The following is a 54,488-nucleotide window of genomic DNA, read 5'->3' as shown; positions in this document are numbered from 1 at the left end:
GGCGCGCTGGACAGCCGCTTGTGCATCGAGCTGCCCGACGAACCCGGCCTGCACGAGCGCCTGCGCATCGAGGGCGGCCACCTGGACAAGCTCGCGGGCCATCCCTTGCTCGCCACCTTCTGTGCCACGCCCGCCGACCCGGCCGTGCTGGAGCAGGTGCGCCAGTTGCTCGATGGCTTGCCCACGCCGGCCGGGGCCACCTTGCTCGGCCCGCTGCTGGTGATCCGCCTGCTCGACCACGACAACCAACACCTGCAACACAACCTGCAGCGCCTCTGGCACCTGCTGCGCCCGGCCGTGCTCGGCCTGGCGCCGTGCCCGCCGCGCATCTGGGCCACCTGAGAGAGCCGCCATGGAGCTGACCCCGAGAGAGAAAGACAAACTGCTGCTGTTCACCGCCGCGCTGCTGGCCGAGCGCCGGTTGGCCCGCGGCCTGAAGCTCAACTACCCGGAAGCGGTGGCGTTGATCAGCGCCGCGGTGCTCGAAGGTGCTCGCGATGGGCGCACGGTGGCCGAGCTGATGAGCCTGGGCCGCGAAGTACTGGGGCGTGGACAGGTGATGGACGGCGTGCCCGAGATGCTCCCCGACGTCCAGGTCGAAGCGACATTCCCCGACGGCACCAAGCTGGTGACCGTGCATGACCCCATCGTCTGAGGTATTGACCATGATTCCCGGAGAGATCCAGGTCGCCGCCGGCGATATCGAACTCAACGTCGGCCGCCAGACGCTCAGCGTCAGCGTGGCCAACCACGGCGACCGCCCGGTACAGGTCGGTTCGCATTACCACTTCTTCGAGGTCAATGACACCTTGGTGTTCGAGCGTGCGCCGACCCGCGGCTTTCGCCTGGACATCCCGGCCGGCACCGCGGTGCGTTTCGAGCCGGGCCAGGCCCGTACCGTCCAGTTGGTGGCCTATGCCGGCAAGCGCGAGGTGCATGGCTTCCAGGGCAAGGTGATGGGCGCGTTGGAGGGCAGGGCATGAGCCGTATTTCCCGGCAGGCCTACGCCGACATGTTCGGCCCCACCGTCGGCGACCGCGTGCGCCTGGCCGACACCGCGCTGTGGGTGGCGGTGGAGCAGGACTTCACGGTCTATGGCGAGGAGGTCAAGTTCGGCGGCGGCAAGGTGATTCGCGACGGCATGGGCCAGGGCCAGATGCTGGCCGCCGAGGCCATGGACCTGGTGCTGACCAACGCCCTGATCATCGACCACTGGGGCATCGTCAAGGCTGACATCGGCATCAAGCACGGGCGCATCGCCGCCATCGGCAAGGCCGGTAATCCCGATGTACAGCCAGGCGTGACGATCCCGGTGGGGCCAGGCACCGAGGTCATCGCCGCCGAAGGCAAGATCGTCACTGCCGGTGGCATCGACTCGCATATCCATTTCATCTGCCCGCAGCAGGTCGAGGAAGCGCTGGCCAGCGGCGTCACCACCTTCATCGGCGGTGGCACCGGGCCGGCCACCGGCACCAATGCCACTACCTGCACCCCTGGCCCCTGGTACCTGGCGCGCATGCTCCAGGCCGCCGACAGCCTGCCGATCAACATCGGCCTGCTGGGCAAGGGCAATGCCTCGCGGCCCGAGGCCCTGCGCGAGCAGATCGCCGCCGGTGCCGTGGGCCTGAAGCTGCACGAGGACTGGGGCTCGACCCCGGCGGCCATCGACTGCTGCCTGGGCGTGGCCGAGGACATGGACATCCAGGTGGCGATCCATACCGACACCCTCAACGAGTCGGGCTGCATCGAGGACACCCTGGCCGCCATCGGCGAACGCACCATCCACACCTTCCATACCGAGGGCGCTGGCGGCGGCCACGCCCCGGACATCATCCGCGCGGCCGGCCAGGCCAACGTGCTGCCGTCCTCGACCAACCCGACCCTGCCGTACACGGTCAACACCGTCGACGAGCACCTGGACATGCTCATGGTCTGCCACCACCTGGACCCGAGCATCGCCGAGGACGTGGCCTTTGCTGAGTCGCGCATCCGCCGCGAGACCATTGCCGCCGAGGACATCCTCCACGATATCGGCGCCTTCGCCATGACGTCGTCCGACTCCCAGGCCATGGGCCGGGTCGGCGAGGTGGTGCTGCGCACCTGGCAGGTGGCGCACCAGATGAAGCTGCGCCGCGGCCCGCTGGCCCCGGACAACGGCTATTGCGACAACTTCCGGGTCAAGCGCTACATCGCCAAATACACGATCAACCCGGCGCTGACCCACGGCATCGGCCACGAGGTCGGTTCGCTGGAGGTCGGCAAATTGGCTGACCTGGTGCTTTGGGCGCCAGCGTTCTTCGCGGTCAAGCCAGCACTGGTACTCAAGGGTGGAATGATCGCCATGGCGCCGATGGGCGATATCAATGGCTCGATTCCCACGCCGCAGCCGGTGCATTACCGCTCGATGTTCGGCGCCTTGGGCGCGGCGCGGCATGCCACGCGCATGACCTTTTTGCCCCAGGCCGCGATGGCGCGTGGCTTGGCCGAAGAGCTTGGCCTGCGCAGCCTGATCGGCGTGGCCCAGGGCTGCCGCCGGGTGCGCAAGGCCGACATGCTCCACAACACCCTGCAGCCGTTGATCGAAGTCGATGCGCAGACCTACCAGGTGCGTGCCGACGGTGAGTTGCTGGTATGCGAACCGGCCCATGAACTGCCCCTGGCCCAGCGCTATTTCCTGTTCTGAAGGAGTGAACATGATCGTCCTGACCCAACGACTCGGCGATGCCGCCACGGTCACCGGTACCGTCACCCTCGATGTCGACAGCCGGATCAAGAGCCGCCTGCGCGTCACCCTCGACGATGGCCGCGAGGCCGGGCTGATGCTTGAACGCGGCCACCTGCTGCGTGGCGGCGAACTGTTGGCCGACGTCCAGGGCGCCCAGGTCATTCGCGTGCTGGCCGCCCCTGAGGCGGTGTCCACCGTGCGTTGCGCCGACCCGCACCTGCTGGCCCGTGCCGCCTACCACCTGGGCAATCGCCATGTGCCGCTGCAGATCGAGCCAGGCTTGCTGCGCTACCAGCGCGACCATGTACTTGACGCCATGCTGCGTGGCCTGGGCCTGCAGGTTGATGCCGAGCACGCCCCGTTCGAGCCCGAGGCCGGCGCCTACCAGAGTACCGCGCATGGCCATGACCACCCGTTCGTACGCCTTAACGCTCATTCCTGACCCTTGGAGCTTGTGATGAAAAAGACTTTCGCCCTTGTATTGCTGATGGTGGCCTTGCCAGCATTCGCCCATCCCGGGCATGACGCCAATCCATTGCAGGATGGCTTGCTGCATCCGCTGACTGGTCTGGATCACTTGCTGATGCTGCTGGGTACCGGTGTGCTCGCCGCCCTGACCAGGCGCAGCCTGGTCCTGCCGTTGGCGACCCTGGCGGCGATGTTCGGCGGTGCGGTGGGTGGCCATCTGTTTGGCGATGTGATCGGCATGGAACAGATGATCGTCGGTTCGTTGCTGGTGGCGGGTGCCGCGATGCTGTTGCCGAGCCGCCAGTTGCTGTTGTCGCTGATCATGCCGGTATTCGCCCTGTTCCACGGCTGGGCCCATGGCGTGGAGGCCACGCCCAGCGCGTTCTGGTTGTTCAGTGCCGGCTTTGTCACGGTAAGTGGCCTGTTGCTGGCGGCGGGTTTCGGCGTCGGTTGCCTGCTGCGGCGCCACACGGGCCTGCAAAAAGCCTTTGGTGGCGGCCTGCTCGCCGGTGCCGCGCTGGTACTGGCCGGTTGATGCCCAGCGACCTGGCGCTGCTGCGCCTGCTGCAACTGGCCAGCCCAGGGCTGCCGGTGGGTGGCTTTACCTACTCGCAAGGCCTGGAATGGGCTGTCGAGGCCGGTTGGGTGAAGGGCGCCGCGGGTTTTGCCGCCTGGCAACACGAGCAAGTGCGCGACACCCTGGGCTGTCTCGATTGGCCGGTACTGGCCCGCCTTTACCACGCCTGCCAGGCCCAGGATGCGCAAGCGTTCGCCCACTGGTCGCATTTTCTGCTGGCCAACCGCGAGACCGCCGAGCTGCGCCTGGAAGAGCGCCAGCGCGGCAGCGCCCTGGCACGGCTGCTCGACGGCTGGCAGTTGGCCCAGGAGCCGGCCTGGCGGTCCAGCCTGGAGCTCAGCCAGCTCGGTGGCATGGCCTGGCTGGGCGCGCATTGGTCGATTCCGCTGCGCCAGCTTGCCCTGGGCCATGGCTACGCCTGGCTGGAAGGGGCGGTGATGGCCGGGGTCAAGCTGGTGCCGTTCGGCCAGCAAGCCGCCCAGACGTTGTTGCGCGACCTGGGCGCGGAGCTGCCCGCCGTGCTCGACCAGGCCTTGCTGCTGCAGGACGACCAGCTCGGTGGTGGCTTGCCACTGCTGGCGATTGCCTCGTCACGCCACGAAACCCAATACACCCGTTTGTTCCGTTCCTGAGGACTGCCCCATGCAAAACTACCAGCAACCCCTGCGTGTCGGCGTCGGCGGCCCGGTCGGCTCCGGCAAGACGGCGCTGCTCGAAGCCCTGTGCAAGGCTATGCGCGATGATTACCAGATCGCCGTGGTGACCAATGACATCTACACCAAGGAAGACCAGCGCATCCTCACCGAAGCCGGGGCCCTCGAGCCCGAGCGCATCGTCGGTGTCGAAACCGGCGGCTGCCCGCACACCGCGATCCGCGAAGATGCCTCGATGAACCTGGCCGCGGTCGAGGCCCTGGCGCGAAAGTTCGGCAACCTCGAGGTGATCTTCGTCGAGAGTGGCGGCGACAACCTCAGTGCCACCTTCAGCCCGGAACTGGCCGACCTGACCGTCTATGTGATCGATGTCGCCGAAGGCGAGAAGATCCCACGCAAGGGCGGGCCGGGTATCACCAAGTCGGATTTCCTGGTGATCAACAAGACCGACCTGGCGCCTTACGTGGGGGCCTCGCTGGAGGTGATGGCGCGTGATACCCAGCGCATGCGCCCGCAGCGGCCATGGACGTTCAGTAACCTGAAAAAGGGCGAGGGCCTGCAGGCTGTGATCGATTTTATCGTCGAGCGCGGGATGCTGGGAGCAGGGCGTGGTCGGCAAGATTACACCTAAGCCAGGTTTGCGAGGCTTTGCGCACGACATCAACGGAACGGACGCAAAGCCGGTGAGGGGGCTTGGGCATGATCGGCAGCATGGCTGAGGGATAGAGTCGTCGGGGCTGAGCCTGCGGTACACGGTCCAGCTCACTTACTCAAGGAGTTCGATATGAATGCAACCGCGTTGATCGTGCTGTTGGCTACCACCCACCCTGCTTTGTTCCCCCTTGTTGATGCTCCCGGGGAGCGCGCTGACGCTGTTGGGCTGCAGGTGGTAGGGCTTGGGCATTATGGTGGCGTTGCGCCGATAGCCTGCCCTGACGATACGTTCCGTACCCCAGTGGGGCACTGCCAGCCGGCGTTTGAGTTCGACTGATCAATTCTAGGTCGGCAAGCGTTTGCGCCTGTGGTAATCGCTCGTAGGAGCGATGACACAATCTGTTCAGGGGTGGGCGGTTTCCTGCACGGTCAAATTAAATTTCAAGATGGATCGCAAGGCTTTGGCGAAAGATTATGGCTTGGGCCGTCGGTAAAGTCTGTCGGGCTGATGGCTGAAAGGATTGAGGCAATTCTACTGCCGCAGCTAGATCCAGAAATTTCGCTCAAAGGGAAACACCATGAAAAAAATTGCCCTGATTGCTCTGTTGTCCACTGTAGGGCTGACCCAGGTTGCCCACGCCTATCTGTACAAGGCGCCATGTCCGGAAGGTACCTACCTGACATCCGCAGGGCATTGCCAGCCAGATTGGGATTTCGACTGAGCGTTTAACGCCGGTCAAAAGCGCTGAAAGGCAAACATCCCCTCCATTGGAGGGGGATGTTTTTGTATTGCGCATGTACAGACGGCGAGCAGCGGCATCGTTATCCGGGGGTCGACATTCGGTGCGCGGCATGGTTGGGCAGGGCTTCGGTTTTTCGTTGCTGGTGGCCCTGCCGCACTCTGAATTCAGCTACGACGGACAGCGCTTGGTGACCCTCGATATTTCCGAGCCGGTGGCCTTGTCCGGGCTGGCTGCGGCGCACTTGAAACCCATGCAACTGACCAAGCCCGCGCAGTTGTTCGTCGAGTTCTGCCGGGCGCAACTGGCCAATCTGTAGCGCTGGCTTGTCGGAGGACGGCCAAGCCAGCAAGATGTGACGATGACCCGACCTAGCCGTTTACACGCTGTCAGGCGCAGCCTGCGCCCGGACGGCCAGCATCTGCTCTGGCTGCGTTACCAGCAGCCTTATCACTGGCCCTCGACGCTGGCCTTCCTCGCCGCGCGCTGTATCCCCGGCATCGAGGCCTGCAGCGAGGGGGTGTACCGGCGCAGCTTGGTCTTTGCCGGGTGCCAGGGGCTGTTGCAGGCCAAGCCGGGGGCTTGCCTGCAGGTGCGTTTGAGTGGGGTGGGCGCGGCGCAGGTGCCAGGGCTGATTGCGCGCTTGCGTCGGGTGTTCGACCTGGATGCGCAGCCGGCGCGGATTGCCGCGGCGCTGTCGGTCGACCCGCTGATGGCACGGTTGCTGGGCGCCCGCCCGGGCTTGCGCGTGCCCAAGGGCTGGGAACCCTGCGAACAGGCAATGCGTACCGTGCTCGGGCAGCAGATCAGTGTGGCCGGCGCCATGACCCTGGCTGGGCGGCTGGTGGCGCGCCACGGGCAGCCGCTGCGCGCCGCCGAGCCGTGCCTGAGCCATGTATTTCCCAGTGTGGAAGCACTGGCGGTGGCCGAGTTGACCGGGCTCGGCATGCCCCAGGCGCGGGCGACGACCTTGTCGACCCTGGCCAGGGCCTTGCTCGCCCAGCCCGACCTGCTGCGGCCCGGCCAGGCGCTTGAGCAGGCTATCAAGCGCTTGTGCCTGCTCAAGGGTATCGGCCCGTGGAGCGCGCATTACCTGGCCTTGCGCCAACTGGGCGATAGCGATGCACTGCCCCTGGGGGACGTGGCGCTGGTCAAGGCCCTGCGCTTGCATGAGGGCCCCCAGGCACAACTGGCCGAGCGCGCCCAGGCCTGGCGCCCCTGGCGCGCCTATGCGGCGCAGCACTTGTGGGCCTCGTTGGCTGACTTCAACCCGGCAAGCGGCCGCCAGGACAGGTAAGCGGTCGAATTCGGACCACCTGTCGGACCAGCGACACTGTCGGTCGAACGACCTGCCTGCGACCAGGTTCTTCCACTAAGGTGCAAGAGGATTGCGCTGCTCGTCATTGCCAGGGCGAAGGGACCATCGCCGGGACGTAATCATTCACAACAGGCCAGACAGAGAGGGACGTACCATGTCTTTGATAGGCGTTTCGATGCTTGAAATGCGGCAGATGATCGAACAGGCCTGCCTGCCCGACCGCTGCGAGGTAAGCTGCCCGGATGGCGAAAACCTCACTATCCGCCTCGGCCAGGGCCAGAGCCTGGACGATTGCCTGACGGTCACCGGAGTGCCGGTGGCCAGCCTCAACAGTTGCCGCGACCTGGTTGGCCTGGTGACCCAGCTCAAGGAGCAGCGCCACGGCCAGCCGCAGCCGCTCAAGGCCATAGCCTGAGCGGCGACAGCCCGGTCAGCCGAGGCTGGCCGGGCGCACATATTCAGGCATCAGGCCGTTGAACCAGAACAGGACCATCGACACCAGCAGGGTGACCAGCAGCAACAGCCCCACCCCCCAGACGCAGGTGGCGAACAGCATGGCCTGTTCCTTGCGTAGCCGCAGGAAGGTTTGCAGCCCGCCATACAGCAGCACGCTGGCATACGCCGACGCCGCCAGCAACGCGACCACCGCCACCCAACGCACCGGTACCAGGCCCACCACCCCGGCAAAGAACCAGGGCGTGGCGCAATAGGCGGCAAAGCCGATGCATTGGTTGAGGCTCGGTTGCACATCGAAGCCGCGCGACATCCAGCGGATCATCACCCCCATCAACATCACCCCGACCACGGTCGTGGCATACAGCAGCCCGGCCAACTGCGCCGCGCTGGTCACGCCCAGGCGTACCCGTGCCTCGGTGGCCAGGCTCCAGCCGAAGGTGCTGGTGCCGACGAACAGGCACAGGGCCGGGATCAGTGCCAGCACCAGCAGCCGTGGCAAGTATTGCTGCGGATGGTCCTCCTCGGCCCGGCGGATCTCGATCCAGGCGTCGGCCGGGTGGGTGAAGAGCTTGAGCAATGGACTGTTCATGGCGTTCTCCTCGCAAGGCAGGCACTGTCTTTCTGTTATGGAGACGCGGGTTTGCAGCAGGGTTCAGCCGGGCTTGGCGCCGTTGATCGGCTATTGCAGCTCCAGCAGCAGGTTGAGGCCGCCGTCGCCGCAGCGCACATGATCGCGGACCACGCCGTGGTAGCTGCGGCCCTCCCAGACGAACGCGACACTGTGGGCGCGCTCCACCTTGTCCGGCAGCGGCGGTTCGATATGCAGGCGCAGGGCCGGGCGCCCCTGCAGGTTGAGGGCTGCCACCTGCACCTGGCAGGCGGCGCGCTGCGCCACTGGGCCGAACAAGGTGTCACGGACGAAGTCCAGCTCCAGGCAGGCACAGGGCGCGCGGCAGGACATCTTCATGGCGGGCTCCCGATGAAAGAGGCGATACATCGATCATTGGAAGCCTGGCGCAGGAAGGTGTTCAAATTATTTCAATGCCGTTGGGCGGCTTACGGGCGCTGCGGTACTACCGAAGTGCCAAAGCTGTTGCCCATGCGCGTGGAGGTTGCCGCCGGGGTGGCCAGCCCCATCTGGTTGGGGGCCTTGCGCTGCAACTGGCGCGCTGGATCGAGCTGTTCGCGCAGGCCTTTGGCCGCCTGAGGGGCGCCGCCCTTGAGTTGATCGGTCAGGCAGTCATAGGCCAGCGCACGTGCCTGGCCGACTTGCACGTCAATACAGCCTTGCGCAGGTTTGGGCTGCTCGGCTAACACTGGCCCGACCGCGGTCAGCAGCAAAGCAAGGGTGATGAACGATAACCGGCCCATGGTGCAGCTCCTCGATCGAATCCAGGCAAAAGTCTAGCCCCCGCAGGCCCAGGACGGGGTGAAGCTTTGGTTGCCGTGGGCTGTCACCACAGCGTCATACACAGGCCCCAGGATGACGTCTTCCCGGCGACGGCGGCCAGCAAGGAGGCCCGTTCATCCGTGCGTGCATTGCTCGTGGCCGGTGCGTTGATGCTGGCCTGGTCGCTGGTTGCGACGCCGCTGCGCGGGCAGTCGTTGCTGACCCTGGATATTCCGGCACAAGCCTTGGACCAGGCGCTGGACAGCTTTGCCCGGCAAAGCGGCCTGGCCGTGCTGGTGGACCAGGGCCTGGTGGCCGGGCAACGCTCGAGCCCCGTACGGGGCCGCTATGCCGCGCGCGAAGGATTGCAGCGCCTGTTGCAGGGCTCTGGGCTACAGGCGCGCTACAGCGGCAGCGGTGGTTTTACCGTGCAACCGCTGCGTTTGAACGGGGTTTCACCACGCAAGCGGGAGGGCGGCGGCGTGGCTGGCAGTTACGCCTTGGCGCTGCAGCAGGCAGTCGAACGGGCCCTGTGTGGCTCGACGCTGACCCGCCCGGGTGCTTACCGGGCAGCCCTGCAAGTCTGGATCGACGGACGCGGGCAGTTGCTGCAGAGCCGTTTGCTGGCCTCGACCGGCGACCCTTTGCGCGACGCCGCGCTGATCGAACGCTTGCGTGCGCTACGCCTCGAGGCGGCGCCGCCGACATCCCTGGCGCAGCCGGTAACCCTGCTGCTGCGCCCGGTACCCATGGATTGCCCATTTTCGCAAGGAGCTGCGGCGGCATGAACAAACCCCGGGACAGTGCGCTGGTCAAACTGTTTCTGTCCTCCTATGACGCGTTCAGGGTGCGCCTGAAACGCCGATTGGGTTCGGACGACCTGGCCAACGATGTGCTGCAGGAGACCTACCTGCGGGTCGACCGCCTGGAGGCGGTGGACAACGTACACAAGCCCGGCGCCTACCTGTACCGCATGGCCCTCAACGTTGCCGCCGATCGCCGCGAGGCCGACGCGCGCCTGCTCACCGGCGCCGAAGTGGAGGCCTTGCTGCAGGTTGGCGAGGACCAGGACCCGGCGCGTATCGTCGGCGGCCAGCGCGAGATCCAGAGCCTGATGGGCGCCTTGTACGAGTTGCCGGCACGGCGCCGGCGGATTTTCATTGCCGCACGCCTGGAAGAAGCCTCGCACCTGGAAATCGCCCAGCGCTTCGGCATTTCCACGCGCACGGTGGAAAAGGAACTCAAGGCGGCGCTGGGGCACTGCGCGGCGCGCCTGGATAGAAAAGTGTTTCAGCGCTTCGGTCCAGGCGCGGGAAAACCGTCTTGATCAATAGTCGACCCATTCATGTGAGCACCATGCCCAAGATTGCGCCCGATCCCGACTTGCAGCGCCAGGCCCTGGACTGGCTGGTACGGCTGACTTCCGGCCAGGCCACCGAGGCCGATGCCCAGGCCCTGAGGCACTGGTGCGCGCGCAGCCCGGCGCATGCCGAAGCATTCGTCCACGCCAGGCAGCTGTGGCAACTGCTGGGCCCGGCGGCGCGCCAGGCTCGCCAGGTGGTGCCGCTGCCGGCGCTGAGCCGGCGGGCACTGCTCGGCGGTGCGGTGGCAGCCTCGGCGGCGCTGGTGATGTGGCGTGGCGGCTGGCTGCAAGGCTTTGCGGCGGCGCCAGCGGCCTTTGCCACCGAGGCGGGTGAGCAGCGCCGCATCGAGTGGGCCCCCGGCGTCGAGCTGGAACTGAACGTGCGCACCCAGGTCGGTCGCGAGGCGCACGGGATTGCCCTGTTGAGTGGCGAGATCGAAGTGCAGGCCCGGCGGGCCGTGCAGGTGCGGGCCGGGGAGGGGCTGATCGATGCCGAGCAGGCCCGCTTCAATGTGCGCGAGGATGAGGGTGGCGTCTGCGTCACCTGCCTGAGTGGCGAGTTGCGTATCGTCGCCCAGGGCCAGGCCGAGGTGCTGCCGGCGGGGCGCCAACTGCGCTACGACGCCCAGGGCCTCGGCGCCGCCGGGGCCTTCGATGCCAGCCAGGTCATGGCCTGGCGCGAGCGCATGCTGGTGTTGCGTGACGCCCCGCTGGCCCAGGTCATCGACGAGATCAACCGCTACCGCCCCGGGCGCCTGGTGTTGCTCAATCCGAGCCTGGGCCGACGCCGGGTCCAGGCCCGCTTCAGTTTCGACCAGTTGTCCCAGGCCGCCGAGCTGATCCGCGCCGCTTATGGCGCACGTTGCCTGGAGTTGCCCGGCGGCGTGGTCCTGGTCAGTTGAACGGCCCCAGCACCTGGCGGTAGCGCTCCTCACCCTGCGCGCCGCGCCAGCTCAGGCGCACTTCAAGCCCTGGCGGATCATCCCGCGCCTCGCCGCCTGGCGCCTGCCACCCGCTCTTGGCCTGCCAGGCCCGCAGGCTGAAGGCTGTCACGTTGTCCAGCACCGCCACCGCAGCCTTTGGTGCTGGCAGTGGGTAACGCGCGCGCAGTGGCGCGGCGGCCCGGTACAGGGTGGTGCCGCGCACGAACCAGCGCACCCGTTGCAGGCCGCTGCCGGGCACGGCGCCACTGCGCACCAGCTCCAGGCGTTCGGCGCGCACGCGCACGGCGGGCAGCAGCGGTTTGCCAGGCGCCTCGCGGCCGGGCAGTGGTGGCTCCACCAGCTCGACCGAGGCGCGCAGGGCCAGGTCGCGCTCCAATTGCTGGAATACCCGTAGCAGCGCCTGGCTTTCCTCGCTGGCCTGGCGCACATGACGATCGGCACGGCTGACGCTGTCCAGCCCTCGCCAGGCGATCAGGCTGACCACCGCCATCAGCAGGATGGCGATCATCACTTCGAGCAGGGTGAAGCCTTTTTGGCGGCTCATGGCTGGCTGACCCTGATCGTGCCCGCGGCGCTGCGAGCCAGGTCCATGCGCACGGCGCCACTGCGCAAATGCAGAGTCAGTGGTGTGCCGACCCATTCGCCGTCCAGCCACAACGGGCCGGCAGGTTCGAGCTGCACCTTGACCGTCTCGGCTTGCCAGCGTCGCGGCTTGAGCGGGCCGTCGGCAAGCGCTTGGCCGTCGGCGCGGACGAAGCGGTAGCCGTCACGGTCGCTGTGCCAGCGCAGCGGCTGGCCATCGGCCTGGGCCTCGCTCTGCGCCAACGCCAACAGGCGGGCCAGGCGTTCGGCATCGGCGCGCAGCTGCTTGCCCGGGTCGGGGCGGATGTTCAGGCTGATGGCGGCGCTGGCGATGCCGACGATCACCAGCACCACCATCAGCTCGATCAAGGTGAAACCTCGTTGTCCAGGCACGGCACTGCTCCTTGTCCAGGCCCATCAGCTTGCCCGAGGAAGATGATCGTGATGTGAAACAAAACCGTGAGAATTGCTCGGTATGCTCGGGCACAGGTCTAAAAGGAGTGCGTGACCATGCCGATTGCCCGTCTCAAGCTGTCCCCCGGTCTGCTGATGCAAGGACTGGGCGTGTTGGTTGCCACCGCTGGCTTGGTGACTTGGGCTGCGCTGCTGCTGCCGTCAGCGCCGTCGGTCGCCTCGGCTGAGCCGGTGACGGCGGCGACGTTGACCCAGACCCCGGCGGCGCGCTGGTTCGCCGATATCCCGCTGCACCTGCAGATCAGCGTCAGCGGGGTGATGGCCGGCAGCCAGGGCGCGGTGGCCATCGTCAGCCTCGACGGTGGCCCGGCCCGCGCGGTACGCAGTGGCGAGGAACTGGCGCGTGGCGTGCGCCTGGTCGCCATCGAGCGCAGCGGGTTGGTGGTTGAGCAAGCTGGCCAGCGCAGCCGGGTCGAGGTGCCGGTGCTGGCTCAGGCATCGTTCTGGGGCGAGGCGCCTGGGCCTTCGGCGAACTGACGCAGGCGCTCGCCGTCCAGGCGGTAGCGGATCCACTCGTCCTGCGGCTCGGCGCCCAGGGACTGATAGAAACCGATGGCCGGCTCGTTCCAGTCCAGCACGCTCCACTCCAGGCGCCCGCAATGATTGGCCAGCGCTTCCCTGGCGATATGCCGCAGCAACTGGCGACCGGCGCCGTCGCCGCGTTGCTGGGGGGTGACGTAGAGGTCTTCGAGGTAGATGCCGTTGCGCCCCAGCCAGGTGGAGTAGCTGTAGAAATACACGGCGAAACCGATCGCCTGGCCGTCACGTTCGCAGATCAGGCTGTGCACGGTGCTACCGGTGTCGAACAGGCTGTGCTCGATATCGGCGAGGGTTGCCACCACTTCGTGGCGGGCGCGCTCGTACTCGGCCAGTTCGGTGATGAAGGCAAGGATCTGTGCGGCGTCGGCGCGCGCGGCGCGGCGGATGGTCAGGCTCATGGCGGGGCTTCCTTGTGCAAGGCTCTGGGGCGACAGGCAGTGTCATGCATTTGGCCGGTGCCGCGCCAGTGCTTGTTCAGGCCCGGGGGCGCCAGCCTTGCTGGCGAATCAGGCTGGCATCGGCTGCGCTGGTGTTCGCCGGCAAGCCGGCGCCTACGGCGATCGCGACCATATCAATAATGTGTATCTGCACAATTTTTATAAACTGTACCGGTCGTGATTCGCGCGGCTCCGTTAGTGTGGCAACACAACAACCCTCCGGAATACGCCGCCATGCTTGCCTCGCTCGATCTGCTCAGCGCCTTCGTGCTGTTCGCCTTCGTTTCATCCATCACCCCAGGTCCCAACAACACCATGCTGCTGGCCTCGGGGGTGAATTTCGGCGTGCGCCGCTCGATCCCGCATGCGCTGGGGATCAGCGTCGGCTTCATGGTCATGGTGCTGGCGGTGGGGCTGGGGCTGGGCGAGGTGTTCAAGCTGTGGCCGGCGCTGTACACCGTGTTGCGTTATGCGGGCGCGGCCTACTTGCTATACCTGGCCTGGAAGATCGCCACCTCCGGGCCGCTGTCGGGCGACGCCAAGGGCACTCGCAAGCCGCTGGGGTTCTGGGGCGCGGCGGCGTTCCAGTGGGTCAACCCCAAGGCCTGGGTGATGGCCGTGGGGGCGATCACCACCTATACGCCGGCCCAGGGCTATGTGTTCAACGTCGTCGTCATCGCGGTGGTCTTCGCCTTGGTCAACCTGCCCAGTGTCGGGGTTTGGGTGATGTTTGGCAGCGCCTTGCGCAACCTGTTGCGCCATCCACGCGCGGTGGTGCTGTTCAATGTCGTGATGGCCGTGTTGCTGGTGATTTCGCTCTATCCACTGCTGTTTGTAGAATCGACGTTTTCCTGAATGTCGGTGAGTGCTGTAGATGGAGTTGATTCCCTGGTCCCATGACTGCGCCGAAGGCTTCACCCTGCGTGGCTGGCGCACCCCGGCCAGCGGCCGGCCACTGTTGCACTTCGTGCATGGCAACGGTTTCTGCAGCCTGGTCTACGAGCCGCTGCTGCTGCGCCTGGGGGCGCATTTCGACCTGTGGCTGAGCGATGTCCAGGGGCATGGCGACAGCGACCATGGTGGCCCGTTCCGCGGCTGGAACCGCACGGCGGCCTTGGCGCTGGAGGCGTTCCAGGCCGGGCGTGGCGAGTACGGCGAGGTGCCGTGCCTGGCGCTCGGGCACAGTTTCGGTGGGGTGCTGACCGGGTTGATGCTGGCTGCCGAGCCGGGCCTGTTCCAGCGCGCGGTGTTGCTCGACCCAGTGCTGTTCAGCCGGCGCATGCTCGGGGTGATGGGCGCGGCCGCGCTGGTTGGCCTGCATCGGCGCCATGCCTTGGCGCGCAAGGCCGCGACCCGGCGCAGCCACTGGCCCGATCGTGAAGCGGCGCGCGCTTCGCTGCAAGGGCGGGGGATCTTCAAGGGCTGGAGCGATGCCGCGCTGCAGGCTTATGTGGCCCATGCCATCGGCGATTGCGGCGAGGCGGTGGTGCTCAAGTGCCGGCCCAGCCGCGAGGTGGAAATCTTCAGTTCGTATCCCGAGCGGATGTGGCGGCAACTGACGAGCATCCAGACGCCGACGCGGATTCTCCATGGCGAACACACCTATCCGTTCGTGCCGCATTCGGCGCAGCGTCTGGCCGCGCTCAACCACCAGGTAAGCGCTCGGCAGGTGGCAGGCGGGCATTGCTTCATGCAAGAGGACCCGGTCGCGGCGGCCGAGCAGATCCTGGCGTTTCTGCTGGACCCTTGATGCGCTGCGCCGGAACGGGTTGATGTCCATTTCGCGACGATCAGCGCCCTGATCGCGCGCGAACGACAGGCGCAGATTCCGTACCCTGAGGCTCCCCCATCGGACGGAGCCCAGCATGAACCAGGCGGTCAGCCCAGATCCCCAGCACACCCTCGAGCAATCCCGTGCCCAGCGCCGCCAGCGCTTGCTGCGCTTGAGCCTGGCCAGCGGCTTGGGGCTGCTACTGGCGGCCTATGGCGGTCACTGGTGGCTCGAGGGGCGATTCCTCGAACAAACCGACGACGCCTATGTGCGGGCCGATTGGGCGCCTGTCAGCGCGCGGGTCAGTGGCTACGTCGCCGAGGTAGCGGTGGCCGACAACGCCACGGTCAAGGCGGGCGATTTGCTGGTGCGCCTGGATGAGCGCGATTTTCGCGATCGCCTGCGCAAGGCCGAGGCACGCCTGGCGGTCAGCGAGGCAGCCTTGCAGGTGCAGGCCATGCGCCTGCGCGCGTTTGCCGCCGAGCAGCACGAGCAGGCCCAGGCCATCGCTCGCGCTGCCGCCGAACGTGGCGGCAGCCGTGGCGAGGCGCAGCGTGCCGAAGCCGACTGGCAACGTTACCAGCGTCTGGCGCAATGGCAGGCGGCAAGCGTACAGCGCATGGAGCAGGCAAGGGCCACGCGGATCCAGGCCCAGGCCCTGCAGCGCGCCGCCGATGCCGAACTGGCCCGCCAGCAGGCGCGCCAGGCGGTATTGGCCGAGCAAGGCAAGCAGTTGCAGGCCGAGTTGCTGCAACGCCAGGCCGACCTCGACCAGGCCCATGCCGAAGCCGACCTGGCCCGCAGCGCCCTGGCCGATACCGCGATCCGCGCGCCGTTCGATGGCGTGGTTGGCCAGCGCAAGGTGCGCCAGCAACAGTACGTTACCCCGGGTCTGCCCTTGCTGGCGGTGGTGCCGGTGCGCCAGGCGTATGTGGTGGCCAACTTCAAGGAAACCCAGTTGGCGCACATGCGCCCCGGGCAACCGGTGACCCTCGAGGTGGACACCTTCGGCCGCCACTGGCATGGCACCGTGGACAGCCTCTCGCCAGGCTCGGGTGCGGTGTTCGCGCTGCTGCCGCCGGACAACGCCACCGGCAACTTCACCAAGATCGTCCAGCGCTTCCCGGTGCGCATCCAACTCGACCCTGAGGGCGACGACGCCTGGCGGCTGCTGCCCGGCATGTCGGTGATCGCCACCGTGGACACCCGGCAGGCTGGCAATGAGCGCTGAACAGAAGGTTTCCACCCGCGCCTGGGTGGCGGTGATCGGCGGGCTGTTCGGCTGTTTCATGGCCGGCATGAACGTGCATGTCACCAGCGCTGCGTTGCCGGAGATCGAAGGCGCGCTGGGCGCCAGCTTCGAGGAAGGTTCGTGGATCTCCACCGCCTACCTGGTGGCCGAGATCAGCATGATCCCGCTGACCGCCTGGCTGGTGCAGGTGTTCTCCCTGCGCCGGGTGATGCTGGTGGGCTCGTCGCTGTTCCTGGCCAGCTCGGTGAGTTGCGCCCTGGCGCCGAGTCTGGAGGCGATGATCAGCTTGCGGGTGATCCAGGGCGCGTCCGGGGCAGTGCTGATCCCGCTGTCGATGCAACTGATCATCACCGAGCTGCCGGCCAGCCGCATCGCCTTGGGCATGGCGCTGTTCAGCCTGTCCAACAGCGTGGCCCAGGCCGCCGGGCCGTCGATCGGCGGCTGGCTCACCGACCTGTACTCCTGGCGCTGGATCTTCCTGCTGCAGCTGCCGCCGGGCCTGGCCTTGCTGGCGGCGGTGGCCTGGTCGATCAAGGGCCAGGCCGGCGATCGCAGCGCCCTGCGCCAGGCCGACTGGCTGGGGATCGCGGCCATGGCCCTGGGCCTGGGGGCGCTGCAGGTGGTGCTGGAGGAGGGCGGGCGCAAGGACTGGTTCGACTCGCGCTTCATCACAGGTTTCAGCATCGTCGCGCTCATCGCCCTGGCGCTGTTCATCCAGCGTCAGTTGTGGGGGGCTCGGCCCTTCATCAACCTGCGCCTGCTGGCCAGTTACAACTTCGGCGTGGCCAGCCTGGCCATGGCGGTGTTCGGCGCGGCGACCTTTGGCCTGGTGTTCCTGGTGCCCAACTACCTGTCGCTGGTGCAGGGCTACAGCGCCAGCGAGATCGGCAAGAGCCTGATCGCCTATGGCCTGGTGCAGTTGCTGCTGGCGCCGTTGCTGCCGCGCCTGATGCGCTGGCTCAACGCCAAGCTGCTGGTGGCCAGTGGCTTTGCCATCATGGCCCTGGGCTGCTGGCTGGGGTCGCAGTTGACGGTGGATGCCGGCAGCAACGTGATCATTCCTTCGACCGTGGTGCGCGGCATCGGCCAGCCGTTGATCATGGTGGCGCTGTCGGTGCTGGCGGTGAAGGGCCTGGACAAGGCCCAGGCCGGCTCGGCCTCGGCGCTGATTTCGATGTTGCGCAACCTGGGCGGGGCGCTGGGCACGGCGTTGCTGACGCAACTGGTGTCACAGCGCGAGCGGTTTCACTCGGTGCGGGTGGGCGAGGGCCTGACCCTGTTCGACGGCGCCCTGCAGCAGCGCTTGCCGGGAGGCCTGCTCGAGCCACAGTCGCCCGAGGTCATGCAGACCCTGGCGCTGATCGACCAGAGCGTGCGCGAGCAGGCCTACCTGATGGCCTATTCAGATGCCTTCTACCTGTCGTGCGTGGCCCTGCTTGGCTGCGCCGCGGCGTCGCTGTTGCTGCGTAGCCGTTGACCCTCAGGGCTGGCGCTCGGCCACGGCACGCAGGGTCTTGAGGGTGACCAGCGGTGCATCCACCACGAACTGGTTGGCCAGCCAGCCCGGCACGTCGCCGGCCGGGTCGGCGCGCAACTGGTAGGTGACCTCGGTGTCGCGTTCGCCCAGCGGGCGCATGATCCATTCGCCGCTGAGCCGGCGCACGCGGATCAACCCGGGCGTCACCGGTACCCGCCCGGGTTCGGCGCTCAGGTGGCGGACCAGGGTGTCGTCGGCAAGGCGCTCGGTACGCACCTTCAACACCATGTCCCGGGGCTTGGCCGGCCAGGGCAGGGCGGTGCTCAGGTAGACCCAGGTGGTATCGCCGTCCACCTCCAGCAGGCGCATGTCGGCGCAGGCGTACAGCCACTTGCAGGCCACGCGCAGGTTCTCCTGCAGGTCGGTGAGGGTGCGCACGCTGGCCTTGATCCGGGTGACACCGCGAAATTGCTGGTAGGGCGAGCCCTCGACGCTGCTCAGGTAGACGTCGATGCCGTCTTGTTGGCGGGCCAGTTGCCAGTTGTCGGCCCACGACGTGGCAGCCGGTAGCAGGAGCAGGGCAAGCAGGGCGCGGGGGAGGTTCATGGCAAGAAGCCGGAGAAGGAGATGTGCTGAGTATGGCCCAGCAATGTGGGAACGGGCTTGCCCCGTTCCCACAGGTCAGGCAGGGGCGATCAACGCTGTGGGTTGAGCGTCAGGTGCACGTGGCGGTTGACGTCCTTGTACAGCAGGTAGCTGAACGGGCCTGGACCGCCGGAGTAGCAGGCTTGCGGGCAGAAGGCGCGCAGCCACATGAAGTCGCCGGCCTCGACCTCGACCCAGTCCTGGTTCAGGCGATACACCGCCTTGCCTTCCAGTACGTACAGGCCGTGTTCCATTACATGGGTCTCGGCGAACGGGATCACGCCGCCGGGCTGGAAGGTGACGATGTTCACGTGCATGTCGTGGCGCATGTCGGCCATGTCGACGAAGCGGGTGGTGACCCAGCGGCCTTCGGTGCCTGGCATCTCGATGACGGTGGCGTTGTCGCGGTGGGTGACGAACGACTCCGGCGCCGGCAGGCCTTCGACTTTCTGGTAGTGCTTGCGCAGCCAGTGGAAGGTGACGTTGGCCTTGCTGTTGTTGCGCAGGCTCCAGTCGGCGCCCGGTGCCAGGAAGGCATAGCCGCCGGGGACCAGGGTGTGGTGCTTGCCTTCGACGGTGATGTCGATTTCGCCTTCGACCACGAACAGTACCGCTTCGGCGTTCGGATCCAGCTCGGGCCGCTCGCTGCCACCTTCGGGGGCGACTTCGACGATGTATTGCGAGAAGGTCTCGGCGAAGCCGGTCAGCGGGCGGGCGATGACCCACATGCGCATCTTGTCCCAGAACGGCAGGTGGCTGGTGACGATGTCACGCATCACGCCCTTGGGGATCACGGCATAGGCTTCGGTGAACATGGCACGGTCAGTCAGCAGCTCGGTCTGAGCCGGGTGCCCACCGTGGGGGGCGAAGTAGGAAGGTTTCGACATGAACGGTCTCGACTTGTTGTTCTCTCCCCGTGCCTGGGACCACACCGGCCGGTGCGTGCAGGGGATGCCACGGCAGCATAGGGGGCAGTTCCCGATATCTACAAATGAAATGTTGAAATACCCAGTATTTGGTTTGTGAATGCAGTCCTCGCTGGCTTGCCGGTGCGCATGCAAGCCAATTCCTATATCAATGTAGGAGGGATCTGCGACATTGGATCCACGACATTTTTTTCACATCCCCTTGCTAGCATCGCCGGCACTTTCAAGGAGCCGACTAGATGATGCATGTGCTGCGCAAGCGTGGTGTTCGCCTGGCCTTGGCCACTACCGCAGGCCTGGTGGCCAGCACCCTGGGCTTCTTCGCCTGGCAAACCTTCTACCCGGTGCAGGCCGCCGACGGCTGGGAGGTGCAGGTGCTGCACAACTCGGTGGCCCGGGCCGCCTCGCTGCTGCCCCAGACCGACGGCAGCCTGCTGGTGAGCCGCGAGCTCAATGGCGGCAAGGGCAGCATCCTGCGCATCAGCGCCGAGGGTGACCGGGTGGTGTTGCTCGAGGGGCTGTCCAAGCCTGATGGCATGGTCGCCGTCGACGGCGGCTGGGCGTTCAGCCAGGAGGTGGGCGGGGCGCCGGTCAGCGTATCGCGCAGTGGCCAGGTCAGCACGCTGTTCCAGGGCAACAACGTCCAAGGGTTGTACAACGATGGCGAGCACCTGTATGCCATCGAGGACCGCAAGGGCGATGGCCGGCTGCTGCGCTACAACTGGCGCAGCGGCCAGCTCGAGGTGCTGCGCGCGGGGCTGACCGAGACCGAGGGCCTGACCCGCTGCAATGACGGGCGACTGCTGTACACCGAGAAGAGTACCGGCAAGATCCGCGCGTTGAGTGCCGAAGGCAACGATCCGGTGGTGGTCGAGGGGCTGCGTAATCCCACCTTCCTGTTGTGCGATGCCCGTGGGCTGTGGATCAGCGAGGATTCGACCCATCGGGCGCGGCTGCTGCGGGTCGATGGCGCCGGCGTGCAACACGTCGTGCTCAGTTACCTGAAGGCGCCGCAAGCCATCGTGCCCGATGGCAAGGGCGGCTACCTGCTGGCCGAAGGCGGCCGTGACCGGGTCCTGCGTCTGACCCCGCCGGTGCAGGCCGCCGCGCTCGCGCAGCGGGTGCCGCAGGCCTGAGCCAGGTGCATCCGCACGGCGCCAGGCCTGGCGACTGCGTACAGGCACGGCAGGCCTTGTCCTAGGAGCCCTTGTGCCCGAACCACCAGGCTCGGCACACTGGGCGCCTTGTGAAGGAGCAGGCCATGGCATGTGCGAAAGCGGATTTCACCACGCGGCTGCTGCTGGACGCCGGCATCGGCGCGGGCATGCGCGTGCTCGATGTCGGTTGTGGCAACGGCGAGGTGAGCGTGCTGCTGGCCGAGCTGGTGGGCGAGGACGGGGCAGTGGTGGGCATCGACCACTTGACCGCGGCACTGGCCAGCGCCCAGCAGCGCGAGGCCCCCACGGGCGCGGCATCGCTGCTGTTCGTGGCTGCCGACCTGAACGCCCCGCCGGCCTCGCTGGGGCTGTTCGACGCCGTGGTCGGGCGGCGGGTGCTGATGTACCAGGCCGATGCGCCCAAGGCGGTGCGGACCCTGGCCCGACACCTGCTGCCCGGTGGCGTGATGGTGTTTCAGGAGCATGACACCACCCTGGCCCCAGCCAGCCTCGAACCCTTCCCGCTGCACCGCAGGGCAACCCGCTGGCTGCAGCGCATGCTCGCTGCCGAAGGGGCGGACCTGCAGTGTGGTTTCCACCTGCATGCGACCCTGAGCCAGGCCGGCCTGAAGGTTCAGGACCTGCGCGCCGAATGCCTGGTGCAGACCCCCGACAACGACACGGGCCTGGCCGCGATCATCCGCGCCTGCCTGCCGCGTATCATCGCCCTGGGCGTGGCCACGCCGCGCCAGGTCGGCATCGACACCCTGCACGCCCGGCTCGAGGCCGAGCGGCGGCAGGCGCGGGGTATCTACATCGGCGATGTGATGTTCGGCTGCTGGGCCCGCAAACCTTAGTGCGGTGTTGGCAAACAGTAGCGAGTGGTTTTTGCAAAAGCACCACACTAGGCCTCGCTGGCTTCCTCCTCCATGGCTTCTGCCAGCAGTTCCACCTGGCCGTGGCCGGGCAGCGAGGCGACGATGTTGTCGATCTTGGTCTGGTCGAGAATCGGCGCCGAGCGCATCCGCTCCTTGGCTGCGGCATGGGTCACGTCGATTTCGTTGAAGCGCCCGTCCAGCTTGCGGTAATGGGCGTAGCAGCCGATGTCGACGGCGAAGGCCTGGAAGGTGCCCTCGGCCGACTTGTGGGTCAGGGCGGTGGCGCAGCTGTGGATGATGCGGTAGTCGAGCAGGCGATAGATCAGCGCCCGTAGTGCGTCGTTCTGCTGCAGCAGTTTTTCCTCGATGACGAAGATGTTGTTCTTCTTGTCCAGGCAGAAGCTCTTGATGATGTAGATGCCCTTGATCAGGTCGTCCTGCTCGTCGTCCTTGGAGTCCTGCTTGAGCTCCTCGATCTTGCGCTCGAAGTTGTTGCGCGAAAGGATCCGCACCTCGTCCTTGCCAATCTTGCCGCCTTCGTTCTGTACGGTCTCGTTGAGCAGGTGCAGGAACAGCGAGAGCACGTCGCGCGGCACGCCACCGCCGGCCATCACCAGGCGGTCGAAGCCTTCGCCCTTGAACAGGCCCATGATCTGCGCCTCGCTGATGCCGGCCTGGGCGCCGAACTGCAAGAGAATGGCGTGGTTCTGCTTGAGGGTGCGGGGGAAGTTGCTGAAGGTGTAGTCGATGTCGATGGGTTGGTAGTCGTGGCGCTCCTGGGCGCCGATCGGCTGGCCCTCGCGGTCGACGTAGAGGGTGGAGGAGTGGCGCAGGGTGGCGATCTTGAAGTAGATCGGGATGTCCTTGCACAGCCGATGCACGTAGTCGACGACGAAGGCCTGGTCAGTGCGCTTGAGGTGGTACAGGTCGTCGATCTGCAGCAGGATGCCCTTGACCGTGCTCGATGCCGCGAACAGCTCGCGCAGGTTGTCCTTGAGCCGCGGCAGCCAGAGGTCGAGCTCCTGCAGCTTTTGCCGGTGGATGCGGAACGAGCGCTCGACCTCCTGGGTTTCCTTGGCCGTGTGCTTGGCGTTGAAGGTGATGTCGTCGATCTTGATGCCGGCGTCGAAGCCGGCATGCTGTTCGCTGGCGCTGCGGCTCCTGACCTCTTCCTCGTGGGCATCGGCGTTGACGTGCAGGGTTTTGAGCTTGTCGAGGATGTCCTTGATGATCTGCTTGAGCTTTTTCTTCTTGCCGAACCAGCCCGAGATGTTCTTGTCCAGTTCGCGGAAGATCGACGCCAGGATCTCTACCAGGACATTGGGGAACGAGTGGCGTTTGAAGTCCTCGCAGTTGAGGTAGATGCTCTTGAGCTCGGGCTTGAGGCTGCGCGAGGAATGGTGCAGCAGCAGGGTCTTGCCACAGCCGCGGCGGGCGAAGATGGCGTGGTTCTGCTTGGAGATCGCATCCTGCAACGCAGTGCCGACGCTGATGTAGGCCACCGGGTCGTTGTCGCGCTGGACGCGCAGGTTTTCCGAAATGACTTCGCGGAGTTTTTCCAGTTGTGCGGGTTTGAGCATGGCACTGTCCTGTGGCGGGGGAAATCCAGGTCAGTAGCAAAACACAACGCCCAATCTGAAATTTCTTGCACTTGTGTAGGTTGTTTCCGAGCCGCTCCTGCCGGGCTCGGTTGCACCCTTCGTCTGCCCGATGCTGCGCCGTAACGCTATACTCGCCGGCTGTTCCACGGGTTTCCGAGTATCGCGATGGGTCTTTTTATGTCAGCCACACCTGAGCCGCGCCGCCTTGGCGCGCCGTCGATCGCCCTGGCCCTGCTGCTGGCAGGGGCCTGGTTCCTCAACCGGCAAACCGGCTTCAAGCAGGTGCTGCTGCTGATCGTCGGTGCCGCGCTGGGCCTGACCCTGTATCACGCCGCCTTCGGCTTCACCTCGGCCTGGCGGGTATTCATCAACCAGCGGCGGGGCGCCGGGCTGCGGGCGCAGATGGTCATGCTGGCGCTGGCGGTGGTGCTGTTCTTCCCGGCGCTGGCGGCGGGCAACCTGTTCGGCCAGCCGGTGACCGGGCTGGTTGCGCCGGCCGGGGTGTCGGTGGTGTTCGGCGCGTTCATCTTCGGCATCGGCATGCAGCTTGGCGGCGGCTGCGCCTCGGGCACGCTGTTCACCGTGGGCGGCGGCAATGCGCGGATGCTGGTGACCCTGCTGTTCTTCATCATTGGCTCGGTGAGCGCCACCCATCACGCCGACTGGTGGTTCGCGCTGCCGTCGTTGCCGGCGACCTCGATCGTCCAGGCCTGGGGCGTGGGCCCGGCGCTGCTGGCCAGCCTGGCGCTGTTCGCGGCGATCGGCTGGGCCACGGTGGTGCTGGAGAAGCGTCGCCATGGTGTGCTGGAGGCCGCGCCAGCCACTGAGCACCAGGGGCTGCGCCGCTTGCTGCGCGGGCCTTGGCCGCTGCTGTGGGGCGCCATTGCCCTGGCCCTGCTGAACTACGCCACCCTGGCCCTGGCCGGACGGCCCTGGGGTATCACTTCGGCCTTTGCCCTATGGGGCGCCAAGGCCTTGAACGGGCTGGGCATCGAGGTGGGCAGTTGGGTGTTCTGGCAGGCGCCGGCCAATGCCAAGGCGCTGGCCGCGCCGCTGTGGCAGGACATCACCACGGTCATGGACATCGGCATCGTGCTGGGGGCGTTGCTCGCCGCCGGCCTGGCCGGGCGCTTTGCGCCCAGTCTGAAGATTCCCCTGGCCTCGCTGCTGGCGGCGGTGATCGGCGGGTTGTTGCTCGGCTATGGCTCACGCTTGGCCTATGGCTGCAACATCGGTGCGTATTTCAGCGGCATCGCCTCGGGTAGCGTGCATGGCTGGCTGTGGCTGGTGGCGGCGTACGCCGGCAACCTGGTGGGCGTGCGCCTGCGGCCGCTGTTCTTTGCCGGGGAGCGGCGGGCCGTGGCGTTGAGCGGCTGCTAGGCGATGAATGGTGCTTCGACCGGGGCGGGGGCTTCGGCATCCTGCAGGATGCTGGCGTGGACCGCGCCGCCGCACAACCCGGCCAGGCCGATGCTGGCCACGACGATATCGCCCAGGAGCAGGCCGGCAAGCAACAACAGCAGGCTGATGCGAAACACGGTGGTCATGGCGCGCTCCCGGGCAGTCGATATGGCGTCCTGGCCCACCATAACGTGCTGGTTCCGACCGTACAGCCCTTTGGCACAGTTCGCCTGTGCTTTGGCCGAACGAGCGTCACTTGACGATCGGGGGCATCCCTGATTTCATTGAAACCGTTTTCATCACCCCTGCATACACACCAATAACAACCGCTGTAACAAGAAGAAGGGTATCGGGTGGACAAGGATCAGGCTCCCGCGCGCACGCGGGTCACCATCAGCGAAGTCGCCAAGGCCGCGGGCGTGTCCAAGGCCACCGTCTCGCGCTACATGGGTGAGGATCGGCAACTGCTCGCCGAGGCCACGGCCGCGCGCATCGCCGCGGTGGTCGAGCGCCTCGGCTACCGGCCCAATCGCATGGCCAGCGCGCTCAAGCGCGGCCGCACCGGGCTGATCGGCATGCTCCTGGCCGATATCCGCAACCCCTATTCGGTGGCGGTGATGCACGCTGTCGAAACCGCCTGCCGCCAACAGGGCTACAGCCTGGTGGTGTGCAACACCGATTGTGACGATGCCCAGGAGCGCACGCACCTGCAGGCCTTGCAGGCCTACAACGTCGATGGGCTGATCGTTAACACCCTGGGCCATCGGGCCGGCGAACTGGCCAGCCTGGCCGGCGACCTGCCGATGGTGCTGGTGGACCGGCAGTTGGCGGGGCTGCCGGGCGACCTGGTCGGGCTGGACAATGGCGATGCCGTCGAGCAGGCGCTCGAGCACCTGCAGCAGCAAGGCTACCGCGACATCCTGGCGGTGACCGAGCCACTCGACGGCACCAGTTCGCGGCAGGAGCGGATCGATGCGTTCCTGGCCGGCATCGCCCGGCGCCGAGGGCTGCGTGGGCAGGTGCTGGAGGTCGGCGCGCAACTGCCCGGGCAACTGCAAGGGTTTCTCACCGGGGCAGGGCATGGGCCACAGGCGCTGTTCACCTGCAACGGCGTCGCGACCCTCGAAGTGGTGCGCCTGCTGCATGCACGGGGTGGGCAACTGTTCGACGAGGCGGGGCTGCTGGCCCTCGATGAGCTGGACTGGTACCCCCTGGTCGGCAGCGGCATCACAGCCCTGGCCCAGCCGACCGCCGAGATTGGCGCCGCCGCCGTGCAATGCCTGCTCGAGCGTCTGCAAGGCAGCCGCGCGCCGGCCCGGCGCCTGGACTTGCGCGCCCGCCTGATTCCCCGAGGCTCAACCCGACCGCGTCCGTGACGGGCTGGTCGACGGGTTGTAGCCTGGCTGAAAATGAAACCGGTTTCATTCAACAAGAACAAGGATCACGAGCATGCACAGCAATACGGTCTCCATCAGCCTGTCGAGCTTCGGTGCCGACAGCGTGCGGCACCTCGGCCAGGCGTCCTACCTGCCCTTGCTGGCGGCGGCGGGCGTGCGTCGGGTGGAATGGCGCGAAGAGCTGTTCGACCAGGCGCCCGATCTCGCCTTACTGCGCAGCCAGGCCGCCGAGCATGGCCTGCAAAGCCTGTACTCCACGCCTTTGGAGTTGTGGCGTGAGGACGGCAGCCTGGAGCCGGCCATCGGCGAGCGCCTGCAGCGCGCCGATGCACTGGGGGCCGTGGCATTGAAGGTGTCGCTGGGGCACTACCGCGACGGCTGCGACCTGCGGGCCCTCACGCCACTGCTGCAGGCCCGCGCGGCCTTGTTCGTGGAAAACGACCAGACCGCCCATGGCGGGCGCCTGGATACCTTGCTGGCGTTCTTCCGCGAGGCTCAGCGCCTGGCGGTGGCGCCGGGCATGACCTTCGATATCGGCAACTGGTACTGGCACGACGAGTCGCCGTTGCTGGCCGCGCAGTTGCTTGGCCCGTGGGTGCGCTACGTGCACTGCAAGGCCGTGGCGCGGCGCGCTGACGGGCGCCTGGTGGCGGTGCCGCCGCAGGCCCTGGACCTGGCCCAGTGGCGTGAGCTGGTCAAGCACTTTGCCCCGGGCCTGCCGCGCGCCATCGAATACCCGCTGGTGGCCGACGACCTGCTGGCCTACACCGCCCAGCAGGTTGCCCAGCTGGCCGAGCTCGAAGGGCAGGTGTGCCATGGCTGAGCATGACGTGCTGTGTTTTGGCGAAACCATGGCCATGTTCGTCGCCGGCCAGTGCGGCGACCTGGCCCAGGTCGAGGGCTTCGGCAAGCGTATCGCCGGGGCCGACAGCAACGTGGCCATCGGCCTGGCGCGCCTGGGCCTGCGGGTCAACTGGCTGAGCCGGGTCGGTGACGATTCGCTGGGCGCCTTCGTGCTCGCCACCTTGCGCGGCGAGGGGCTGGATTGCGCCCAGGTCGAAGTCGACGCCGAGCACCCTACCGGCTTTCAGCTCAAGGAGCGTTGCGACGATGGGCGCGACCCCAAGGTCGAGTATTTCCGTCGTGGCTCGGCGGCGAGCCGGTTGTCGCCCCAGCACCTGCAGGCGCATTTGCTAAAGGCTCGCCACCTGCATGCCACGGGCATTCCACCGGCCCTCTCGGCCAGTTGCCGGGCCTTGTCCCACGCACTGCTCGACGGCATGCGCAGCCAAGGCCGCAGTATTTCCTTCGACCCCAACCTGCGCCCGTCGCTGTGGCCCGACCGGCAGACCATGATCGATGAGGTCAACGCCCTGGCGGTGAAGGCCGATTGGCTGTTGCCAGGGCTGGAGGAGGGCCGCCTGCTCACCGGGCGCCAGTCGCCCCAGGCCATCGCCGACTTCTACCTGGAGCGCGGCGTGCAGTGCGTGGCGATCAAGCTGGGCGCCGAGGGTGCCTACTGGCGCGATGCCCAGGGCGGTCATGGCGTGGTGCCCGGCCATCCGGTGGCCCAGGTGGTGGACACCGTGGGCGCCGGCGACGCTTTCGCCGTCGGCGTGGTCAGTGCCTTGCTCGCAGGCTTGCCCCTGCGCCGCGCGGTGGACCGTGGCAACTGGTGCGGCAGCCGCGCGGTGCAGAGCCGCGGCGACATGGAAGGGCTACCGCAGCGGCATGAGTTGGAACGTTATGAACGCACCTTGAGCAAGCGAACCTGAATCCGCCGAACCTGATGTGACAAAAACAACAAGACCAGGAGAACCCCATGCACACCGATCGCCTCGCTCCCAGACGCTGGTGGTACATCATGCCCATCGTCTTCATCACCTACAGCCTGGCCTACCTCGACCGCGCCAACTACGGTTTCGCCGCGGCCTCGGGCATGGCCGACGACCTGAAGATCACCCCGGCGCTGTCGTCGCTGCTCGGCGCGCTGTTCTTCCTCGGCTATTTCTTCTTCCAGGTGCCTGGCGCGATCTATGCGCAGAAGCGCAGCGTCAAGCAGTTGATCTTCGCCAGCCTGATCCTGTGGGGCGGCCTGGCCACGTTGACCGGGATCGTCCACGACGTCTACTGGCTGATCGCCATTCGTTTCCTTTTGGGCGTGGTCGAGGCGGCGGTGATGCCGGCCATGCTCATCTACCTGTGCCATTGGTTCACCCGTGCCGAGCGCTCGCGGGCCAACACCTTCCTGATCCTCGGCAACCCAGTGACCATCCTGTGGATGTCGGTGGTGTCCGGTTACCTGGTGCAGCAGTTCGACTGGCGCTGGATGTTCATCATCGAGGGTGCCCCGGCGATCATCTGGGCGTTCATCTGGTGGCGCCTGGTGGATGATCGCCCCGAGCAGGCCAAATGGCTCGATGCCCAGGAAAAGGCCGCCCTGCGCCAGGCACTGGAAGCCGAGCAGCAGGGCATCAAGCCGGTGAAGAACTACGCCGAGGCGTTCCGCTCGCCGACGGTGATCATCCTGTCGCTGCAGTATTTCTGCTGGAGCATCGGCGTTTACGGCTTCGTCCTGTGGCTGCCGTCGATCCTCAAGCAGGCCGCGGCGCTGGACATCGTCACTGCCGGCTGGCTGTCGGCGGTGCCCTACCTGGGCGCGGTGCTGGCCATGCTCGGGGTGTCCTGGGCTTCGGACCGGCTGCAAAAGCGCAAGCGCTTCGTCTGGCCGCCGCTGTTGATCGCCGCTGTGGCGTTCTATGGCTCCTATGCCCTGGGCACCGAGCACTTCTGGTGGTCCTACGCCTTGCTGGTGCTGGCCGGGGCCTGCATGTATGCGCCCTACGGGCCGTTCTTCGCCATCGTCCCCGAACTGTTGCCGGCCAACGTCGCCGGTGGCGCCATGGCGCTGATCAACAGCATGGGCGCGCTGGGTTCGTTCTCGGGCTCGTACCTGGTCGGCTACCTCAATGGCGCCACCGGCGGCCCGGGCGCTTCGTACCTGTTCATGTGCGCCGCGCTGCTGCTGGCGGTGGCCCTGACCGCCGTCCTCAATCCTTTGCAACAGGCGCGCCGGCACAGCCTGGCGCCGAGCCGATAGGAACCTTTCGATGAAAAAACGCATCGTCGTCTACAAACGCCTGTCCGATGAGCTGATGGCGCGCTTGCACGCGCAGGCCGAGGTGACCTTGGTCGAGTCGCCCGCCGCCGATGGCCTGGCGCGCCTGCGCGCGGCGCTGCCGGGGGCGCACGGCCTGCTGGGCGCGAGCCTGCGCCTGGACGGCGCGCTGCTCGACCTGGCGCCGCAGCTGGAGGTGATCTCCAGTGTCTCGGTGGGCGTGGACAACTATGACATCGAGGCGCTGGCGCAGCGTGGCGTGCTGCTGACCAACACCCCCGATGTGCTCACCGAGACCACCGCCGACACCGGTTTTGCCCTGATCCTGGCCTGTGCCCGGCGGGTGGTGGAGCTGGACGGCTGGATCCGCGCCGGCCACTGGCGGGCCGGGATCGGGCCGGCGCAGTTCGGGTGCGACGTGCAGGGCAAGACCCTGGGCATCGTCGGCATGGGGCGAATCGGCGAGGCCCTGGCGCGCCGAGCCCACGCCGGTTTCGGCATGCGCGTGCTGTACCACACCCGCCAGCCGCGGCCCGAGGTAGAGGCGCGCTTCGATGCCGGTTATCGCAGCCTCGACGCGTTGCTGGCCGAGGCGGATTTCGTCTGCCTGAGCCTGCCGTTGAGCGCCGAGACGGAAAACCTCATTGGCCAGCGCGAACTGGCGCTGATGAAGCCTTCGGCGATCCTGGTGAATATTTCCCGTGGCCGGGTGCTGGACGAGCCGGCGCTGCTGCGTGCCCTGGCCGAGCGGCGCATTCGCGGCGCCGGGCTGGACGTGTTCGTGCAGGAACCACTGCCGCTGGATTCGCCGCTGCTGCAGCTGGATAACCTGGTGGTCACGCCGCATATCGGCTCGGCCACCCTGGAAACCCGCGAGGCCATGGCCCGCTGCGCGGTGGACAACCTGCTGGCGGCATTGGCCGGCGAGCGGCCGGCCAACCTGGTCAACCCGCAGGTGTGGGCGCGCCGAACCCATTGAACCTGGCGAGCGTTGCGCTGCCCGATAACAACAGCTCTTGTCTGGCACTCAAGGGGCTGGGGCTGCCTGGCAGCCCTGGAACCGGCCAGCAAAAGAGCGACGATTCCCGTATGACCTGATCGATAGAGAGACATCCCCATGTCCAAGGACCATCCCGCCTCCGTGCAACCGGCGCGACGGGCGTTCCTGCGCAAGTCCCTGACCCTGATCCCGCTGGCGACCCTCGCCAGTTCGGGCATGGGTAGCGCAGTGCTCGCCGACAGCGCCACCCCCCAAGCCAGTGAACCCGCCAGCCCGGCGCCGGCCCGGGCTTACCAGCCGACATTCTTCAGCGCCCAGGAATGGGCCTTCGTCAACGCCGCCGTGGCGGTGCTGATCCCCAGTGACGCCCTGGGCCCAGGTGCCGCCGAGGCCGGCGTGCCCGAGTTCATCGACCGCCAGCTCAACACCCGTTACGGCAGCGGTGGGCTGTGGTACATGCAGGGGCCGTTCCACCCCGATGCCCCCAGCGAGCTGGGCTACCAGCTCAAGCTCAGCCCTCAGGAAATCTACCGCCTGGGCATCGCCGAGACCGACGCCTGGTGCCAGGGGCAATGGGGCAGGGGCTTCGCCCAGCTCGATGCGGCGCGCCAGCAGCAAACCCTGGAGGCCCTGGACAACGGCCAGGCCGCCTTCACCGCGGTGCCGCCGGCGACCTTCTTCAACATGCTCTGGCTGAACACCCGCGAGGGCTTCTTCAGCGACCCGCTGCACGGTGGCAACCAGGGCCTGGCCGGTTGGAAACTGGTCGGCTTCCCCGGCGCCCGCGCCGATTTCATGGACTGGGTGGAGCGTGACGAACGCTATCCGTTCCCGCCGGTCTCGATCAGCGGCGAGCGGGGGTGAGCATGAGCCAGATGAAAAAAGTCGATGTGGTCATCGTCGGGTTCGGCTGGGCCGGGGCGATCATGGCCAAGGAGCTCACCGAGGCCGGCCTGCAGGTGCTCGCCCTGGAGCGTGGCCCGGCCCGTGATACCTACCCGGACGGCGTCTATCCGCAGACCATGGACGAGCTGACCTACAACTCGCGCAAGAAGCTGTTCATGGACATCTCCCGCGAGACCGTGACCCTGCGCCACAGCGTCAACGACGTGGCCGTGCCGTATCGCCAGTTCGGCGCCTTCCTGCCTGGCACCGGGACCGGCGGCGCCGGGTTGCACTGGTCCGGCGTGCACTTTCGCGTCGACCCGGTGGAGCTGCGTTTGCGCAGCCACTACGAGGAGCGCTACGGCAAGGCCTTCATCCCCGAGGGCATGACCATCCAGGACTTCGGCGTCAGCTACGAAGAACTGGAGCCGTACTTCGATTACGCCGAGAAGGTCTTCGGCACCTCCGGCACGGCCTGGTCGATCAATGGCCAGGTAGTGGGCCGCGACAAGGGCGGCAACCCGTTCGCCGCCGACCGCTCCAGCGATTTTCCGCTGGTGGCGCAGAAGAACACCGTGTCGGCGCAGTTGTTCGAAAAGGCGGCCCGCGAGGTTGGCTACCACCCCTACAACCTGCCATCGGCCAATACTTCCGGGCCCTATACCAACCCCTACGGCGCGCAGATGGGGCCGTGCAACTTCTGTGGCTATTGCAGCGGCTACGCCTGCTACATGTATTCCAAGGCCTCGCCCAACGTGAATATCCTCCCGGCGCTGCGCCAGGTGCCGAACTTCGAGCTGCGCAACAACGCCCATGTGCTGCGGGTCAACCTCAGCGCCGACAAGCGCCTGGCCACCGGCGTCACCTACGTCGACAGCCAGGGGCGCGAGATCGAGCAGCCGGCCGACCTGGTGATCCTCGGCGCGTTCCAGTACAACAACGTGCGCCTGATGCTGCTCTCCGGCATCGGCAAGCCCTACGACCCGATCAGCAACCAAGGGGTGGTGGGGCGCAACTTCGCCTACCAGAACATTTCCACGGTGACGGCGTTCTTCGACCGCGACAGTCACCACACCAACCCGTTCATCGGCGCCGGCGGCAATGGCGTGGCGGTGGATGACTTCAACGCCGACAACTTCGACCATGGCCCCCATGGCTTCGTCGGTGGCTCGCCATTCTGGGTCAACCAGGCCGGCGCCAAGCCGATCTCCGGCACCAAGACGCCGCCGGGCACGCCGAAATGGGGCAGCGCCTGGAAGGCCGCGGTGGCCGACAGCTACCGGCACATGCTGTCGATGGACGCCCACGGCGCGCACCAGTCGTATCGTGACAACTACCTGGACCTGGACCCGGTGTACAAGGACGCCTACGGCCAGCCACTGTTGCGCATGACCTTCGACTGGAAGGACAACGACGTGAAGATGAACCGCTTCATGGTCGAGCGCATGGGCAAGATCGCCGAGGCCATGGGGCCCAAGGCGATCAGCGCAGGCAAAAAGGCCTTCGGCCAGCATTTCGATGCGTCCAGCTACCAGACCACCCACCTCAACGGCGGTGCGATCATGGGCACCGACCCTGCGACCAGCGCGCTGAACCGCTACCTGCAATGCTGGGACGTGCACAACGTGTTCGTCCCCGGCGCCTCGGCCTTCCCCCAGGGCCTGGGCTACAACCCCACCGGGCTGGTGGCGGCGCTGACCTACTGGTCGGCGCGGGCGATCCGCGAGCGCTACCTGAAGAACCCCGGCCCATTGGTGCAGGCATGAGGAGGCCGGTCATGAAGCTCAAGACACTGTTCATCGCCATGCTTGGCCTGGGTGCGAGCACGCTGTTGCACGCCGCCGAAAGTATCGACCCGGCGCTGGTCAGGCAGGGTGAATACCTGGCCCGTGCCGGTGACTGCGTGGCCTGCCACACCGCCAAGGGCGGCAAGCCGTTCGCCGGCGGGCTGCCCATGCAGACACCCATCGGCACCCTGTACTCGACCAACATCACCCCCGATGCCACGGGTATCGGCAACTACCGCTACGAGGATTTCGAACGCGCCGTGCGCCAAGGCATCGGCAAGGACGGCAGCACGCTGTACCCGGCGATGCCGTATCCGTCCTATGCGCGGGTCAGCGACCAGGACATGCAGGCGCTGTATGCCTACTTCATGCACGGCGTGCAGCCGGTGGCGCGGCAGAACCGGGACAGCGACATCCCCTGGCCGTTGAGCATGCGCTGGCCGCTGGCGTTCTGGCGTGGCTTGTTCGCCCCCGAGGTGAAGCCGTTCCAGGCTGGCGAGCGCGATCCGCTGGTGGCGCGCGGCGCCTACCTGGTGGAGGGCCTGGGGCACTGTGGCGCTTGCCATACCCCCCGGGCGATCAGCATGCAGGAGAAGGCCCTGGAGGCTGGCGAGGGTGAGGCATTCCTGGCGGGCAGCGCGCCGCTTGAAGGTTGGATCGCCAAGAGCCTGCGCGGTGACCACAAGGATGGCCTGGGCAGTTGGAATGAAGCGCAGATCGTCGCCTTCCTCAAGACCGGTCGCAACGAGCGCACGGCGGTGTTCGGCGGCATGAGCGACGTGGTCGAGCACAGCATGCAGTTCATGAGCGATGCCGACCTCACGGCCATTGCCCGCTACCTGAAGACGCTGCCGGCGGTGAACGCCGACGATCAGCCGTTCCAGGCCGACCCCGCGGTGGCCAAGGCGCTGTGGCAGGGTGACGACGGCAAGCCTGGCGCGGCGTTGTACGTGGACAACTGCGGGGCGTGCCACCGCAGCGACGGCCAGGGTTATGCGCGGGTGTTCCCGGCGCTGGCCGGCAACCCGGTGGTGCAGGGGCAGGATGCCACCTCGCTGATCCATATCGTGCTGCAAGGCGCGACCTTGCCGGCCACGGCGACGGCGCCCTCGACCTTCAGCATGCCGGGCTTCGGCTGGCGCTTGGCGGATCAGCAGGTGGCCGATGTGGTGAACTTCATTCGCAGCAGCTGGGGCAACCAGGCGCCATTGGTGAGCGCGGGGCAGGTGGCGGGGTTGCGCAAGGCCGCGCCGTTGCCGCTCAAGGCCGAGTCGCTGATTGGTGATACCACGGGTATCGCCGAGCCTTGATCGGCGGACTGTGGGGGCGGGTTTGCCGGCGATTGCAGCCCTTGCGCAATCGCGGGGCAAGCCCGCTCCAGGTCCTTAATGTCTAAATAACTTTAAAAAAATCATATAAATATCTAATTTATAATCATTTATCGCTTGGCGACGGCGTGCTGCGCGCACTGCTCGTAGTACGTCTGCTTGATCGCTGCGGGCTTGAGCCGCGAGCGGCTGTTGTAGGTCTGTTCGGTAATACCGAATGCGGTCATGCGCATCCACGGCTTGGCGAACTTGCGCACCTGCAGCTTCTTGCGGGTGGCGTACAGGGTGACGCCGGAAAGCTTGGCCTGTTGCGCCTCGGCGGCGATCTGCGCGCCCCAGCCGCACACTTGGCGTTCGTTCTGGCTCAGGGCCCGAGCCTGGGCGCCAAAAGCGCTGGTGGCCAGTAGGCAGCTGGTCACGGTTGCTAGAAATAGCCGCATGTTGCTTTCCTAAGCGTCTGAAGGAAAACGAAGTTTGCCTTTGGATCGGGCGGCAGGGGGCCAGCACTTTGCTGTCAGGGGCGTTGTGCGCTTGCGTGAGGCCTCCAGGCGCTCACCCCATACCCAGCATCACCAGCAGCACCCCCGCCAACAACCCCAGGTAGGCCCGGGCGTGCGCCGTATCGGAAATCCGCCCAAGCAGCGGCGCTGCCAGGTGCATGCCAAGCCAGGCACCGACAGTCATCGCCAACGCGGCGCGCAGGTCGACGAAGCCCAGCACGCCCGCCCCAAGATCGAGGCTGGCCGCTGGCACCAGCGCATACACCAGCGTCGCCGCCAGCGCCATGGGCAACGACAACGGATTGGCCATGGCCGTGGCGGTGCGCATGCTGGCGCCGCGGCGGCGCATCAATGGTACGGTCATCACGCTGCCGCCCACGCCCAGCAGGGCGGCTAGCGCACCGATGGGCAGGCCGGCGAGGCGCGCGCCAGTGCGGCTCAACTCACTTAGCGGCCGGCGTCCGGCGCGGACGAAGCCGGGACGCAACCAGGCATCGAGCAGGCTCAGCGCCAGGTAAGCGATGAACAGCCAGCGCAACCAGGCGCTGGTCACGTACAGCGCGGCCCAGGCCCCCAGCAGCGCACCCAGGGCGATGGCCGGTGCGAGTGGCCGCACCAGGTCCCAGCGCAGGCTGCCAGCGCGATGATGGCGCCAGGTAGCCAGGGCGCTGCTGAAGATCATCACCGTGGCTGAGGTGGCCACGGCCATCTGCATGGCGTGCGCGGCCACGCTGGAGCCAGCGCCGTGGCTGGCCAGCAGCAGTGCATAAAGCAGCGGCACGGCGAAAAAACCGCCGCCGAAGCCGAACAGCAGGGTGGTGACGCCGGCGCACAGGCCGAACAGGCCGAGCAGGGGATAGAACATGGCGGGGACCTTTCACAGAGGGCGGGCTGCCAGCGTACGCGGGGGCCAGGCTGGCCCGCTCTCGTGAATTGGCCAATAATCATCGGTTTTCAGCCAGAGTCCATCGCGATGCGCAATATCCCGTTGTCCGACGTCGATGCCACCCCGCGTGCGGTACTGGCCATCGCCACCGACTACCCGCCCGACACCTTGTTGCCACGGCATGCCCATCGTCGCGCGCAGTTTCTGTATGCCATGAGCGGTTTGATGGAGGTGCAGACCGACGACGGTGCCTGGGTCATACCGCCCTACAGCGGGGTGTGGATCCCGCCGGGCAAGCCGCACCAAGTGCGCATGCGCGGGGCCAGCACGCGCAGCCTGTACATCGAGCCAGCAGCGCGACCGCGCGCGGGGAGCGCCTGCGAGGCGTTGCAGGTGGGGCCCTTGCTGCACCAGTTGTTGTTGGCCAGTGCCGAGGTACCGGCGCTCTACCAGACCCAGGGGCGCGATGGCCTGCTGCTCGACTTGATCTTGCTCGAACTGGGCAGCGCCCGGCGCCTGCCGCTGTTCGCGCCGATGCCGGCGGAGCCGGCGCTGGCGCGCTTGTGCCAGGCGTTGCTGGCCAAGCCCAGCATCACCGTGCGCCCCGAGGCATGGGCGAGGGCGCTGAACATGAGCCCGCGGACCTTCAGCCGGCGCTTTCGCGAGCAGACCGGGCTGGCGTTTGGCCAGTGGCGCCAGCAGGCCTGCCTGATGGCCGCGGTGACCCGCTTGGCGGCGGGCGATGCGGTGACCGCGATCGCCCTGGACCTGGGCTACGACAGCCCCAGCGCGTTCTCGAGCCGCTATCGGCAAGTGCTGGGGCAGTCGCCATCCAGCGTGCGTCAAGGCCTGTGAAAACCCTCGACGATGTATGTGATCGTACAACTGCTTGCGCTATCATCACGCCTGTCTTTCGCAACCAGATGCACAGGGCATGACAGAGCAGCAGCAACAGGCACGGACCCGGCGCAAACCACGCAGCCTGGCGCAGGAACTGGTCACGGTGCTGACCGAGCGCATTCGCAGCGGCCAGCTCAAGCGCGGTGACAAGCTGCCGACCGAATCGCAGATCATGGCCGAGGAAGGGGTCAGCCGCACCGTGGTGCGCGAAGCCATCTCGCGGCTGCAGGCCGCCGGCCAGGTGGAGACCCGCCACGGCATCGGCACTTTCGTGCTGGACACGCCGAGCGGTGCAGGCTTTCGCATCGACCCGGCGACCATCGTCACCCTGCGCGAGGTGCTGGCGGTGCTGGAGTTGCGCATTGCCCTGGAGATCGAGTCCGCGGGCCTGGCCGCTCAGCGCCGCAGCGACGAGCAACTGGCGGGCATGCGCGCGGCTTTGGACGAGCTCAACGAAGGCGCGGCCCATGCCTCGGACGCGGTGTCGGCGGACTTCCAGTTCCACCTGTGCATCGCCCAGGCCAGCGGCAATCACTACTTCGCCGACATCCTCCATCACCTGGGCACCAGCATCATCCCGCGGACCCGGCTCAACTCGGCGCGCCTGGCCCATGACGACCAGGCCCATTACATGAGTCGGTTGATGCACGAGCACGAGGCGATCTACGAAGCCATCGCCCGGGGTGACAGCGAAGGGGCGAAGATGGCCATGCGCATGCACCTGAGCAACAGCCGCGAGCGGCTGCGCCAGGCCCATGCCGAGGCCGAGGCGCAAGAGGGTTGATGCACGTTGTGCCGGCTCGGGTCCGGTAGCCGATCGCCCAGCCCTGTTGCCGGCCAGCCACCCGGTTGCCGGGTGCGCCAGCAAGGCTGGCGCCTACGGGGCCCGGGTTGGCGCGCTCGAGTGGGCGTTCAGATCGCCCCCTCGCGCCACTGGCCATTGACCAAGCGCCGCAGGCCCAGCGGGTTGCCGTCACGCAGGGCCTCGGGCAACAGCGCCTGCGGGTAGTTCTGGTAGCACACCGGCCGCAGGAAGCGGTCGATCGCCAGGGTGCCCACCGAGGTGCCGCGGGCATCGGAGGTGGCCGGGTAAGGCCCGCCATGGACCATGGCCTCGCACACCTCGACGCCGGTCGGGTAGCCGTTGACCAGGATGCGTCCGACCTTTTCCTCCAGCAACGGCACCAGCCAGGCGAAGGCCTGCAGGTCGTCCGGCTCGCCGATCAGCGTGGCGGTGAGCTGGCCGCGCAAGCCGAGCAGGGCGGCGCGCAACTGATCCTGGTCGGCGACCTCGACGGCCACGGTGGCAGGGCCGAACACTTCTTCCTGCAGCAGCGGATCGGATTCCACCAGCAGCCGCGCATCAGCCTTGAACAGCTGGGCGCGGGCCTGCTGGCCGGCTTGTGGCTGGCCGGCCAGGTGCGCGATGCCGGCATGCGCCTGCAGGTGTTCCAGGCCGGCGCTGTAGCTGCGCAGGCCGCCGACATTGAGCAGGGTTTGCCCGGGCTGTTGCTGCAGGTGTTGGCCGAGCGCGTCCAGCAGTTGGCTGAAGCCCTGCGAGCGCAGGCCGATGACCATCCCCGGGTTGGTGCAGAACTGACCGCCACCCAGGCACACCGAGCCTGCCAGTTCCTGGGCGATGGCGCTGCCGCGCTTGGCCAGGGCCCCCGGCAGGACGATCACCGGGTTGATGCTCGACATTTCGGCGAACACCGGGATCGGCTGCGCTCGCTCGGCGGCCATGCGGCACAAGGCATCGCCGCCCTTGAGCGAGCCGGTGAAGCCGACCGCCTGGATGGCCGGATGCTTGACCAGCCACTCGCCGACCCCGCCGCCGAAGACCATGTTGAACACGCCCTTGGGCATGCCTGTGCGCTCGGCGGCGCGCAGGATCGCGCAGGCGACCAGGTCGGCGCTGGCCATATGGCCGCTGTGGGCCTTGAACACCACCGGGCAGCCGGCGGCCAGGGCGGCGGCGGTGTCGCCTCCGGCGGTGGAGAACGCCAGGGGGAAGTTGCTGGCGCCGAATACCGCCACCGGGCCCACGCCGATGCGCATCTGGCGGATATCCACCCGCGGCAGTGGCTGGCGCTCGGGCAGCGCCAGGTCGATGCGCGCGCCAAGGAAGTCGCCGCGGCGCAGCACCTGGGCGAACAGGCGCATCTGCCCGCTGGTGCGCCCGCGTTCGCCCTGGATGCGGGCGCTGGGCAGGGCGGTTTCGCGGCAGACGATGGCGATGAAATGGTCGTCGAGCTCATCCAGTTCGGCGGCGATGGCCTCGAGGAATTCGGCACGGCGCAGCGGCGACAATTGGCGATAGGCGCCGAAGGCGTCGGCGGCGGCGCGCGCGGCGCGGTCGACTTCGCCTTCGGTGGCCTGGGCGAAGCTGTAGGGCAAGGCTTCGCCGCTGCTGGCATCGAGGCTTTGCAGGCGTTGCGGGCCGGCGGCGCTGCGCGCGCCGGCGATGAAGTTGTGGCCGAGGATTTCAGGCATCAGACATGCTCCTGTCGAGGGAATAAGCCTGTAGGAGCCGGCCTTGCCGGCGAAGGCGCCAGCTTGGTTGGCGGCGCTGTTCGCCGGCAAGGCCGGCTCCTGCAGGGGCAAGGCGTCAGGTAATGGGGGCTGGATTGAACAAGGTGATGTCGTTGTGCAGCCGGTGTTTTTCGGCCCAGGTCCGTTGGCGGCCGCTGGCCACGTCGAGGTAGTAGCGCAGCAGCTCCCAGCCCAGTTCCTCGATGCTCGCCCGGCCGCTGGCGATGCGCCCGGCGTCGATGTCGATCAGGTCCGGCCAGCGCTGCGCCAGTTCGCTGCGGGTACACACCTTGACCACCGGCGCCATGGCCAGGCCATAGGGGGTGCCACGGCCGGTGGTGAACACGTGCAGGTTCATCCCGGCGGCCAGCTGCAAGGTGCCGCAGACGAAGTCGCTGGCCGGCGTGGCGCAGAAGATCAGGCCCTTGCGCGTCACCCGCTCGCCCGGGCCGAGCACGCCCTGGATGGCGCCACTGCCGGACTTGACGATCGAGCCCAGGGCCTTCTCGACGATGTTCGACAAGCCGCCTTTCTTGTTGCCTGGGGTGGTATTGGCGCTGCGGTCGGCGGCGCCTTGCTGCAGGTAGCGGTCGTACCAGTCCATCTCGCGTACCAGCGCCTGGGCCACTGCCGGGGTTTCGGCGCGGGCGGTAAGCATGTAGATGGCATCGCGCACTTCGGTGACTTCCGAGAACAATACCGTGGCCCCGGCGCGCACCAGCAGGTCGGCGGCATAGCCCAGCGCCGGGTTGGCGGTGATGCCCGAGAAGGCATCGCTGCCGCCGCACTGCATGCCGAGGATCAGCTCGCTGGCCGGTACAGTCTGGCGGCGGCGCTGGTCGAGCTTTTTCAGGCGGGTTTCAGCCAGGGCCATGATCTGCTCGATCATCTCGACGAAGCCCAGCGAGGCGTCCTGCAGGCGGTACAGCCAGGGCTCGGCCAGGTCTACCGAGGGGTCGCCCGCGTGCATCACCTGGCCGGCCTGGAGCTTTTCGCAGCCCAGGCTGATCACCAGTGCCTCGCCGCCGAGGTTGGGGTTGCGCGCCAGGTTGCGCACGGTGCGGATCGGGATGTAGGCGTCGCGGGCATTGATCGCCACGCCGCAGCCGTAGCTATGGGTGAGGGCGACCACGTCGTCGACGTTGGGATACTTGGGCAGCAGTTCCTCGCGAATGCGCTTGACCGCGTGGTCGAGCACGCCGGTCACGCATTGCACGGTGGTGGTGATGCCCAGGATGTTGCGGGTGCCGACGGTACCGTCGGCGTTGCGGTAGCCCTCGAAGCTGAGCCCCTCCAGCGGCGGCAGGGCGGCAGGCACGGCGTTGCAGCGCGGCAGGCTGTCGAGCGCGGGGGCGGCCGGCATCTGTAGTTGATCTTCCTTGACCCAGCTGCCCTGGCGCAGGTCCTGCAAGGCGTAGCCGATGACCTGGCCGTAGCGGCGCACCGGTTGCCCACGCTGGATATCGAGGGTGGCCACCTTGTGGCTCTGCGGCACGCCTTCGACCAGGGTCAGGCCGTCGGCGAAGCGGGCGCCTTCGCCCAGGCCGCCGTCATTGACCACCACCACGACGTTGTCGTCGTCGTGCAGGCGCACATAGCGGGGCGAGGCGGAATGTTCGATCAACTGCATGGTCAGGCCCTTCTTGTCGTTACGTTCAGGCTTGGTTCTGTGAGCCGCGCCCGGCAAGGGGCGCGGCTGTGCTTGGCTTACTGGCGTGCCAGTTCGGCGCGGGGCGCAGGTTCACCCTTGGGCGGTTCCTTGAGCTCGATGCGCTTGATCGGCCCGACGATCACCAGGTAGCTGAACACGGCCACCAGGGCGTTGGCGCCCACATACACCAAGGCCCATTTGAACGAGCCGGTGGCGCTGATGATGTAGCCGATGACGATCGGCGTGGTGATCGAGGCGATGTTGCCGAAGGTGTTGAACAGCCCGCCCGACAGGCCGGCGATCTGCTTGGGCGAGGTGTCGGCGACCACCGCCCAGCCCAGGGCGCCGATGCCCTTGCCGAAGAACGCCAGGGTCATGAAGCCGACCACCATCCACTCGGCCTCGACGTAGTTGCAGAACACCATGGTGGTGGACAGCAGCAGGCCGCAGACGATCGGCAGCTTGCGCGAGAAGGTCAGCGAATTGCCACGGCGCAGCAGCCAGTCCGACAGCACGCCGCCGAGCACGCCGCCGATGAAGCCGCACACCGCCGGCAGCGAGGCGATGAAGCCGGCCTTGAGGATGGTCATGCCGCGCTCCTGCACCAGGTACACCGGGAACCAGGTGAGGAAGAAGTAGGTGATGGCGTTGATGCAGTACTGGCCCAGGTAGACGCCCAGCAGCATGCGGCTGGTCAGCAACTGCTTGATGTAGCCCCATTTCGGGCCGTCGTTGCCGCGCTTCTGGTCCATGTCCACCAGGCCGCCGTTGCGTTCGATGTGGTCGAGTTCGGCGGGGCTGATGCGCGGGTGCTGGCGCGGGTTGTAGAGGGTCTTGAGCCATACCATCGAGAACAGGATGCCCAACGCGCCCATGACGATGAACACGTGTTCCCAGCCAAAGCTGAAGACGATCCAGCCCATGATCGGGGCGAACAGCGCGGTGGCGAAGTACTGCGCCGAGTTGAAGATCGCCGAGGCGGTGCCGCGTTCCTGGGTGGGGAACCAGGCGGCGACGATCCGGGCGTTGCCGGGGAACGACGGCGCCTCGGCGAAGCCGACCAGAAAGCGCAGGGCGAACAGCGTGACCACTGCCCAGGCCACCGGCATGCCGCCGACGAAGCCCTGCAGCAGGGTGAACAGCGACCAGGTGAAGATGCTGAAGGCGTAGACGTTCTTCGAGCCGAAGCGGTCGAGCAGCCAGCCGCCGGGGATCTGCCCGGCCACGTAGGCCCAGCCGAAGGCGGAGAAGATGTAGCCGAGGGTGACCGCGTCGATGCCCAGGTCCTTCTGCAGGCTGGAGCCGGCGATGGCGATGGTGGCGCGGTCGGCGTAGTTGATGGTGGTCACCAGGAACAGCATCAACAGGATCAGGTAGCGTACATGCGTCTTTTTCGTCGCTTGCATGCTGGTTACTCCCACTAGTTATTTTTGTGCGGGGCGTTGGGGTGTGGTGCGCCTGGGCAGGGCGCGTGGCCGGGGCGCTGTACGGCAAGCGCCCCGGGCCGTGTTACAGGGTTTGCGGGCCCATCTTGTCCATCAGCGCGGCGAGCATTTGGTACTCCTGCGCGCTCAGGTCGGTCAGTGGCGTGCGCACCGGGCCTGCGTCGTAGCCAGCGAGCCTGGCCCCGGCCTTGACGATGCTCACGGCGTAGCCGGCCTTGCGGTTGCGGATGTCCAGGTACGGCAGGAAGAAGTCGTCGATCAAGCGAGCCACGGTGGCGTGGTCGTCGCGGGCGATGGCGTGGTAGAAGTCCATCGCGGTCCTGGGGACGAAGTTGAACACCGCCGAGGAGTACACCGGCACGCCCAGGGCCTTGTACGCCGCAGCATACACCTCGGCGGTGGGCAAGCCACCCAGGTAGCTGAAGCGCTCGCCCAGGCGCCGACGAATCGACACCATCAGTTCGATATCACCCAGGCCATCCTTGTAGCCGATCAGGTTGGGGCAACGCTCGGCGAGCTGTTCGAGCAGGTCGGCGTTGAGCCGGCAGACGTTGCGGTTGTACACCACCACGCCGATTTTGACCGCCTTGCACACCGCCTCGACATGGGCGGCGACACCGTCCTGGCTGGCTTCGGTGAGGTAGTGGGGCAGCAGCAGCAGGCCCTTGGCCCCCAGGCGCTCGGCCTCTTTGGCGTACTCGATGGCCTGGCGGGTCGCGCCGCCGACCCCGGCGAGGATCGGCACCGAGCTGGCGCAGGTGTCGACCGCGGTCTTGATCACCTGGCTGTACTCGCTGGCGGCCAGGGAGAAGAACTCGCCGGTGCCACCGGCGGCGAACAGCGCGCTGGCGCCGTAGGGGGCGAGCCATTCCAGGCGCTTGATGTAGCCGGCGGGGTTGAAGTCGCCGGCCGCGTCGAAGTCGGTGACGGGGAACGACAGCAGGCCGTGGGAGAGGATGGATTGCAGTTCTTGTGGATTCATTGTTGTAGGCATCCTGTGGCGCTTGGAGGGAGGGGAACCAAGGTTAGAGGTAAGTTATCGTACAACTACCGGCATGACTAGCCCTCTGCATCAGGAAATTTGCGCAGGGGAAGTTTCCCCGGTCACTGTAGGAGCGGCCTTGTGTCGCGAAAGGGCTGCGCAGCGGCCCCAGGATTCACGCCTGGACGCCAAGATCGCCGGGGCCGCTCTGCGGCCCTTTCGCGACACAAGGCCGCTCCTACAGGGGGGCGATACGTCCGGCGCGAACAGGGTGCGAGGCCAACCAATGGTGTTGTCGTATGTCTTATGCGGGAAAAAGGATCGCGGAGACAGGCACAAGCCCGCCGCCCGTCTGCCACGGGATGTGTTCTGGGACCAGCAGAGGGTGACCGTGGCAAACGGGGGCGGCCTTGCGCCGCCCCGCGATCAAAGCTAACGAAGCTTCACTGGCTCAGGCAGCCTGGTGCTGCTTGACCTGGGACTTGCGCACCTGGGCGCGGCAGGCGTCGCCAAAGGCCTGGAACATCTTGATCGAGTCAGGGTTGTTCGCTGCCTGCCACTCTGGGTGCCACTGCACCGCGAACAGGAAGGGCGACAGGCTCGGGGCGTGGATGGCTTCGACCAGGCCGTCTTCGGCGTGTGCGATCGGCTCGATGCCGGTACCCAGGTTGCGCAGGCCCTGACCATGCAGCGAGTTGACGCGGATCTCGTCGCTGCCCAGGGTTTCGCGCAGCCAGCTGCCTGGCTTGATCTTCACGCCATGCACCTGGGCGTATTGCACCTCGACCGGATCTTCGGGGTTTTCCCGGTGGTCATTGAAGCCAGGCTCGGCGTAGACCTTCTGGTAGATGTCGCCGCCCAGGGCCACGTTGATTTCCTGCATGCCGCGGCAGATGCCGAAGATCGGCAGGCCGCGCTTGATCGCGGCCTTGACCAGGGGAATGTCGAACAGGTCGCGGTTCTGGTCCTGGCCTTTGCCTGGGGTCTGGTTTTCCTGGCCGTACAGGGCCGGGTCGATATTGCTGCCGGCACCGGTCAGGTACACGCCGTCGGCCATGTCGAGGTAGGTCTGGAGGTCTTCGACGCCGCAGCAGGTGGGCACCAGGACTGGGACGCAACCTGCGAAATCGACCAGCGGGGTGATGTATTTGTGGGTCATGACCTGATAGTCATGGCCTTTGCGCTCTTGGCTGCCCATGGTCATCAGGACGATGGGTTTGCGCAGGGAAGGTTGCTTGTTGCCAATGTTGCTGTTGGACATATGTCACCTTGGGACAGGTCATGCCTATCGTTGTTGTGCAGGCGCACGGCCGGGGCCTTGAGTGCTGCCTGAAGCCCCGAGCACTGCCGGCTCGCCTGGCGGGCGATGTCGGTCGGGGCCTGGCTCATAGCTTGCCAGAGCCGTTCGATATGTCAAACGAGTGGCGGGGCGCCAAGGCGGCGGTTTTCGGGGGCTGGGGGCTGGCGGGGCCTTTGCCGGCAAGGGTTTGGCAGGCGGTTAGGTCAATAATATTTAACGACGCAGTCGGGTCTTTGCGTCGCTGCAATGATCGTGTCGGTAGAGGTGGTAAGGGCCATGTCTTGGTGAGGGCCCACCCTCTCAAACCATCTCCAGAAACGTCGCCACCACCCGGCGCATCCGCTGCTCCCTCAGGCAAACCAGCGTTTCGGTCAAATGCCGCTGGCAATCGACAATCGGCAACGCGCACACCCGCGCATCGGCCCCGAACTCCGCCGCCGAGACCACCCCCACGCCGATCCCCACCACCACCGCCTCGCGCGCGGCTTCACGGCCTTCGACCTGGATCGCCGGTCGAATCCGCAACCCTGCTCGCTGCATTTCCTCTTCCAGGGTCTGGCGCGTCACCGACCCCGGCTCGCGCAGCACCAACGGCGTGTCGTCCAGGTCCGCCAGGTTGATCGAGCCGCGGCTGGCCCAGGGATGCTGGTGCGAGACGAACGCCACCATCGGGTCGCGCCGGATGGGCACGCAGTGCAGCCGTTCGTCATCGACATCACGCCCGAGCAGCGCCAGGTCGGCCTGGTAGCTGAACAACCGCGCCAGCGATTCATCGGTGTTGCCCGTCTCGATCTTCACCTGGATCCCCGGGTAGCGCTGGCAGAACCGCGCCACCTGCGGCAGCACATGTACCGGCGCATCCACCGCCAAGGTCAGGCTGCCGGTGTGCAAGGCCCGGGAGTCCTGCAGCAACTCCACAGCCTCGGTCTCGCAGGCGAACAGGCGTTGGGTCACCCCCAGCAGGCGCTCGCCCAGGTCGGTCAGTTGCACCGAACGCTTGTTGCGGTGGAACAGCAACACCCCGAAGCGTTCCTCGAGCTTGCGCACCTGGTCGGACACCGCCGGCTGGGTGAGGAACAGCTTTTGCGCCGCACGGGTGAAGCTGCCCTGTTCGGCAACGGCGTGAAAGGCCTTGAGTTGAGCGTGCGAGACCGACATCGAGTGCTCCGATTAGAAGTTCGGCTTATGTGTGAAATACGATAAATCGATTTTATTTATCAGTCAGCAGCTGTTTCCATGTGTTTCAACCCGACGCCTCTGCCACGAGCAGCGGCCTGTCGGCCATGGCGGCACCCCGCCATCTGACCAAGTGACGTCCCTCCGTCACGCAGTGCGCAACACAACAACAAGACAGGCGTTTCTTCACATTCTGCCGGCACACTCAAGCAAGAGGTCAGAGTCATATGAATCAATCCCTGGGCGCCATCAAACGCTGGCGCATGCAGATCTTCGCCATCACCTGGCTGGCGTACGCCGCCTTCTACTTCACTCGCAAGGCTTTTTCGGTGGCCAAGCTGGGCATCGCCGAAGACCCTGGCTTCATGCTGGACAAGGCCGCCATGGCCAACCTCGACGCGATCTACCTGGCCGCCTACGCGGTTGGCCAGTTCACCTGGGGCATGCTCGCCGACCGCTTCGGGCCACGGGTGGTGGTGCTGGGCGGGCTGCTGATCTCGGCGGCGGCGGCGGTGGTGATGGGCAGTTACGCCACCTTCCCGATCTTCGCCACCTGCATGCTGGTCCAGGGGCTGGCGCAGTCCACCGGTTGGGCCGGGCTGTGCAAGAACATCGGCAGTTTCTTCCCGGCCTCGCAGCGTGGACGGGTACTGGGGCTGTGGAGTTCGTGCTACGCCTTCGGCGGCCTGGTCGCCTCGCCATTCGCCGGCTGGTGGGCCTACACCCTGGTCGGCAGCTGGCATGCGGCGTTTTTCTCCAGCGCCGTGGTGGTCGCCGTGGTGGCGGTGCTGTTCTTCATCTTCCAGCGCAACAAGCCCGAGGACGTCGGCCTGCCGGCGGTGGAGCCCGAGCCACAGAGCATGGCTCCAGGGGCGAACCTGTGCAGTGTCTGGGCACCGCTGCGCGAGATCCTGCGCAACCGCACGGTGCTGACCCTGGGCCTGGCCTACTTCATGCTCAAGCCGGCGCGCTACGCCATCCTGCTGTGGGGGCCGGTGATCGTCTTCGAGCAGATGCCCTCGGTGGGCAAGGTCGGCGCGGCGATCATCCCCACGGCTTTCGAACTGGCCGGGCTGCTTGGCCCGATCCTCATCGGCCTGGCTTCGGACAAGCTGTTCGGTGCCCGGCGCATGCCGGCCTGCGTGATCAGCCTGGTGCTGCTCACCTTGACCCTGGCCGGTTTCATGGCGGCGATGCACAGCGCCAGCGTGCTGCTGGTGGTGGCCCTGCTGTTCGTCATGGGCCTGACCCTGTATGGCCCGGACTCGATGATCAGCGGCGCCGCCGCCATCGACTTCGGCACGGCCAAGGCCGGTGCCACCGCCGCCGGCTTCGTCAACGGCTGCGGCTCGGTGGGCGCGGTGCTCGGCGGCCTGCTGCCGGGCTACTTCGACAGCGTCACGGTGTTCATCATCTTCGCCGGCACCGCGCTGTTCTCTGCCCTGGTGCTGCTGCCGCACTGGAACAGCCGCCCGGCCAGCACGCCCCAGGCCAACGACGTGGCCCCCAACACGGGCATGGTAATCAAGCCATTGCGTACTTAAAGGAAAGCCAAACCGATGAGACCCTTCTGGCTGCAACAGGCCCTGGACCAGGAAGACCAGGCGCCATGCCCGCCGCTTGCCGGTGAGGTGCGCTGCGATGTGTGCATCGTCGGCGGTGGCTACACCGGCCTGTGGACCGCGCTGATGATCAAGGAACAGGCGCCGCAGTTGGAGGTGCTGCTGCTCGAGGCGGACATCTGCGGTGCCGGGGCCAGCGGGCGCAATGGTGGCTGCGCGCTGTCCTGGTCGGCCAAGTACTTCACCCTCGAGCGGCTGTTCGGGGTGGCCGAGGCGGTGCGCCTGGTGCGCGAGTCCGAGCGCAGCATCGCTGCGATCGGCGAGTTCTGCGCGGCCCACGGCATCGGCTGCGACTACCGCATGGACGGCACCCTCTACACCGCCACCAACCAGGCCCAGCTCGGGGGCACCGACGCGGTGATCGCCGCGCTGGAGCAACAGGGCATCAACTCGTTCCGGCGCCTGGCGCTGGAGCAGGTGCAGCGCCTGACCGGCTCCGAACGGCATCGGGAGGGCTGGTATTCGCCGGCCGCGGCGACGCTGCAGCCGGGGCTGCTGGTACGCGGGCTGCGGCGGGTGGCCTTGCAGCGCGGCGTGCGCATCCACGAGAGCTCGGCGATGACCGGCCTGGAGCATGGTGCGCCGGTGCGGGTGCGCACCCGTGCCGGCAGCGTTCGCGCCGACCGCGTGGTGCTCGGCCTCAACGCCTGGATGGCACGGGCGTTCCCGCAGTTCGAGCGCAGTGTGGCGATCGTCTCCAGCGACATGGTGATCACCGAGCCGTGCCCCGAGCTGCTGCGCCGGATTGGCCTGGACAGCGGCGTCAGCGTGCTCGACTCGCGGATCTTCGTGCACTACTACCACAACACCTCCGATGGCCGGCTGATGCTTGGCAAGGGTGGCAACACCTTCGCCTACGGCGGGCGCATGCTGCCGGTGTTCGACCAGCCATCGCCGTACCAGCCGCTGCTGCGTGAAAGCCTGGCCGGGTTCTTCCCCGCGCTGGCCGAGGTGCCGCTGGCGGCGAGCTGGAACGGGCCGTCGGATCGCTCGGTGACCGGCTTGCCGTTCTTTGGCCGGCTCGATGGCCAGGGCAACGTGTTTTATGGTTTTGGCTATTCGGGCAGCGGGGTAGGGCCGTGCCACATGGGCGGGCAGATCCTCGCGTCGCTGGCGCTGGGGCTGGACAATTCCTGGACCCGCTCGCCGCTGGTCACCGGACCATTAGGGCAGTTCCCGCCGGAGCCGATCCGCTACCTGGGGTCGTTGCTGGTGCGCAATGCCATCCGCCGCAAGGAGCGCGCCGAGGACCGCGGCGTGCGGCCGCGCCGGCTGGACGTGCGCCTGGCGAAGTTCGCTGCGGCGGCGGGGAAGGCGGACAAGGGCTGAGCCATCCCCGGTGGGCGCGGGTTGTGCGATTTCTTGTCGAACCCGGTGCGCAGGGCGTATAAACTCTCCCCACTTTTTGGCCGGTCGCTTCCTGAACCGGCCGCTGAAACAAAGAGAGTCGATATGGGCGCACAGTGGAAAGCCAAGCATAGAGAAACGGCGGCCAACGCCAAAGGCAAGATCATGGGCAAGCTGGCCAAGGAGATCCAGATCGCCGCCAAGTCTGGCGCCGATCCAGACATGAACCCGCGCCTGCGCCTGGCCATCGTCCAGGCCAAGAAAGCCTCGATGACCCGTGAGACCCTGGAACGCGCCATCAAGAAAGGCGCCGGCCTGGACGGCGAGGCCGTGCAGTACCATGCGGTCAGCTACGAAGGCTTCGCCCCGCACCAGGTGCCGCTGATCGTCGAGTGCCTGACCGACAACGTCAACCGTACCGTGGCGCAGATCCGCGTGCTGTTCCGCAAGGGCCAGCTGGGTGCCAGCGGCTCGGTGGCCTGGGACTTCAACCATGTCGGCCTGATCGAGGCCACCCCGGAAGGCGACGCCGACGCGGAAATGGCAGCCATCGAGGCCGGTGCCCAGGACTTCGAAGCCGGCGCGGAAGAGGGCTCGACCCTGTTCATCACCGACACCACCGACCTGGACGCGGTGCAGAAGGCCCTGCCCGAGCATGGCTTCACCGTCACCTCGGCGAAGATCGGCTACACCCCGAAGAACCCGGTGAGCGCTGCCAGCCTGAGCGCCGAAGCCCTGGCCGAGGTCGAGGCCTTCCTCGAGGCGATCGACGACAACGATGACGTGCAGAACGTCTATGTCGGCCTGAGCGACTGATTCGCGCGTCATCCTCGCGGGGCAAGCCCGCTCCCAGCGCGTCTGTGGGAGCGGGCTTGCCCCGCGATCATTTGCGGACCTAGGCCATGCACCCGACCTTCGCCTCCCTCAGCCTCGCCCACCTGCGCACCCTCGACTGCCTGCTGCAACTGAAGAACCTCAGTCACGCTGCCGAGCGCCTGGAGTGCAGCCAGTCGGCCCTGAGCCGTCAACTGGCCAGCCTGCGCGAGGCCTTCGCCGATCCGTTGCTGGTCCGCCAGGGCCGCGGCTATGTGCTCAGCGAACATGCCGAGGCGCTGGTCGAACCGTTGCGCCAAGTGCTGGAGGAGCTCAACGCCCTGCGCCAGCCCGCGGCGTTCGACCCGGCGCGCTGCGAGCGCCGCTTCTGCCTGGCGGCCTCGGACTACGTGGCCGAACACATGCTGCCGCAGCTGGTGAAAGCCTTGGAGCAGGAGGCGCCGGGGGTATCGCTGGAGTACCGCACCTGGCAGGCCGGGCAGTACGCCTTGCTGGCCAGCGGCGAGATCGACCTGGCCACCACGCTGTTCGACGAGTCGCCGCCCAACCTGCATGGCCGGCTGCTGGGCGAGGACCGGGCGGTGTGCCTGATGCGCCATGACCATCCGTTGAGCGCGCGCGCCGCGCTGAGCCAGGACGACTACCTGGCCTTCAAGCATGTGCGGGTATCCGGGGGCGGCGACAAGGACAGCTTCATCGATCGCCACCTGCGCGCCCAGGGGCTGCAGCGGCGCATCAGCCTGCAGGTGCCGTTCTTCAGCGCCATGGTGCAGGTGATTGGCAATGGCCAGGCCCTGGCCACGGTGCCCGAGCACATCGCCGTGCAGTTGGCGCGCCTGCACCATCTGGCTTGGCGGCCACTGGGTTTCGTCGGCCATACCCAGCGCTACTGGGTGGTCTGGCACCAGCGTCTGCAAGCGTCGGCCGAGCACCGCTGGTTGCGCAACCGGGTGTTCGAGGTGTGGCGCCAGTCGCAGTTCGGTGTGCAGGGCGGGCATGCGCCTTTGCCATAGCAGCTATGCGCGAAGCGGGGTTATTCGCCAGCCGGCTGGCGCCTAGACTGCGGGCACCGGACACCGCCCAGGAGCGCATATGACCCCCGAACAATTCCGCCAGTACGGCCACCAACTGATCGACCTGATCGCCGACTACCGCCAGACCGTCGGCGAGCGCCCGGTCATGGCCCAGGTCCAGCCCGGCTACCTCAAGGCCGCCTTGCCGCCAGGCGCGCCACAGCAGGGCGAGGCGTTCGAGGCCATCCTCGCCGACGTCGACAAGCTGGTGATGCCCGGCCTGTCGCACTGGCAGCACCCGGATTTCTACGGCTACTTCCCCTCCAACGGCACCCTGTCCTCGGTGCTGGGCGACTTCCTCAGCACCGGCCTGGGCGTGCTCGGCCTGTCCTGGCAGTCCAGCCCGGCCCTGAGCGAGCTGGAGGAGACCACCCTCGACTGGCTGCGCCAGTTGCTGGGCCTCAGCGACCAGTGGAGCGGGGTGATCCAGGACACCGCCTCGACCAGCACCCTGGTGGCGCTGATCTGCGCCCGCGAGCGCGCCACCGACCATGCCCAGGTGCGTGGCGGCCTGCAGGGCCAGGGCAAGCCGTTGGTGGTCTACGTCAGCGCCCACGCCCACAGCTCGGTGGACAAGGCGGCGCTGCTGGCGGGCTTTGGCCGTGACAACATCCGCCTGATCGCCACCGACGAGCAGTTTGCCATGCGTCCCGAGGCGCTGGAGGCGGCCATCGCCCAGGACCTGGTCGCCGGCAACCAGCCCTGCGCGGTGGTCGCCACCACCGGTACCACCACTACCACGGCATTGGACCCGATGCGCGCGATCGGTGAAGTCGCCCAGGCCAACCAGCTGTGGCTGCATGTGGATTCGGCCATGGCCGGTTCCGCGATGATCCTCCCGGAATGCCGCTGGATGTGGGACGGTATCGAGCTGGCCGACTCGGTGGTGGTCAATGCCCACAAATGGCTGGGCGTGGCGTTCGATTGCTCGATCTACTACGTGCGCGATCCACAGCACCTGATCCGGGTGATGAGCACCAACCCCAGCTACCTGCAATCGGCGGTCGATGGCGAGGTGAAGAACCTGCGCGACTGGGGCATCCCGCTGGGGCGTCGGTTCCGTGCGTTGAAACTGTGGTTCATGCTGCGCAGCGAGGGCGTCGAGGCCTTGCAGCAGCGCCTGCGGCGCGACCTGGACAATGCTCGCTGGCTGGCCGAGCAGGTCGAGGCGAGTGGCGATTGGGAGCTGCTGGCGCCGGTGCAACTGCAGACCCTGTGTATTCGTCATCGCCCAGCCGGTGTCGACGGTGAGGCGTTGGATAGCCATACCCGCGCCTGGGCTGAGCGCTTGAATGCATCGGGCGAGGCCTACGTCACCCCGGCGACGTTGAACGGTGCCTGGATGGTGCGGGTGTCGGTCGGGGCGCTGCCGACCGAGCGCGAGCATGTGCAACGGTTGTGGCAGCGCCTGCAAGCTGTGGTGGCCTGAGCGGCTGTTCGCCAGCAAGGCTGGCCCCCACGGCAAGCCTGGCCGGCCGGTGCGGCGCAACCCGGTTGACGATTGCCTGTTTGCCGTGTGCGAAAGAGCCGGGCTATCGCTGTGCAACAGCGCGTCTATTAGACCTCTGGGCAGGCTCGGCTAGTCTTTGTGCTGGTCCCGCGAAAAGCCGCTGCGCTCAAGCGCCTGGCGCCGCCGGCCAACCCTGATGAGGAGCAGGTTCACGCCTTGGCCGTGGCCGCTCCAAGACCTGGCAGCGCAACGACAATAACGCCCGGAAATCTGGACAGACCCGACCCAAAGGTAGACGCAGATGGCCAACGAATCGAAATGCCCGTTCCATCAAACCGCCGGTGGCGGCACCAGCAACCGTGACTGGTGGCCTGACCAGCTCAACCTGAAGATCCTCCACCAGCATTCGTCCAGGTCCGACCCCATGGACCCGGGCTTCGACTACGCCAAGGCGTTCAAGAGCCTCGACTTCCAGGCCCTGAAACGAGACCTGAACGCCTTGATGACCGACTCCCAGGACTGGTGGCCCGCCGACTTCGGCCACTACGGCCCGTTGTTCATCCGCATGGCCTGGCACAGCGCCGGCACCTACCGTATCGGCGATGGGCGCGGCGGCGCAGGCTCTGGCCAGCAGCGCTTCGCCCCGCTCAACAGCTGGCCCGACAACGTCAGCCTGGACAAGGCCCGGCGCCTGCTGTGGCCGATCAAGCAGAAGTACGGCAACAAGATCTCCTGGGCCGACCTGATCGTGCTCACCGGCAACGTCGCCCTGGAGTCCATGGGCTTCAAGACGTTCGGCTATTCCGGCGGGCGTGCCGACGTGTGGGAGCCGGACGAGGACGTGTACTGGGGCTCGGAGAAGGTCTGGCTGGGCGGTGACACCCGCTATGGCAAGGCCGAGACGGCCGGCCAGGGCGACCTGGTGGCCGAGCCTGCCAAGCGCCCCGAGGAGCAGAGCCGCAACCTGGCCGGCGAGCGCAACCTCGAGAATCCGCTGGCGGCGGTGCAAATGGGCCTGATCTACGTGAACCCGGAAGGCCCGGACGGCACCCCAGACCCGGTCGCTTCAGCCAAGGACATCCGTGACACCTTCGGCCGCATGGCCATGAACGACGAAGAAACCGTGGCGCTGATCGCCGGTGGCCACGCTTTTGGCAAGACCCACGGCGCAGGCCCCGCCGACAACGTCGGTGCCGAACCGGAGGCCGCGGGCCTGGAGCAGCAGGGTCTGGGCTGGAAAAACGCATTGCGTAGCGGCGTGGGCGCCGATGCCATCACCAGCGGCCTGGAAGTGATCTGGACTTCCACGCCGACGCGCTGGAGCAATGAATACCTGCAGAACCTGTTCAATTTCGACTGGGAGCTGACCAAGAGCCCGGCCGGCGCCCATCAGTGGCGGCCCAAGGCGGAGGCCGGTGCCGGGCAGATACCCGACGCCTTCGATGCGAGCAAGCGCCATGCCCCGGCCATGCTCACCTCCGACCTGGCGCTGCGCTTCGACCCGATCTACGAACCCATCGCCCGCCGCTTCAAGGACAACCCCGAGCAACTGGCCGACGCTTTCGCCCGTGCCTGGTACAAGCTGATCCACCGCGACATGGGCCCGTTGGCGCGCTACCTCGGCCCGGAACTGCCCAACGAGGAACTGCTCTGGCAAGACCCGCTGCCCAAGGCCGGCCCGCAGCCTAGCGAGGCCGACATCGCCGCGTTGAAGGCCAAGGTGCTGGCCGCGGGGCTGAGCGTGGCGGAACTGGTGTCCACCGCCTGGGCCTCGGCCTCGACCTTCCGCGGTTCCGACAAGCGCGGCGGGGCCAATGGCGCGCGCCTGCGCCTGGCGCCGCAAAAGGGCTGGGCCGCGAACCAGGGCGTGGACAAGGTGCTCACGGCGTTGGAAAAAATCCGCGCCGAGGGTGGCAACAAGGTATCGCTGGCCGACCTGATCGTCCTGGCCGGTAGCGCGGCGGTGGAAAAAGCCGCCAAGGATGCCGGGCATGACCTTGGCGTGCCGTTCCGTCCGGGGCGGGTGGATGCTTCGCAGGAGCAGACCGATGTCGAGTCGTTCGCCGTGCTCGAACCCCTGGCTGACGGTTTCCGTAACTTCAGCAAGGCGCGCTACAGCGTCAAGGCCGAGAAACTGCTGCTGGACAAGGCCCAGTTGTTGACCCTGACCGCGCCTGAGCTGGTGGTGCTGATCGGTGGTCTGCGGGTGCTGGGCGCCAACCATGGCGCCAGCAAGGAGGGCGTGTTCACCGACAAGGTCGGGGTGCTCAGCAACGACTTCTTCCGCAACCTGCTGGACATGGGCGTGGAGTGGCGGCCGACCTCGGCGGACAACGAAACCTTCGAGGGCCGCGAGCGCAAGACCGGGCAGCTGAAGTGGACCGCCAGCCGGGTCGATCTGGTGTTCGGCTCCCACGCCCAGTTGCGGGCCATCAGCGAGGTCTACGGCAGCAGTGACGGCGGGCAGAAATTCGCCAAGGACTTTGTCGCCGCCTGGGTGAAAGTCATGGAGCTGGATAGGTTCGATCTGTAGCCGGTGCCATGTACCGCGTCGCCTGGTTCGCCAGCAAGGCTGGCTCCTACGGGTGTTGCAGGCCGTAATCGGCGGAGGAGCCGGCTTGCCGGCGAACACCGGCGCAGCCGGTGCCATCCACCGCGTCGCCTGGGTTCGCCAGCAAGGCTGGCTCCTACGGGTGTTGCAGGCCGTAATCGGCGTAGGAGCCGGCTTGCCGGCGAACACCGGCGCAGCCGGTGCCATCCACCGCGTCGCCTGGTTCGCCAGCAAGGCTGGCTCCTACGGGTGTTGCAGGCCGTAATCGGCGTAGGAGCCGGCCTTGCCGGCGAAC

55 protein-coding genes and 2 pseudogenes (1 of these 57 running past the window's edge) are annotated in these 54,488 nt (G+C 66.9%); 39 read left to right on the top strand and 18 right to left on the bottom strand.

The window, feature by feature from the left end; all coding sequences use genetic code 11:
- The 12 genes and pseudogenes from NJG22_RS20240 to NJG22_RS20185 form a co-directional block, all read left to right on the top strand.
- On the top strand, window positions 1-342 hold the 3' portion of the coding sequence (locus NJG22_RS20240) for an urease accessory protein UreD (RefSeq protein ID WP_253097159.1). 492 nt of this gene lie to the left of the window's left edge; only the last 342 of its 834 coding nucleotides appear in the window; the start codon falls outside the window, past its left edge; its stop codon occupies window positions 340-342.
- 10 nt (window positions 343-352) lie between these two features.
- On the top strand, window positions 353-655 hold the full coding sequence (locus NJG22_RS20235) for an urease subunit gamma (protein WP_253097143.1): 303 nt from the start codon (window positions 353-355) through the stop codon (window positions 653-655).
- A gap of 10 nt (window positions 656-665) precedes the next feature.
- Complete coding sequence (locus tag NJG22_RS20230; protein ID WP_217853986.1) at window positions 666-983, top strand: urease subunit beta; 318 nt, start codon at window positions 666-668, stop codon at window positions 981-983.
- The gene (gene ureC / locus NJG22_RS20225; protein ID WP_253097134.1) at window positions 980-2,683 is read left to right on the top strand and encodes an urease subunit alpha; all 1,704 of its coding nucleotides are present in this window, start codon (window positions 980-982) and stop codon (window positions 2,681-2,683) included. Before NJG22_RS20230 ends, ureC begins: the two co-directional genes overlap by 4 nt.
- A 10-nt stretch (window positions 2,684-2,693) precedes the next feature.
- Window positions 2,694-3,167: an urease accessory protein UreE gene (gene ureE / locus NJG22_RS20220; protein WP_253097132.1), complete on the top strand. Its 474-nt coding sequence runs from the start codon at window positions 2,694-2,696 to the stop codon at window positions 3,165-3,167.
- A gap of 15 nt (window positions 3,168-3,182) precedes the next feature.
- Window positions 3,183-3,728: a HupE/UreJ family protein gene (locus NJG22_RS20215; RefSeq protein ID WP_253097130.1), complete on the top strand. Its 546-nt coding sequence runs from the start codon at window positions 3,183-3,185 to the stop codon at window positions 3,726-3,728.
- Window positions 3,728-4,402, top strand: coding sequence for an urease accessory UreF family protein (locus NJG22_RS20210; protein ID WP_253097122.1), 675 nt, complete (start codon window positions 3,728-3,730; stop codon window positions 4,400-4,402). Before NJG22_RS20215 ends, NJG22_RS20210 begins: the two co-directional genes overlap by 1 nt.
- Window positions 4,403-4,412: 10 nt before the next feature.
- The gene (ureG, locus tag NJG22_RS20205) at window positions 4,413-5,054 is read left to right on the top strand and encodes an urease accessory protein UreG (protein WP_253097120.1); all 642 of its coding nucleotides are present in this window, start codon (window positions 4,413-4,415) and stop codon (window positions 5,052-5,054) included.
- Between the two features lie 601 nt (window positions 5,055-5,655).
- Window positions 5,656-5,799 (top strand): hypothetical protein, encoded by a 144-nt coding sequence (locus tag NJG22_RS20200; RefSeq protein WP_253097119.1) that lies wholly within the window; start codon window positions 5,656-5,658, stop codon window positions 5,797-5,799.
- A gap of 121 nt (window positions 5,800-5,920) precedes the next feature.
- Window positions 5,921-6,136: pseudogene (locus NJG22_RS20195) on the top strand (LysR family transcriptional regulator); the annotation flags it as partial.
- 42 nt (window positions 6,137-6,178) lie between these two features.
- Window positions 6,179-7,114 (top strand): AlkA N-terminal domain-containing protein, encoded by a 936-nt coding sequence (locus tag NJG22_RS20190; protein ID WP_253097117.1) that lies wholly within the window; start codon window positions 6,179-6,181, stop codon window positions 7,112-7,114.
- Window positions 7,115-7,289: 175 nt separating this feature from the next.
- Window positions 7,290-7,550: a DUF1652 domain-containing protein gene (locus NJG22_RS20185; protein WP_217847648.1), complete on the top strand. Its 261-nt coding sequence runs from the start codon at window positions 7,290-7,292 to the stop codon at window positions 7,548-7,550.
- A gap of 15 nt (window positions 7,551-7,565) precedes the next feature.
- Here the strand turns inward: NJG22_RS20185 and NJG22_RS20180 are convergent, their stop codons facing one another.
- The 3 genes from NJG22_RS20180 to NJG22_RS20170 form a co-directional block, all read right to left on the bottom strand.
- Entirely contained in the window at window positions 7,566-8,180 is a 615-nt protein-coding gene (locus tag NJG22_RS20180; RefSeq protein ID WP_253097115.1) for a Yip1 family protein, read from the bottom strand.
- A gap of 90 nt (window positions 8,181-8,270) precedes the next feature.
- Window positions 8,271-8,558 carry a hypothetical protein gene (locus NJG22_RS20175; protein ID WP_253097113.1) on the bottom strand — a complete coding sequence of 96 codons (288 nt, stop codon included), beginning with the start codon at window positions 8,556-8,558 and terminating at the stop codon, window positions 8,271-8,273.
- A gap of 89 nt (window positions 8,559-8,647) precedes the next feature.
- Window positions 8,648-8,962, bottom strand: a complete 315-nt coding sequence (locus NJG22_RS20170) for a hypothetical protein (protein WP_253097111.1) — start codon at window positions 8,960-8,962, stop codon at window positions 8,648-8,650.
- 159 nt (window positions 8,963-9,121) lie between these two features.
- Between NJG22_RS20170 and NJG22_RS20165 the strand changes: the two genes are divergently transcribed.
- Genes NJG22_RS20165 through NJG22_RS20155 form a run of 3 tightly spaced genes read left to right on the top strand, consistent with a single transcriptional unit; the run spans window position 9,122 to window position 11,246 of the window.
- The gene (locus tag NJG22_RS20165) at window positions 9,122-9,769 is read left to right on the top strand and encodes a secretin and TonB N-terminal domain-containing protein (protein ID WP_253097109.1); all 648 of its coding nucleotides are present in this window, start codon (window positions 9,122-9,124) and stop codon (window positions 9,767-9,769) included.
- A complete protein-coding gene (locus NJG22_RS20160) occupies window positions 9,766-10,308 on the top strand; it encodes an RNA polymerase sigma factor (protein WP_217847651.1) in 543 nt (180 codons plus the stop codon). Before NJG22_RS20165 ends, NJG22_RS20160 begins: the two co-directional genes overlap by 4 nt.
- Before the next feature lie 29 nt (window positions 10,309-10,337).
- Window positions 10,338-11,246 carry a DUF4880 domain-containing protein gene (locus NJG22_RS20155; RefSeq protein WP_253097107.1) on the top strand — a complete coding sequence of 303 codons (909 nt, stop codon included), beginning with the start codon at window positions 10,338-10,340 and terminating at the stop codon, window positions 11,244-11,246.
- Here the strand turns inward: NJG22_RS20155 and NJG22_RS20150 are convergent.
- Together NJG22_RS20150 and gspH are read right to left on the bottom strand one after the other, a co-directional pair.
- Window positions 11,239-11,832: a prepilin-type N-terminal cleavage/methylation domain-containing protein gene (locus NJG22_RS20150; RefSeq protein WP_253097105.1), complete on the bottom strand. Its 594-nt coding sequence runs from the start codon at window positions 11,830-11,832 to the stop codon at window positions 11,239-11,241. The genes NJG22_RS20155 and NJG22_RS20150 overlap by 8 nt on opposite strands.
- On the bottom strand, window positions 11,829-12,263 hold the full coding sequence (gene gspH, locus NJG22_RS20145) for a type II secretion system minor pseudopilin GspH (protein ID WP_366518815.1): 435 nt from the start codon (window positions 12,261-12,263) through the stop codon (window positions 11,829-11,831). Before gspH ends, NJG22_RS20150 begins: the two co-directional genes overlap by 4 nt.
- 117 nt (window positions 12,264-12,380) lie before the next feature.
- Between gspH and NJG22_RS20140 the strand changes: the two genes are divergently transcribed.
- On the top strand, window positions 12,381-12,821 hold the full coding sequence (locus NJG22_RS20140; RefSeq protein WP_253097097.1) for a general secretion pathway protein GspC: 441 nt from the start codon (window positions 12,381-12,383) through the stop codon (window positions 12,819-12,821).
- Here NJG22_RS20140 and NJG22_RS20135 read toward each other — a convergent pair.
- A complete protein-coding gene (locus NJG22_RS20135) occupies window positions 12,776-13,282 on the bottom strand; it encodes a GNAT family N-acetyltransferase (protein ID WP_253097095.1) in 507 nt (168 codons plus the stop codon). The genes NJG22_RS20140 and NJG22_RS20135 overlap by 46 nt on opposite strands.
- Window positions 13,283-13,555: 273 nt before the next feature.
- Between NJG22_RS20135 and NJG22_RS20130 the strand changes: the two genes are divergently transcribed.
- The 4 genes from NJG22_RS20130 to NJG22_RS20115 all read left to right on the top strand — a co-directional run bounded on the left by NJG22_RS20130 (window position 13,556) and on the right by NJG22_RS20115 (window position 17,821).
- A complete protein-coding gene (locus tag NJG22_RS20130; protein WP_253097094.1) occupies window positions 13,556-14,176 on the top strand; it encodes a LysE family translocator in 621 nt (206 codons plus the stop codon).
- 19 nt (window positions 14,177-14,195) lie between these two features.
- On the top strand, window positions 14,196-15,071 hold the full coding sequence (locus tag NJG22_RS20125; RefSeq protein ID WP_253097092.1) for an alpha/beta hydrolase: 876 nt from the start codon (window positions 14,196-14,198) through the stop codon (window positions 15,069-15,071).
- 115 nt (window positions 15,072-15,186) lie between these two features.
- On the top strand, window positions 15,187-16,323 hold the full coding sequence (locus NJG22_RS20120) for an HlyD family secretion protein (protein ID WP_253097090.1): 1,137 nt from the start codon (window positions 15,187-15,189) through the stop codon (window positions 16,321-16,323).
- Window positions 16,313-17,821, top strand: coding sequence for an MDR family MFS transporter (locus NJG22_RS20115; protein ID WP_253097088.1), 1,509 nt, complete (start codon window positions 16,313-16,315; stop codon window positions 17,819-17,821). The genes NJG22_RS20120 and NJG22_RS20115 overlap by 11 nt, the downstream gene beginning before the upstream one ends.
- Window positions 17,822-17,824: 3 nt before the next feature.
- On the opposite strand, the gene NJG22_RS20110 is transcribed toward NJG22_RS20115, so the two are convergent.
- Window positions 17,825-18,427 carry an START domain-containing protein gene (locus tag NJG22_RS20110; RefSeq protein WP_253097085.1) on the bottom strand — a complete coding sequence of 201 codons (603 nt, stop codon included), beginning with the start codon at window positions 18,425-18,427 and terminating at the stop codon, window positions 17,825-17,827.
- A gap of 89 nt (window positions 18,428-18,516) precedes the next feature.
- Window positions 18,517-19,353, bottom strand: coding sequence for a bifunctional allantoicase/(S)-ureidoglycine aminohydrolase (locus NJG22_RS20105; protein WP_134692064.1), 837 nt, complete (start codon window positions 19,351-19,353; stop codon window positions 18,517-18,519).
- A gap of 278 nt (window positions 19,354-19,631) precedes the next feature.
- On the opposite strand from NJG22_RS20105, the gene NJG22_RS20100 reads away from it, so the two are divergent.
- Both NJG22_RS20100 and NJG22_RS20095 read left to right on the top strand, forming a co-directional pair.
- Window positions 19,632-20,528 carry a hypothetical protein gene (locus NJG22_RS20100; RefSeq protein ID WP_253097083.1) on the top strand — a complete coding sequence of 299 codons (897 nt, stop codon included), beginning with the start codon at window positions 19,632-19,634 and terminating at the stop codon, window positions 20,526-20,528.
- Between the two features lie 125 nt (window positions 20,529-20,653).
- Complete coding sequence (locus NJG22_RS20095; protein ID WP_253097081.1) at window positions 20,654-21,406, top strand: methyltransferase domain-containing protein; 753 nt, start codon at window positions 20,654-20,656, stop codon at window positions 21,404-21,406.
- Window positions 21,407-21,453: 47 nt separating this feature from the next.
- Here NJG22_RS20095 and NJG22_RS20090 read toward each other — a convergent pair whose 3' ends face one another.
- Window positions 21,454-23,007, bottom strand: coding sequence for a hypothetical protein (locus NJG22_RS20090; protein WP_253097072.1), 1,554 nt, complete (start codon window positions 23,005-23,007; stop codon window positions 21,454-21,456).
- A gap of 186 nt (window positions 23,008-23,193) precedes the next feature.
- On the opposite strand from NJG22_RS20090, the gene NJG22_RS20085 reads away from it, so the two are divergent.
- Window positions 23,194-24,408: a YeeE/YedE family protein gene (locus tag NJG22_RS20085; RefSeq protein WP_253097070.1), complete on the top strand. Its 1,215-nt coding sequence runs from the start codon at window positions 23,194-23,196 to the stop codon at window positions 24,406-24,408.
- Here NJG22_RS20085 and NJG22_RS20080 read toward each other — a convergent pair.
- Window positions 24,405-24,575: a hypothetical protein gene (locus tag NJG22_RS20080; RefSeq protein WP_253097068.1), complete on the bottom strand. Its 171-nt coding sequence runs from the start codon at window positions 24,573-24,575 to the stop codon at window positions 24,405-24,407. The two genes, NJG22_RS20085 and NJG22_RS20080, sit on opposite strands and share 4 nt — an antisense overlap.
- Before the next feature lie 207 nt (window positions 24,576-24,782).
- Between NJG22_RS20080 and NJG22_RS20075 the strand changes: the two genes are divergently transcribed.
- The 8 genes from NJG22_RS20075 to NJG22_RS20040 all read left to right on the top strand — a co-directional run bounded on the left by NJG22_RS20075 (window position 24,783) and on the right by NJG22_RS20040 (window position 33,926).
- Complete coding sequence (locus tag NJG22_RS20075) at window positions 24,783-25,805, top strand: substrate-binding domain-containing protein (protein WP_253097066.1); 1,023 nt, start codon at window positions 24,783-24,785, stop codon at window positions 25,803-25,805.
- Window positions 25,806-25,878: 73 nt separating this feature from the next.
- Window positions 25,879-26,649: an AP endonuclease gene (locus tag NJG22_RS20070; protein ID WP_253097060.1), complete on the top strand. Its 771-nt coding sequence runs from the start codon at window positions 25,879-25,881 to the stop codon at window positions 26,647-26,649.
- Window positions 26,642-27,601, top strand: a complete 960-nt coding sequence (locus NJG22_RS20065) for a sugar kinase (protein WP_253097058.1) — start codon at window positions 26,642-26,644, stop codon at window positions 27,599-27,601. The genes NJG22_RS20070 and NJG22_RS20065 overlap by 8 nt, the downstream gene beginning before the upstream one ends.
- 47 nt (window positions 27,602-27,648) lie before the next feature.
- Complete coding sequence (locus NJG22_RS20060) at window positions 27,649-28,926, top strand: MFS transporter (protein ID WP_253097049.1); 1,278 nt, start codon at window positions 27,649-27,651, stop codon at window positions 28,924-28,926.
- A 10-nt stretch (window positions 28,927-28,936) separates the two neighbouring features.
- Entirely contained in the window at window positions 28,937-29,923 is a 987-nt protein-coding gene (locus NJG22_RS20055) for a D-glycerate dehydrogenase (protein WP_253097047.1), read from the top strand.
- 138 nt (window positions 29,924-30,061) lie between these two features.
- Window positions 30,062-30,808, top strand: a complete 747-nt coding sequence (locus NJG22_RS20050) for a gluconate 2-dehydrogenase subunit 3 family protein (protein ID WP_253097046.1) — start codon at window positions 30,062-30,064, stop codon at window positions 30,806-30,808.
- A 2-nt stretch (window positions 30,809-30,810) separates the two neighbouring features.
- Window positions 30,811-32,595: a GMC family oxidoreductase gene (locus NJG22_RS20045; RefSeq protein WP_253097038.1), complete on the top strand. Its 1,785-nt coding sequence runs from the start codon at window positions 30,811-30,813 to the stop codon at window positions 32,593-32,595.
- 11 nt (window positions 32,596-32,606) lie between these two features.
- On the top strand, window positions 32,607-33,926 hold the full coding sequence (locus tag NJG22_RS20040; RefSeq protein ID WP_253097036.1) for a cytochrome c: 1,320 nt from the start codon (window positions 32,607-32,609) through the stop codon (window positions 33,924-33,926).
- A gap of 128 nt (window positions 33,927-34,054) precedes the next feature.
- Here the strand turns inward: NJG22_RS20040 and NJG22_RS20035 are convergent, their stop codons facing one another.
- Window positions 34,055-34,384, bottom strand: a complete 330-nt coding sequence (locus NJG22_RS20035; RefSeq protein ID WP_217847676.1) for a hypothetical protein — start codon at window positions 34,382-34,384, stop codon at window positions 34,055-34,057.
- Between the two features lie 112 nt (window positions 34,385-34,496).
- Window positions 34,497-35,309: a sulfite exporter TauE/SafE family protein gene (locus NJG22_RS20030; RefSeq protein WP_253097034.1), complete on the bottom strand. Its 813-nt coding sequence runs from the start codon at window positions 35,307-35,309 to the stop codon at window positions 34,497-34,499.
- 108 nt (window positions 35,310-35,417) lie between these two features.
- Here NJG22_RS20030 and NJG22_RS20025 point away from each other — a divergent pair, with 108 nt between their 5' ends.
- Together NJG22_RS20025 and NJG22_RS20020 are read left to right on the top strand one after the other, a co-directional pair.
- On the top strand, window positions 35,418-36,185 hold the full coding sequence (locus NJG22_RS20025; RefSeq protein ID WP_253097033.1) for a helix-turn-helix transcriptional regulator: 768 nt from the start codon (window positions 35,418-35,420) through the stop codon (window positions 36,183-36,185).
- A gap of 79 nt (window positions 36,186-36,264) precedes the next feature.
- On the top strand, window positions 36,265-37,014 hold the full coding sequence (locus tag NJG22_RS20020) for a FadR/GntR family transcriptional regulator (protein WP_217847679.1): 750 nt from the start codon (window positions 36,265-36,267) through the stop codon (window positions 37,012-37,014).
- A gap of 128 nt (window positions 37,015-37,142) precedes the next feature.
- Here NJG22_RS20020 and NJG22_RS20015 read toward each other — a convergent pair whose 3' ends face one another.
- The 6 genes from NJG22_RS20015 to NJG22_RS19990 all read right to left on the bottom strand — a co-directional run bounded on the left by NJG22_RS20015 (window position 37,143) and on the right by NJG22_RS19990 (window position 45,298).
- Window positions 37,143-38,723, bottom strand: a complete 1,581-nt coding sequence (locus NJG22_RS20015; protein WP_253097031.1) for an aldehyde dehydrogenase (NADP(+)) — start codon at window positions 38,721-38,723, stop codon at window positions 37,143-37,145.
- A gap of 115 nt (window positions 38,724-38,838) precedes the next feature.
- Window positions 38,839-40,392 carry a galactarate dehydratase gene (garD, locus tag NJG22_RS20010; RefSeq protein ID WP_253097028.1) on the bottom strand — a complete coding sequence of 518 codons (1,554 nt, stop codon included), beginning with the start codon at window positions 40,390-40,392 and terminating at the stop codon, window positions 38,839-38,841.
- A gap of 77 nt (window positions 40,393-40,469) precedes the next feature.
- Window positions 40,470-41,819, bottom strand: a complete 1,350-nt coding sequence (locus NJG22_RS20005) for an MFS transporter (RefSeq protein ID WP_217847682.1) — start codon at window positions 41,817-41,819, stop codon at window positions 40,470-40,472.
- Between the two features lie 103 nt (window positions 41,820-41,922).
- The gene (kdgD, locus tag NJG22_RS20000) at window positions 41,923-42,840 is read right to left on the bottom strand and encodes a 5-dehydro-4-deoxyglucarate dehydratase (RefSeq protein ID WP_217847683.1); all 918 of its coding nucleotides are present in this window, start codon (window positions 42,838-42,840) and stop codon (window positions 41,923-41,925) included.
- 451 nt (window positions 42,841-43,291) lie between these two features.
- Entirely contained in the window at window positions 43,292-44,101 is an 810-nt protein-coding gene (locus tag NJG22_RS19995) for a type 1 glutamine amidotransferase (RefSeq protein WP_253097026.1), read from the bottom strand.
- 339 nt (window positions 44,102-44,440) lie between these two features.
- Window positions 44,441-45,298 (bottom strand): LysR substrate-binding domain-containing protein, encoded by an 858-nt coding sequence (locus NJG22_RS19990; RefSeq protein ID WP_217847685.1) that lies wholly within the window; start codon window positions 45,296-45,298, stop codon window positions 44,441-44,443.
- Between the two features lie 245 nt (window positions 45,299-45,543).
- On the opposite strand from NJG22_RS19990, the pseudogene NJG22_RS19985 reads away from it, so the two are divergent.
- The 6 genes and pseudogenes from NJG22_RS19985 to katG form a co-directional block, all read left to right on the top strand.
- Window positions 45,544-46,794, top strand: a pseudogene (locus tag NJG22_RS19985) (MFS transporter); the annotation flags it as partial.
- An 81-nt stretch (window positions 46,795-46,875) separates the two neighbouring features.
- Window positions 46,876-48,267: an FAD-dependent oxidoreductase gene (locus tag NJG22_RS19980; RefSeq protein WP_253097021.1), complete on the top strand. Its 1,392-nt coding sequence runs from the start codon at window positions 46,876-46,878 to the stop codon at window positions 48,265-48,267.
- 123 nt (window positions 48,268-48,390) lie between these two features.
- Window positions 48,391-49,101 carry a YebC/PmpR family DNA-binding transcriptional regulator gene (locus NJG22_RS19975; RefSeq protein ID WP_253097019.1) on the top strand — a complete coding sequence of 237 codons (711 nt, stop codon included), beginning with the start codon at window positions 48,391-48,393 and terminating at the stop codon, window positions 49,099-49,101.
- Between the two features lie 86 nt (window positions 49,102-49,187).
- The gene (locus NJG22_RS19970) at window positions 49,188-50,132 is read left to right on the top strand and encodes a LysR family transcriptional regulator (protein ID WP_253097016.1); all 945 of its coding nucleotides are present in this window, start codon (window positions 49,188-49,190) and stop codon (window positions 50,130-50,132) included.
- Between the two features lie 79 nt (window positions 50,133-50,211).
- Window positions 50,212-51,621: a DOPA decarboxylase gene (locus tag NJG22_RS19965; protein ID WP_253097013.1), complete on the top strand. Its 1,410-nt coding sequence runs from the start codon at window positions 50,212-50,214 to the stop codon at window positions 51,619-51,621.
- Window positions 51,622-51,943: 322 nt separating this feature from the next.
- On the top strand, window positions 51,944-54,175 hold the full coding sequence (gene katG / locus NJG22_RS19960; protein WP_253096996.1) for a catalase/peroxidase HPI: 2,232 nt from the start codon (window positions 51,944-51,946) through the stop codon (window positions 54,173-54,175).
- Window positions 54,176-54,488: the final 313 nt, after the last annotated feature.

The sequence above is a fragment of the Pseudomonas sp. VA159-2 genome, assembly GCF_024126635.1.
Taxonomy (GTDB): Bacteria; Pseudomonadota; Gammaproteobacteria; order Pseudomonadales; family Pseudomonadaceae; genus Aquipseudomonas; species Aquipseudomonas muyukensis.
The sequence above is the reverse complement of the archived record's forward strand: the minus strand, read 5'-3'. Positions and strand labels throughout refer to the sequence as shown.

Coding starts and splice junctions, on each gene's coding strand:
- NJG22_RS20235 (WP_253097143.1), top strand. CDS start 353: ATGGAGCTGACCCCGAGAGAGAAAGACAAACTGCTGCTGTTCACCGCC.
- NJG22_RS20230 (WP_217853986.1), top strand. CDS start 666: ATGATTCCCGGAGAGATCCAGGTCGCCGCCGGCGATATCGAACTCAAC.
- ureC (WP_253097134.1), top strand. CDS start 980: ATGAGCCGTATTTCCCGGCAGGCCTACGCCGACATGTTCGGCCCCACC.
- ureE (WP_253097132.1), top strand. CDS start 2,694: ATGATCGTCCTGACCCAACGACTCGGCGATGCCGCCACGGTCACCGGT.
- NJG22_RS20215 (WP_253097130.1), top strand. CDS start 3,183: ATGAAAAAGACTTTCGCCCTTGTATTGCTGATGGTGGCCTTGCCAGCA.
- NJG22_RS20210 (WP_253097122.1), top strand. CDS start 3,728: ATGCCCAGCGACCTGGCGCTGCTGCGCCTGCTGCAACTGGCCAGCCCA.
- ureG (WP_253097120.1), top strand. CDS start 4,413: ATGCAAAACTACCAGCAACCCCTGCGTGTCGGCGTCGGCGGCCCGGTC.
- NJG22_RS20200 (WP_253097119.1), top strand. CDS start 5,656: ATGAAAAAAATTGCCCTGATTGCTCTGTTGTCCACTGTAGGGCTGACC.
- NJG22_RS20190 (WP_253097117.1), top strand. CDS start 6,179: ATGACCCGACCTAGCCGTTTACACGCTGTCAGGCGCAGCCTGCGCCCG.
- NJG22_RS20185 (WP_217847648.1), top strand. CDS start 7,290: ATGTCTTTGATAGGCGTTTCGATGCTTGAAATGCGGCAGATGATCGAA.
- NJG22_RS20180 (WP_253097115.1), bottom strand. CDS start 8,180: ATGAACAGTCCATTGCTCAAGCTCTTCACCCACCCGGCCGACGCCTGG.
- NJG22_RS20175 (WP_253097113.1), bottom strand. CDS start 8,558: ATGAAGATGTCCTGCCGCGCGCCCTGTGCCTGCCTGGAGCTGGACTTC.
- NJG22_RS20170 (WP_253097111.1), bottom strand. CDS start 8,962: ATGGGCCGGTTATCGTTCATCACCCTTGCTTTGCTGCTGACCGCGGTC.
- NJG22_RS20160 (WP_217847651.1), top strand. CDS start 9,766: ATGAACAAACCCCGGGACAGTGCGCTGGTCAAACTGTTTCTGTCCTCC.
- NJG22_RS20155 (WP_253097107.1), top strand. CDS start 10,338: ATGCCCAAGATTGCGCCCGATCCCGACTTGCAGCGCCAGGCCCTGGAC.
- NJG22_RS20150 (WP_253097105.1), bottom strand. CDS start 11,832: ATGAGCCGCCAAAAAGGCTTCACCCTGCTCGAAGTGATGATCGCCATC.
- NJG22_RS20140 (WP_253097097.1), top strand. CDS start 12,381: ATGCCGATTGCCCGTCTCAAGCTGTCCCCCGGTCTGCTGATGCAAGGA.
- NJG22_RS20135 (WP_253097095.1), bottom strand. CDS start 13,282: ATGAGCCTGACCATCCGCCGCGCCGCGCGCGCCGACGCCGCACAGATC.
- NJG22_RS20130 (WP_253097094.1), top strand. CDS start 13,556: ATGCTTGCCTCGCTCGATCTGCTCAGCGCCTTCGTGCTGTTCGCCTTC.
- NJG22_RS20125 (WP_253097092.1), top strand. CDS start 14,196: ATGGAGTTGATTCCCTGGTCCCATGACTGCGCCGAAGGCTTCACCCTG.
- NJG22_RS20120 (WP_253097090.1), top strand. CDS start 15,187: ATGAACCAGGCGGTCAGCCCAGATCCCCAGCACACCCTCGAGCAATCC.
- NJG22_RS20115 (WP_253097088.1), top strand. CDS start 16,313: ATGAGCGCTGAACAGAAGGTTTCCACCCGCGCCTGGGTGGCGGTGATC.
- NJG22_RS20110 (WP_253097085.1), bottom strand. CDS start 18,427: ATGAACCTCCCCCGCGCCCTGCTTGCCCTGCTCCTGCTACCGGCTGCC.
- NJG22_RS20105 (WP_134692064.1), bottom strand. CDS start 19,353: ATGTCGAAACCTTCCTACTTCGCCCCCCACGGTGGGCACCCGGCTCAG.
- NJG22_RS20100 (WP_253097083.1), top strand. CDS start 19,632: ATGATGCATGTGCTGCGCAAGCGTGGTGTTCGCCTGGCCTTGGCCACT.
- NJG22_RS20095 (WP_253097081.1), top strand. CDS start 20,654: ATGGCATGTGCGAAAGCGGATTTCACCACGCGGCTGCTGCTGGACGCC.
- NJG22_RS20090 (WP_253097072.1), bottom strand. CDS start 23,007: ATGCTCAAACCCGCACAACTGGAAAAACTCCGCGAAGTCATTTCGGAA.
- NJG22_RS20085 (WP_253097070.1), top strand. CDS start 23,194: ATGGGTCTTTTTATGTCAGCCACACCTGAGCCGCGCCGCCTTGGCGCG.
- NJG22_RS20080 (WP_253097068.1), bottom strand. CDS start 24,575: ATGACCACCGTGTTTCGCATCAGCCTGCTGTTGTTGCTTGCCGGCCTG.
- NJG22_RS20070 (WP_253097060.1), top strand. CDS start 25,879: ATGCACAGCAATACGGTCTCCATCAGCCTGTCGAGCTTCGGTGCCGAC.
- NJG22_RS20065 (WP_253097058.1), top strand. CDS start 26,642: ATGGCTGAGCATGACGTGCTGTGTTTTGGCGAAACCATGGCCATGTTC.
- NJG22_RS20060 (WP_253097049.1), top strand. CDS start 27,649: ATGCACACCGATCGCCTCGCTCCCAGACGCTGGTGGTACATCATGCCC.
- NJG22_RS20055 (WP_253097047.1), top strand. CDS start 28,937: ATGAAAAAACGCATCGTCGTCTACAAACGCCTGTCCGATGAGCTGATG.
- NJG22_RS20050 (WP_253097046.1), top strand. CDS start 30,062: ATGTCCAAGGACCATCCCGCCTCCGTGCAACCGGCGCGACGGGCGTTC.
- NJG22_RS20045 (WP_253097038.1), top strand. CDS start 30,811: ATGAGCCAGATGAAAAAAGTCGATGTGGTCATCGTCGGGTTCGGCTGG.
- NJG22_RS20040 (WP_253097036.1), top strand. CDS start 32,607: ATGAAGCTCAAGACACTGTTCATCGCCATGCTTGGCCTGGGTGCGAGC.
- NJG22_RS20035 (WP_217847676.1), bottom strand. CDS start 34,384: ATGCGGCTATTTCTAGCAACCGTGACCAGCTGCCTACTGGCCACCAGC.
- NJG22_RS20030 (WP_253097034.1), bottom strand. CDS start 35,309: ATGTTCTATCCCCTGCTCGGCCTGTTCGGCCTGTGCGCCGGCGTCACC.
- NJG22_RS20025 (WP_253097033.1), top strand. CDS start 35,418: ATGCGCAATATCCCGTTGTCCGACGTCGATGCCACCCCGCGTGCGGTA.
- NJG22_RS20020 (WP_217847679.1), top strand. CDS start 36,265: ATGACAGAGCAGCAGCAACAGGCACGGACCCGGCGCAAACCACGCAGC.
- NJG22_RS20015 (WP_253097031.1), bottom strand. CDS start 38,723: ATGCCTGAAATCCTCGGCCACAACTTCATCGCCGGCGCGCGCAGCGCC.
- garD (WP_253097028.1), bottom strand. CDS start 40,392: ATGCAGTTGATCGAACATTCCGCCTCGCCCCGCTATGTGCGCCTGCAC.
- NJG22_RS20005 (WP_217847682.1), bottom strand. CDS start 41,819: ATGCAAGCGACGAAAAAGACGCATGTACGCTACCTGATCCTGTTGATG.
- kdgD (WP_217847683.1), bottom strand. CDS start 42,840: ATGAATCCACAAGAACTGCAATCCATCCTCTCCCACGGCCTGCTGTCG.
- NJG22_RS19995 (WP_253097026.1), bottom strand. CDS start 44,101: ATGTCCAACAGCAACATTGGCAACAAGCAACCTTCCCTGCGCAAACCC.
- NJG22_RS19990 (WP_217847685.1), bottom strand. CDS start 45,298: ATGTCGGTCTCGCACGCTCAACTCAAGGCCTTTCACGCCGTTGCCGAA.
- NJG22_RS19980 (WP_253097021.1), top strand. CDS start 46,876: ATGAGACCCTTCTGGCTGCAACAGGCCCTGGACCAGGAAGACCAGGCG.
- NJG22_RS19975 (WP_253097019.1), top strand. CDS start 48,391: ATGGGCGCACAGTGGAAAGCCAAGCATAGAGAAACGGCGGCCAACGCC.
- NJG22_RS19970 (WP_253097016.1), top strand. CDS start 49,188: ATGCACCCGACCTTCGCCTCCCTCAGCCTCGCCCACCTGCGCACCCTC.
- NJG22_RS19965 (WP_253097013.1), top strand. CDS start 50,212: ATGACCCCCGAACAATTCCGCCAGTACGGCCACCAACTGATCGACCTG.
- katG (WP_253096996.1), top strand. CDS start 51,944: ATGGCCAACGAATCGAAATGCCCGTTCCATCAAACCGCCGGTGGCGGC.